The sequence below is a fragment of the Cytophagaceae bacterium ABcell3 genome, assembly GCA_030913385.1.
GTDB lineage: Bacteria > Bacteroidota > Bacteroidia > Cytophagales > Cytophagaceae > ABcell3.
The window spans coordinates 1,675,588-1,733,258 of the sequence record CP133159.1 but is presented as its reverse complement, the minus strand read 5'-3'; the positions used below and the strand labels follow the sequence as shown (position 1 = coordinate 1,733,258).

Annotated in this window: 51 protein-coding genes and 3 tRNA genes (2 of these 54 only partly in view); 17 read left to right on the top strand and 37 right to left on the bottom strand. The window is 39.0% G+C overall.

Annotated elements, in window-relative coordinates:
- From RCC89_07105 to RCC89_07085, 5 genes are all read left to right on the top strand, one after another.
- A protein-coding gene (locus RCC89_07105; GenBank protein ID WMJ72929.1) for an IS4 family transposase crosses the window boundary here: on the top strand, nucleotides 1–585 show its 3' portion. 804 nt of this gene lie to the left of the window's left edge; only the last 585 of its 1,389 coding nucleotides appear in the window; its start codon lies beyond the left edge, outside the window; its stop codon occupies nucleotides 583–585.
- Between the two features lie 475 nt (nucleotides 586–1,060).
- Entirely contained in the window at nucleotides 1,061–1,447 is a 387-nt protein-coding gene (locus RCC89_07100; protein ID WMJ72928.1) for a hypothetical protein, read from the top strand.
- A gap of 31 nt (nucleotides 1,448–1,478) precedes the next feature.
- Nucleotides 1,479–2,399: a transposase gene (locus RCC89_07095; protein ID WMJ72927.1), complete on the top strand. Its 921-nt coding sequence runs from the start codon at nucleotides 1,479–1,481 to the stop codon at nucleotides 2,397–2,399.
- Nucleotides 2,400–2,455: 56 nt separating this feature from the next.
- Complete coding sequence (locus RCC89_07090) at nucleotides 2,456–3,622, top strand: serine hydrolase domain-containing protein (GenBank protein ID WMJ72926.1); 1,167 nt, start codon at nucleotides 2,456–2,458, stop codon at nucleotides 3,620–3,622.
- Nucleotides 3,623–3,754: 132 nt separating this feature from the next.
- Nucleotides 3,755–4,036: a DUF427 domain-containing protein gene (locus RCC89_07085; GenBank protein WMJ72925.1), complete on the top strand. Its 282-nt coding sequence runs from the start codon at nucleotides 3,755–3,757 to the stop codon at nucleotides 4,034–4,036.
- A gap of 65 nt (nucleotides 4,037–4,101) precedes the next feature.
- Here the strand turns inward: RCC89_07085 and RCC89_07080 are convergent, their stop codons facing one another.
- The 8 genes from RCC89_07080 to RCC89_07045 form a co-directional block, all read right to left on the bottom strand.
- Nucleotides 4,102–4,548 carry a DoxX family protein gene (locus tag RCC89_07080; protein ID WMJ72924.1) on the bottom strand — a complete coding sequence of 149 codons (447 nt, stop codon included), beginning with the start codon at nucleotides 4,546–4,548 and terminating at the stop codon, nucleotides 4,102–4,104.
- Between the two features lie 2 nt (nucleotides 4,549–4,550).
- Nucleotides 4,551–5,678 carry an efflux RND transporter periplasmic adaptor subunit gene (locus RCC89_07075; GenBank protein ID WMJ72923.1) on the bottom strand — a complete coding sequence of 376 codons (1,128 nt, stop codon included), beginning with the start codon at nucleotides 5,676–5,678 and terminating at the stop codon, nucleotides 4,551–4,553.
- A 22-nt stretch (nucleotides 5,679–5,700) separates the two neighbouring features.
- The gene (locus RCC89_07070) at nucleotides 5,701–8,847 is read right to left on the bottom strand and encodes an efflux RND transporter permease subunit (protein ID WMJ72922.1); all 3,147 of its coding nucleotides are present in this window, start codon (nucleotides 8,845–8,847) and stop codon (nucleotides 5,701–5,703) included.
- Nucleotides 8,834–10,231, bottom strand: coding sequence for a TolC family protein (locus RCC89_07065; protein WMJ72921.1), 1,398 nt, complete (start codon nucleotides 10,229–10,231; stop codon nucleotides 8,834–8,836). Before RCC89_07065 ends, RCC89_07070 begins: the two co-directional genes overlap by 14 nt.
- A gap of 89 nt (nucleotides 10,232–10,320) precedes the next feature.
- Nucleotides 10,321–11,145, bottom strand: a complete 825-nt coding sequence (locus tag RCC89_07060) for a helix-turn-helix transcriptional regulator (protein ID WMJ72920.1) — start codon at nucleotides 11,143–11,145, stop codon at nucleotides 10,321–10,323.
- Nucleotides 11,146–11,256: 111 nt separating this feature from the next.
- Entirely contained in the window at nucleotides 11,257–11,679 is a 423-nt protein-coding gene (locus RCC89_07055; protein ID WMJ72919.1) for a DUF1761 domain-containing protein, read from the bottom strand.
- Nucleotides 11,680–11,894: 215 nt separating this feature from the next.
- Nucleotides 11,895–11,978 (bottom strand) — tRNA-Leu (locus tag RCC89_07050).
- 70 nt (nucleotides 11,979–12,048) lie between these two features.
- Complete coding sequence (locus RCC89_07045) at nucleotides 12,049–12,822, bottom strand: SAM-dependent chlorinase/fluorinase (protein WMJ72918.1); 774 nt, start codon at nucleotides 12,820–12,822, stop codon at nucleotides 12,049–12,051.
- An 84-nt stretch (nucleotides 12,823–12,906) separates the two neighbouring features.
- Between RCC89_07045 and RCC89_07040 the strand changes: the two genes are divergently transcribed.
- The 4 genes from RCC89_07040 to RCC89_07025 are packed head-to-tail and all read left to right on the top strand — an operon-like array spanning nucleotide 12,907 to nucleotide 18,545.
- Nucleotides 12,907–13,848: a PhoH family protein gene (locus RCC89_07040; protein WMJ72917.1), complete on the top strand. Its 942-nt coding sequence runs from the start codon at nucleotides 12,907–12,909 to the stop codon at nucleotides 13,846–13,848.
- On the top strand, nucleotides 13,845–15,671 hold the full coding sequence (locus RCC89_07035) for a T9SS type A sorting domain-containing protein (protein ID WMJ72916.1): 1,827 nt from the start codon (nucleotides 13,845–13,847) through the stop codon (nucleotides 15,669–15,671). The genes RCC89_07040 and RCC89_07035 overlap by 4 nt, the downstream gene beginning before the upstream one ends.
- 51 nt (nucleotides 15,672–15,722) lie before the next feature.
- On the top strand, nucleotides 15,723–17,729 hold the full coding sequence (locus tag RCC89_07030; GenBank protein ID WMJ72915.1) for a ComEC/Rec2 family competence protein: 2,007 nt from the start codon (nucleotides 15,723–15,725) through the stop codon (nucleotides 17,727–17,729).
- A 42-nt stretch (nucleotides 17,730–17,771) separates the two neighbouring features.
- The gene (locus tag RCC89_07025) at nucleotides 17,772–18,545 is read left to right on the top strand and encodes an enoyl-CoA hydratase-related protein (protein ID WMJ72914.1); all 774 of its coding nucleotides are present in this window, start codon (nucleotides 17,772–17,774) and stop codon (nucleotides 18,543–18,545) included.
- Between the two features lie 112 nt (nucleotides 18,546–18,657).
- Here the strand turns inward: RCC89_07025 and dnaJ are convergent, their stop codons facing one another.
- From dnaJ to RCC89_06995, 6 genes are all read right to left on the bottom strand, one after another.
- The gene (dnaJ, locus tag RCC89_07020) at nucleotides 18,658–19,806 is read right to left on the bottom strand and encodes a molecular chaperone DnaJ (protein WMJ72913.1); all 1,149 of its coding nucleotides are present in this window, start codon (nucleotides 19,804–19,806) and stop codon (nucleotides 18,658–18,660) included.
- 3 nt (nucleotides 19,807–19,809) lie between these two features.
- A complete protein-coding gene (locus RCC89_07015; GenBank protein WMJ72912.1) occupies nucleotides 19,810–20,394 on the bottom strand; it encodes a nucleotide exchange factor GrpE in 585 nt (194 codons plus the stop codon).
- Between the two features lie 72 nt (nucleotides 20,395–20,466).
- Nucleotides 20,467–21,459 (bottom strand): GTPase ObgE, encoded by a 993-nt coding sequence (obgE, locus tag RCC89_07010; protein ID WMJ72911.1) that lies wholly within the window; start codon nucleotides 21,457–21,459, stop codon nucleotides 20,467–20,469.
- A 224-nt stretch (nucleotides 21,460–21,683) separates the two neighbouring features.
- Nucleotides 21,684–22,259: an adenylate kinase gene (locus RCC89_07005; protein ID WMJ72910.1), complete on the bottom strand. Its 576-nt coding sequence runs from the start codon at nucleotides 22,257–22,259 to the stop codon at nucleotides 21,684–21,686.
- 49 nt (nucleotides 22,260–22,308) lie between these two features.
- Nucleotides 22,309–22,836, bottom strand: a complete 528-nt coding sequence (gene hpt / locus RCC89_07000) for a hypoxanthine phosphoribosyltransferase (GenBank protein WMJ72909.1) — start codon at nucleotides 22,834–22,836, stop codon at nucleotides 22,309–22,311.
- 3 nt (nucleotides 22,837–22,839) lie between these two features.
- Nucleotides 22,840–23,763 carry an aminopeptidase gene (locus tag RCC89_06995; GenBank protein ID WMJ72908.1) on the bottom strand — a complete coding sequence of 308 codons (924 nt, stop codon included), beginning with the start codon at nucleotides 23,761–23,763 and terminating at the stop codon, nucleotides 22,840–22,842.
- Nucleotides 23,764–23,916: 153 nt separating this feature from the next.
- On the opposite strand from RCC89_06995, the gene RCC89_06990 reads away from it, so the two are divergent.
- Nucleotides 23,917–25,059 (top strand): hypothetical protein, encoded by a 1,143-nt coding sequence (locus tag RCC89_06990; GenBank protein WMJ72907.1) that lies wholly within the window; start codon nucleotides 23,917–23,919, stop codon nucleotides 25,057–25,059.
- Here the strand turns inward: RCC89_06990 and RCC89_06985 are convergent.
- Entirely contained in the window at nucleotides 25,056–25,535 is a 480-nt protein-coding gene (locus RCC89_06985; protein WMJ72906.1) for an Lrp/AsnC family transcriptional regulator, read from the bottom strand. The genes RCC89_06990 and RCC89_06985 overlap by 4 nt on opposite strands.
- A gap of 2 nt (nucleotides 25,536–25,537) precedes the next feature.
- The gene (locus RCC89_06980; GenBank protein ID WMJ72905.1) at nucleotides 25,538–26,608 is read right to left on the bottom strand and encodes a glycosyltransferase; all 1,071 of its coding nucleotides are present in this window, start codon (nucleotides 26,606–26,608) and stop codon (nucleotides 25,538–25,540) included.
- Nucleotides 26,609–26,656: 48 nt separating this feature from the next.
- Here RCC89_06980 and RCC89_06975 point away from each other — a divergent pair, with 48 nt between their 5' ends.
- Entirely contained in the window at nucleotides 26,657–27,991 is a 1,335-nt protein-coding gene (locus tag RCC89_06975) for a hypothetical protein (protein WMJ72904.1), read from the top strand.
- Here RCC89_06975 and RCC89_06970 read toward each other — a convergent pair.
- The 17 genes from RCC89_06970 to RCC89_06890 form a co-directional block, all read right to left on the bottom strand.
- The gene (locus RCC89_06970; protein ID WMJ72903.1) at nucleotides 27,969–28,874 is read right to left on the bottom strand and encodes a class I SAM-dependent methyltransferase; all 906 of its coding nucleotides are present in this window, start codon (nucleotides 28,872–28,874) and stop codon (nucleotides 27,969–27,971) included. The two genes, RCC89_06975 and RCC89_06970, sit on opposite strands and share 23 nt — an antisense overlap.
- 19 nt (nucleotides 28,875–28,893) lie before the next feature.
- Entirely contained in the window at nucleotides 28,894–30,120 is a 1,227-nt protein-coding gene (locus RCC89_06965) for a glycosyltransferase (protein ID WMJ72902.1), read from the bottom strand.
- A 201-nt stretch (nucleotides 30,121–30,321) separates the two neighbouring features.
- Entirely contained in the window at nucleotides 30,322–32,199 is a 1,878-nt protein-coding gene (gene asnB, locus RCC89_06960; GenBank protein ID WMJ72901.1) for an asparagine synthase (glutamine-hydrolyzing), read from the bottom strand.
- Nucleotides 32,199–33,158 carry a class I SAM-dependent methyltransferase gene (locus tag RCC89_06955; GenBank protein ID WMJ72900.1) on the bottom strand — a complete coding sequence of 320 codons (960 nt, stop codon included), beginning with the start codon at nucleotides 33,156–33,158 and terminating at the stop codon, nucleotides 32,199–32,201. The genes asnB (RCC89_06960) and RCC89_06955 overlap by 1 nt, the downstream gene beginning before the upstream one ends.
- Before the next feature lie 2 nt (nucleotides 33,159–33,160).
- Nucleotides 33,161–34,054 carry a glycosyltransferase gene (locus RCC89_06950; protein ID WMJ72899.1) on the bottom strand — a complete coding sequence of 298 codons (894 nt, stop codon included), beginning with the start codon at nucleotides 34,052–34,054 and terminating at the stop codon, nucleotides 33,161–33,163.
- Nucleotides 34,044–35,144: a glycosyltransferase gene (locus RCC89_06945; GenBank protein ID WMJ72898.1), complete on the bottom strand. Its 1,101-nt coding sequence runs from the start codon at nucleotides 35,142–35,144 to the stop codon at nucleotides 34,044–34,046. Before RCC89_06945 ends, RCC89_06950 begins: the two co-directional genes overlap by 11 nt.
- Nucleotides 35,144–36,619 (bottom strand): oligosaccharide flippase family protein, encoded by a 1,476-nt coding sequence (locus tag RCC89_06940; protein ID WMJ72897.1) that lies wholly within the window; start codon nucleotides 36,617–36,619, stop codon nucleotides 35,144–35,146. Before RCC89_06940 ends, RCC89_06945 begins: the two co-directional genes overlap by 1 nt.
- Entirely contained in the window at nucleotides 36,619–37,779 is a 1,161-nt protein-coding gene (locus tag RCC89_06935) for a polysialyltransferase family glycosyltransferase (GenBank protein WMJ72896.1), read from the bottom strand. The genes RCC89_06940 and RCC89_06935 overlap by 1 nt, the downstream gene beginning before the upstream one ends.
- Before the next feature lie 98 nt (nucleotides 37,780–37,877).
- Nucleotides 37,878–38,951, bottom strand: coding sequence for a nucleotidyl transferase AbiEii/AbiGii toxin family protein (locus RCC89_06930; protein WMJ72895.1), 1,074 nt, complete (start codon nucleotides 38,949–38,951; stop codon nucleotides 37,878–37,880).
- A 21-nt stretch (nucleotides 38,952–38,972) separates the two neighbouring features.
- The gene (locus RCC89_06925; protein ID WMJ72894.1) at nucleotides 38,973–39,644 is read right to left on the bottom strand and encodes a hypothetical protein; all 672 of its coding nucleotides are present in this window, start codon (nucleotides 39,642–39,644) and stop codon (nucleotides 38,973–38,975) included.
- 241 nt (nucleotides 39,645–39,885) lie between these two features.
- Nucleotides 39,886–40,575 carry an acylneuraminate cytidylyltransferase family protein gene (locus RCC89_06920; protein WMJ72893.1) on the bottom strand — a complete coding sequence of 230 codons (690 nt, stop codon included), beginning with the start codon at nucleotides 40,573–40,575 and terminating at the stop codon, nucleotides 39,886–39,888.
- Nucleotides 40,575–41,627, bottom strand: coding sequence for a nucleotidyltransferase family protein (locus RCC89_06915; protein WMJ72892.1), 1,053 nt, complete (start codon nucleotides 41,625–41,627; stop codon nucleotides 40,575–40,577). Before RCC89_06915 ends, RCC89_06920 begins: the two co-directional genes overlap by 1 nt.
- A complete protein-coding gene (locus RCC89_06910; GenBank protein ID WMJ72891.1) occupies nucleotides 41,617–42,240 on the bottom strand; it encodes a NeuD/PglB/VioB family sugar acetyltransferase in 624 nt (207 codons plus the stop codon). Before RCC89_06910 ends, RCC89_06915 begins: the two co-directional genes overlap by 11 nt.
- Complete coding sequence (neuC, locus tag RCC89_06905; protein WMJ72890.1) at nucleotides 42,240–43,346, bottom strand: UDP-N-acetylglucosamine 2-epimerase; 1,107 nt, start codon at nucleotides 43,344–43,346, stop codon at nucleotides 42,240–42,242. The genes RCC89_06910 and neuC overlap by 1 nt, the downstream gene beginning before the upstream one ends.
- Nucleotides 43,312–44,379 carry an N-acetylneuraminate synthase gene (gene neuB / locus RCC89_06900; protein WMJ72889.1) on the bottom strand — a complete coding sequence of 356 codons (1,068 nt, stop codon included), beginning with the start codon at nucleotides 44,377–44,379 and terminating at the stop codon, nucleotides 43,312–43,314. Before neuB ends, neuC begins: the two co-directional genes overlap by 35 nt.
- Nucleotides 44,376–45,518 (bottom strand): LegC family aminotransferase, encoded by a 1,143-nt coding sequence (locus RCC89_06895; GenBank protein ID WMJ72888.1) that lies wholly within the window; start codon nucleotides 45,516–45,518, stop codon nucleotides 44,376–44,378. Before RCC89_06895 ends, neuB begins: the two co-directional genes overlap by 4 nt.
- Nucleotides 45,511–46,524, bottom strand: coding sequence for an NAD-dependent 4,6-dehydratase LegB (locus RCC89_06890; GenBank protein WMJ72887.1), 1,014 nt, complete (start codon nucleotides 46,522–46,524; stop codon nucleotides 45,511–45,513). Before RCC89_06890 ends, RCC89_06895 begins: the two co-directional genes overlap by 8 nt.
- A gap of 264 nt (nucleotides 46,525–46,788) precedes the next feature.
- On the opposite strand from RCC89_06890, the gene RCC89_06885 reads away from it, so the two are divergent.
- On the top strand, nucleotides 46,789–47,910 hold the full coding sequence (locus RCC89_06885; protein WMJ72886.1) for a DegT/DnrJ/EryC1/StrS family aminotransferase: 1,122 nt from the start codon (nucleotides 46,789–46,791) through the stop codon (nucleotides 47,908–47,910).
- A gap of 26 nt (nucleotides 47,911–47,936) precedes the next feature.
- Nucleotides 47,937–48,956 carry a Gfo/Idh/MocA family oxidoreductase gene (locus RCC89_06880; protein WMJ72885.1) on the top strand — a complete coding sequence of 340 codons (1,020 nt, stop codon included), beginning with the start codon at nucleotides 47,937–47,939 and terminating at the stop codon, nucleotides 48,954–48,956.
- A 72-nt stretch (nucleotides 48,957–49,028) separates the two neighbouring features.
- Here the strand turns inward: RCC89_06880 and RCC89_06875 are convergent, their stop codons facing one another.
- From RCC89_06875 to asnB (RCC89_06865), 3 genes are all read right to left on the bottom strand, one after another.
- The gene (locus RCC89_06875) at nucleotides 49,029–49,961 is read right to left on the bottom strand and encodes a GDP-L-fucose synthase (protein ID WMJ72884.1); all 933 of its coding nucleotides are present in this window, start codon (nucleotides 49,959–49,961) and stop codon (nucleotides 49,029–49,031) included.
- Between the two features lie 14 nt (nucleotides 49,962–49,975).
- Nucleotides 49,976–51,088, bottom strand: a complete 1,113-nt coding sequence (gmd, locus tag RCC89_06870; GenBank protein WMJ72883.1) for a GDP-mannose 4,6-dehydratase — start codon at nucleotides 51,086–51,088, stop codon at nucleotides 49,976–49,978.
- Nucleotides 51,089–51,289: 201 nt separating this feature from the next.
- Nucleotides 51,290–53,185 carry an asparagine synthase (glutamine-hydrolyzing) gene (gene asnB / locus RCC89_06865; GenBank protein ID WMJ72882.1) on the bottom strand — a complete coding sequence of 632 codons (1,896 nt, stop codon included), beginning with the start codon at nucleotides 53,183–53,185 and terminating at the stop codon, nucleotides 51,290–51,292.
- Nucleotides 53,186–53,453: 268 nt separating this feature from the next.
- On the opposite strand from asnB (RCC89_06865), the gene RCC89_06860 reads away from it, so the two are divergent.
- The 4 genes from RCC89_06860 to RCC89_06845 all read left to right on the top strand — a co-directional run bounded on the left by RCC89_06860 (nucleotide 53,454) and on the right by RCC89_06845 (nucleotide 57,422).
- Nucleotides 53,454–53,948, top strand: coding sequence for a C40 family peptidase (locus RCC89_06860; GenBank protein WMJ72881.1), 495 nt, complete (start codon nucleotides 53,454–53,456; stop codon nucleotides 53,946–53,948).
- A 94-nt stretch (nucleotides 53,949–54,042) separates the two neighbouring features.
- Nucleotides 54,043–54,116 (top strand) — tRNA-Ala (locus tag RCC89_06855).
- Nucleotides 54,117–55,202: 1,086 nt separating this feature from the next.
- Nucleotides 55,203–55,273 (top strand) — tRNA-Ala (locus tag RCC89_06850).
- Nucleotides 55,274–55,985: 712 nt separating this feature from the next.
- The gene (locus RCC89_06845) at nucleotides 55,986–57,422 is read left to right on the top strand and encodes a hypothetical protein (protein WMJ72880.1); all 1,437 of its coding nucleotides are present in this window, start codon (nucleotides 55,986–55,988) and stop codon (nucleotides 57,420–57,422) included.
- 26 nt (nucleotides 57,423–57,448) lie between these two features.
- On the opposite strand, the gene RCC89_06840 is transcribed toward RCC89_06845, so the two are convergent.
- Nucleotides 57,449–57,671: the 3' portion of a response regulator gene (locus tag RCC89_06840; GenBank protein ID WMJ72879.1), read on the bottom strand. Its footprint extends 194 nt past the window's final position; 223 of the gene's 417 nt are visible here — the last part of the coding sequence; its start codon lies off the right edge, out of view; it ends in the stop codon at nucleotides 57,449–57,451.

Genomic DNA, 57,671 nt, shown 5'->3' with positions numbered 1-57,671 from the left:
GAAATTATCAGTCAAGAAATAGACTGCAGGCTTATAAAAGTAAAGCTTGAAACAGGTGAGACAGAAATACTTTGTACTTCCCTGACAGATTTAAAAAAATACGATATTGAGGAGTTTAAGCGGCTTTATCATTATCGGTGGAATGAGGAAGAGTGCTATAAATTACTGAAAAGTCGTCTTGATCTGGAATCTTTTTCTGGAAAAACGGCAAAGGCTGTACGTCAGGATTTTCATGCCAAAGTTTTCCTTTTAACACTATGTGCAGCATATTGCCATCCTATTGAAGCTAAAGTCCTGGCTGAATATGAGGAGGAGCAAAAGGAACAGGAACAAAAGGAAGAGGAACAGAAAGAAGAGAAAGGAAAAAAGAAGCGAAAATACCAACAAAAACCTAATAAGACAAATGCTTTAGCAAACTTAATGGACATGCTTATCCCAATTTTCCTTAAAAGAAAATACCGAAAAGCCGTTAAAGCATTTGATGATATTGTCTCCAGAACCAAAGAAGTTGTAAGGCCAGACAGAAAAGTAGATCGACCTAAAAAAATAAAAAAACCACACTCGATGAACTATAAAAAACTGTGACCATTATCACTAACTAAACGACATTGGTATTACATGTATTAAAAAGCAGCTTTTCAGAGCCCGCATCAGAAACCAAAGAAAAATTAGAAAAGGCAAAACAGATCCTTTCAGACTATGAAGAAAAGGTGGGCAAATAAGCTGTCCCTTCGTAAACAACACCTATTTTTCGTTTTGCACGGACCACCCTACCAAATATTACAAGCATAGAGCGCTAATCAACCTGTACAAAAACAAAATTTATAAAAAAGGGTTATTTCCAACAGTTCAAACCACTATCTATAACATTTGATATTTTCTTAAAAATGCCTCGTTTTGTAAAAATCCACCATACAACTGGTTACAGCAAGGTAAATCATCGGCCACTTATGCCAAGTTTATTCAACAACAAAATAATCTACTCTATCACCTACCCTTTTTTTCGGCTCACACGTAAAAGTTGGGGAGTTTTGGTTTGATTTGTTAATTTTAAGGCAAGATGAAAGAAAACATTATTGCCCCTTTTTTGCCGGAAGGCATACTAGATTTTTTTGAAATAGAAGCTGTAATAGAGCTATGTGACCTGAACAGCAAAAGATCCTTTTATAAAATCAACCTCATTGAGCAGAACCGGCTATTAGGAAAACATAATCCTGAAGAGTACGAGTCTAAAGGTTTTTATGAACCTAAAATTGTGCAAGATTTCCCTATAAGGGGAAAAGCCGTTTATCTTGAATTTAAGCGACGAAGGTGGAGGCATAAAACATGCAAGAACAAAATAGTTTACAATGACTATTCATTTGTAGCTGAAGGCTCTAAAATCACTCAAGAGCTTTCAGATTTTTTAAAAGGTACAGGTCGAGACCCGCGAAGATACCATTGGTAACATTGGCAGCTATTATGAGGTCAAAGGGGATTTGTTGAGGAGGCACTATAAGAAGAAAAGCAGTGGGTTTAAGCAGTGGGAACAAAAAGAGCATGCAGAGGACTATTTGGTCTTTCCGGACAATATCGGAGAGCATCTCAGTATAGACGAAGTTGCACTGTCAAAAGGAGAGTTGTACACTTTTGTTACCAATAAAAACGGGAGAGGCAAAAGAGGCTCTTTGGTAGCTTCTGTAAAAGGCACATTGTCGGCAAATATCATACAAGTTCTGGAGAAAATCCCTCTGGAACAAAGGAATAAAGTAAAGGAAGTAACCCTTGACATGGCAAAAAACATGGAGTCATCCGCAAGAACATGTTTCCCCATGGCAAATTTGGTTACAGACCGCTTTCATGTAGTAAGGCTGGCCCTGGAGGCTCTACAACATATAAGGGTCAATCAAAGATGGGTTGAACTAGATATGGAAAACAAGGCTATCGAAGCTGCCAAAAAGAATGGCGTTAGGTATAAAGCACCCTTATTGCCCAATGGGGACACCCCAAAGCAACTTTTGGCCCGCTGCAGGTATGTCTTTGCCAAAAAGAAAGCTGATTGGACTCAAAGCCAAGAGCAGAGAGCCAACATAGCTTTTGAAAATTATCCAGACCTCAAAAAAGCTTATGACCATGTTCTTGAGTTTAGGCTAATATATGAAAGCAACACAAAAATTTCCGCTGAAAAAAAGTTTAATGAATGGATCAATAAAACTCATGAGATGGAAATTAAAGAATTTTTAACGGTAGCAAATACAGTAAGCAACCATATGAGCAATATTCTAAACTTCTTTGACAATAGATCTACCAATGCAAATGCGGAATCTTTTAATTCAAAAATAAAGCTCTTCAGGGCAAACTTAAGAGGCGTTGTAGATACCAGGTTTTTCTTGTTCAGGCTCTCTAAGCTTTTTGCTTAAATCCCCAGAAAAATACGGTGACCCTTTTTTTCACCCAAATCAAATTCATCACTAAAATGAATGCCAAACTACTTTTGCTGCTAATATTACTGTTGAGCGCATGCAGAGAACCAATAGTTGCCCCAACTACGAATTGTAACACCTATAACTCAAATCAAGAACATTTAAAAGGAGCGGCTATTTCGAACCTAATGATTGAATATAGAAAAAAAGGGCTTCCTGGCATGGCTATTATGATCAAAGACCAAGAAGGCGAATGGATAGGAGCAGAAGGCAAAGCAGACATTGACAAAGATATTGACATGCAACCCTGCCATATCAGCCAAACGGCAAGTATTACAAAACTTTTTTTTGCTGCACTTGCGCTGAAACTGCACGAAGAAAAAACGCTGGACATAAACCGACCGGTCAGCGAATACTTACCTTCGGAAATAACACAAAAAATAGAGAATGCAGAACAAATAACTTTATACATGTTACTGAACCACAGTTCAGGGCTTTATAACCACTCTACGGACAGGTCCTTTTACTTAGATATTTTAAATAACCCTACCAAAAGATGGAAAGCAAAAGAACTGATGGAGTATGTTTACGACCACCCGTCCCGCTTCCCTCCTGGCACAAATGTTTCCTACAGCAATTCTAATACCTTATTGGCCAGTCTGGTGGTAGATTATGCAACGGGGGTAAAGCATGGGAAGCTTTTAAGAGACAAGATCCTCGACCCACTAAGACTAAATGACACTTTCTATCCGTTTCACGACAACCTTCCTGAACACGGTGTAGCCCAAGGTTATTTCGACCTTTACAACAACGGCAAAATAGTAAACATCAGCAACTACAATACGGGAATTGGTAACGGGTACAATGGACTGCACTCTACTGTCATTGACCTACATACTTTTCTAGAAGCGCTTTTAATTAACAAAACAGTCCTTTCTCAGGAAAGCTTGGATATAATGCTAGAAATTAATCCAATCAAGAGTAATGATACAAGGTTCGGAGTAGGAGTAATTGAAGACTTTCTGGACAGAAGAGACCCTTTAGAGTATGGGATAGGACATGGCGGACGAGATCTGGCCTATACAGGCGAACTGTTTTATTTCCCCGAAAAAAACGTCTCTTTTTCATTGCTCATGAACTATGGCAACGATACCTATAGCCGCCTCAACCCCATTTACCTGGATTTCAGAAGAAGACTTGTAAACCTGTTAATGGAATAAACTGACTTGAAGCTATTATTATACTACAAAACTCAGACAAAAGAGTTTCTTTCTATTGCCTTATAAGCAAATAAACTAATGGCTTTTTAACCCTTTTACCAGCTATCAGTTGTACTATAAAAAGGGAGGAACATGAAAGCTATATACAAAGATCAAATTATTGCCGAAAGCAACAATACAATAGAAGTAGATGGCTATAGGTATTTTCCAAAAAGCTCCATTAAAGAAGAATTCCTAGAAGAGTCAGAACACAACTCCATTTGCCCTTGGAAAGGAGAAGCATCCTACTATCATGTAAAAGCCAATGGCGATATGAGCAAAAATGCCGCATGGGAGTATCCAAACCCTAAAGGAAAAGCATCGTTCTTAGAAGGCTATATTGGGTTTTGGAAAGACATTAAAATAGAACGGTAAACAGGCAGAAAGCTAAAGGATTGGGTTCGAACTTAAAAGATTAGCCCAATCCTATAAAGCGTTAGTCATTTATAACTTGAGCGCAATCTTAGGCCAAACAACATATTATCCAAAGACCAAGCGCCACCGCCTTTTATAATGAGGTAAATACTCCCAATGAGCATGGAAAAATCTGTACGACTGGCATGCATCATATACCAAAACCCTTCATCTGACAACATGGGCAATTTTGTAGTAGCAATTGCCACTAGCATAATAGTCAAAGTAGGTATTGCTGCCAACCTTGTCAATAAGCCCAACAAAATCAACGCCCCACACAAAACTTCAAATCCGCCAACAAAGAAGCCTAGAAACTCTGGTTCGGGCAAACCTATTTTTTCAAACCTCCCGACACCACGAATGTCTGGGAATAAAAATTTCTGGATCCCTTCTGACAAAAACACTATACTTACCATGATCCTGATTAAAATGGTCACACGGGCTTGGTCGGTTGATAACAACTTTTTAAGCATAATTACCTAATTTTCAAATCAATAACATCTCCGTTCTTATATTCATCACTCCCTCTAAGCAGAAGGGAGTCCCCTTCTTTAAAACTTCCGAAAACTTCAACTTTATTGCCCTGCATTACCCCTTCGCGAACAGTCACCCGCTGCAACCTGCCATTCTTTACCGTTTCCACAAATTTATCTTCCATGTTAGAAACAACGGCGGAAGCAGGAACAAGAAATGAATTTTCAGGTCTTTTGTATCTGAATTTCACCTGCGCAAACATTCCCGCCTTTAGTCTATGTTCAGAATTGAACACATCAGCTTCTATCATTTCGGTTCGGGTACGTACAGATATACTGCTAGCCTGACGATTAAGGATACCGTGAAAAATTTCTCCAGGATAAGCACCCACACTGAACCACAAAGTATCTTTAGAAAGAACTGTATTTGAAAAGTTTTCCGGCAAAGCAATTTCCAGCCTCAGTTTCTCATTGGCTTCCATTTTGAACAGCGGAAGTTCATTTTCGCTTCCCTGCACATTAACCAAAGCACCTGTATGAACGTTCCTTTCGGTAATAAGTCCATCGAAAGGCGCTTTAATTTGCAAGTATTTTGAAGTTTCATTTGCTGCGTTTAAATATGCCCTGGCAGCTTTTAGGTCATTTAAGGAAGCCACCCATCTTGCACTATCTTCACGGCTCCTGTTCTTCACCTTGATAAGTTCATTAGCTGAGATTGCACCCGGTGTCAAAGAAGCTTTGTGGATTCGTTCATAGGTATCCTTAGACGTTTTCCAGTTTAATTCTTCACTCATGGCTTTACTTTCTGCAGAACTAACCTTTGCTTTAGCCTCAGCCAGCTGAGCAATGATTTCAGGGGCCTCTAATACAGCAATAATATCTCCTTTTTTGACCTTTGTACCACGATCCACCCGGATTTCTTTAACAAAACCGGTAATTTTCGGATAAACCTTCACCTCTTCAAAAGCTTTTAACTCACCAGGAAGCGAAAGTTCAATTGCTTCTTCTGAGCGCTGAAGTATAACCCCCTCTGCTTCTTTCAAAGTTGGCTTTTGTGTTTTCTCAGCACCTGACTCGCAGGAAGTCTGTAACAAGGCCAGTACAACAAGTATGTAATAGTATTTCAACATAATTCTGATTCTCAAAATAAACTTACCCTTCAAAATATGAGCTATTTTCATCCTCCGGATCCAAGGAAACTGACTGCGGTGACACTTTTTTCATGAGTGATGAATAGATAACAGGCATAAAAAGCAGATTGGTTACTGTAGAAAACAAGAGTCCTCCAATAACAGCTATACCCAAAGGTGCAGTCTGATCACCTCCCAATGCCAAGGGAACAAGACCCACTATCATCGCAATACTTGTCATTAGAATCGGCCTTAATCGACTGTTACCAGCGGCTTTGGCGGCGTCTAATGCTGAGGAACCGCCCTTCCGCCTTTCTTCAGCAAAAGTAATAAACAAGATAGCGTTAGATATTGAAACACCAAGAGCCATGATAATGCCCATATATGACTGGATATTTAAAGTAGCCTGAAAAACCAAAAGAAACAGCAAGCCCCCCATAACAACAGAAGGAGCGGTCGAAAGCGTAGCCAATGCCACCTTAAAAGACTGAAAGTTTGCAGCAAGCATTAGAAATATAGCAAAAACAGCAATAAGTAACCCCGTTTGAAGCTCAGACAAAGTTTCTTCAAGAAAGGAAAGCTGCCCTCTTAACAAAACGTTAAGCCCTCTAGGTGGTGTACCGGCATCTGCAACCGCTTGCTCTATATCTTTTCTGGCACTACCCAAATCCTTTTCATAAAGATTGGCTGTTATGGTCAACATCCTTTGCTGGTTGAGCCTTACCACTTCGCCAGGCGACAATGTCTTGCTGATCGTGGCAACTTCAGACAGGCGATTGTTCAAACCGGCCTTCTCAGGAAGATATATATTCTCAAGTTCATTCAATGAGTTCATTCTGTACTGTGGCACCTCCACCTGCACCTGATAGGAGTTTCCAGAACTGGCATCAAGCCAAAAAACCGGTCGGGTAAAACGGCTGGAAGAAGTAGCCGAAGTCATTGACTTGCTTACCTCATAACCTGAAAGGTTAAGCTGCCCGGCCCTTATCCTATCTATATTGATATCAAGGGTAGGATAATCAAGTGGTTGGGCAATTTGCACATCACGAAGATAGGCGTACGCTTTCAGCTTTTCCAGAATCTTTCCTGCATGCAGACGGGTCTCTCTAATATCTTTTCCGGTTATGGCAATTTCCACAGGTGTCGGGGCGCCCATGCTCATAATCTGGTCTACAAGGTCTGCTGGTTCAAAAGAGACAGTAATTTCAGGGAACTCAGTAGCCATTGCTTTTCTTAGCTTCTCTTTGAACGTTTCAATTTTCAGGCCTGCTCCTTCTTGTACCTTTACCAGCATGTAACTCATCTGGGGACCGCTATTCCATATATGGGTAGCAGACGCAGGATAAGCAGAAGGTATGGTTCCAACATATCCCGAACTTATTTCAATATTACCGCTTCCTGCAATGCCTTCAATCAGGTTTAGTACGTCCTGAGTCTTTTCCTCCATCCTTTCTATTCTGGTGCCCTCGGGCGCTTTAAGCCTTACCTGAAACTGGCCGGCATCAACCTTAGGAAATATTTCGGTGCCGATAAATGCAAAAAAAACAATTGCAAGCAATGAACATCCTCCAAGATACAAGATGGACACACTTCTGTTTTTTGACAGGTTGAACTTCAGTATCTTTAGATACTTTTCTTTAAACCTGTCAAACCTGCTTAGCTTACCATCTTCCTCTTTATGGGACTTTAGCGATTTGCCATCCAGCAACCAATTAGCAACTACAGGCACAAAAGTCTGAGAAAGAATAAAAGAGGCGATCATAGCAAAACTGACTGCAAGAGAAAGCGGAAGAAACATGCCCCCTGGTACTCCACTCATAAAGAAGGCAGGCACAAACACCGCCAGTATACTAAACAGGATTAAAAGTTTCGGCACAACAATCTCCCTTGTCCCATCAAGAATTGCTTTAGGCAAGGACTTTCCAGATTCGTAATGCCGGTGGATATTTTCTATGGTCACAGTAGCTTCATCTACCAAAACACCAATTGAAATAGCCAACCCTACCAGTGTCATTATGTTGAGGGTTTGCCCTGACAGATAAAGAAAGATCACAGCAGTGAGAAGCGCCAGCGGAATGGTCATGACCACAACAAGGGCACTTCTCTTATCACCTAAAAAAAGGAAGACCATCAGGCCTGTAAGTATAGCAGCAATGACCGTCTCAGATAGTACATTACGCAAGGATTTGATCACATAAGCAGATTGGTCAAAAGCATAGGCTACCTCTATATCTTCAGGTACTGATTGCTGCATCTGAGGCAGGGCATTTCGTATGTTCTTTACCACAGACCAGGTAGAAGCATCGGCCCGTTTTGTAACAGGAATAAAAACAGAACGCTTGCCGTTGACCAATGCATAGCCAGTAGTAATATCTGCAGAATTCTCAACCTTAGCTAAATCTTTAAGATAAACTGAGGGACCGCTGCCCAACATGACAGGTATATTTTCAAGTTCGCGGTAATCTGCCAAAACAGAATTAGGGCGGGTAAGGTATTCGGTGTCTCCAATCCTTACAGAACCTGCTGGCGTAAGGCGGTTTCCATTTGCCAAAGCCTCCACCACATCTTCAGTAGATAGTTTATAACTTTTCAGCTTTTCAGGATCTACCGAAACTACAATAGAACGCTGATTACCTCCCACAGGCGGTGGCGAAGAAACCCCTTCCAGGGCCGAAAACATAGGGCGGACACGCTGAACGGCCAAATCCTGAATTTCTGCTAGAGACTTGCTTTTACTACTGAATATAATCTGTCCCACAGGCACGTTACCAGCATCATACCTGACAACAAAGGGTGCAATGGTACCTGGAGGCATTTTGCCAGATGCCCGATTTACCTGTGCCACCACCTGTGCCAGCGACTCCCCCATATCAGTCCCTTCATGAAACTGAAGTTTAATGAGAGACATCCCCTGAATGGATTTTGACTCTATAAACTTAATACCAGTAATATAAATAAAGTGCTGTTCATAAATTGAGCTCAAATACCCCTCCATTTGTTCCGGAGAAAGGCCTCCATATGGCTGTGCCACGTAAATGGTGGGTATACCCAATTTGGGAAATATATCAACAGGTATTTTAGTAATGGAAAGATAAGAGAAGAAGACTATCCCCAATACCCCCACCATTACCGTTATTGGCCGCCGTAAAGAACCTTTAATTAAATCCATGCTTGTTATTTATCTGGCTAAAAAAAACATCTAGGTCTCCTTCAACCGCAGCTTTATAGAGCAACATCTTCCAGGCTTCAACATAAGCGGCTTTCATATCAACCTCTGCCTTTGCCAGATTAAACTGGGCCTGAAGCAAATCTGTCTGATTGACCATCCCTGCATCATACCTGGCTTTCATTGCCTCATAAGAATACTCTGCGGATTCAAAAAAAACAGGACTTAAGGAAGCCGCTTCAACAGCCGATTCCAGAGAGGCAAGTGCAATTTCCTTCTCTTTCTGTATGGTCCGGTCTGCCTCTTCTTGTCTGGCAAGGCGGCTTTTTATTTCAAGCTCCTGCTGTTTTACTCTGAAACCATGAGCAGGGAAAGCCAGTATAGGCATGCTCAACTGAAAACCTAAGCCGAAATTATATCTTGAAAAAACAAGTCCATCCGCAGGGTTGATTGGTGGCGGCTCTGTTCCGGGCACAGAAAATGGAATACCAGAGCCCCTTGCAAAAGTAATTCCCCAGACATTAAAGTCCGGATACAGCTGCCTGCGCAGCTCTTTTTTCTTATTTTCAAGTAAATCAATTTGTTGCCGGTGAACTTTAAGTACTGGGTGTGGCAGACCCTGCCCCTGAGGGGCGCTCGCATGCGGGAAGCGCCCTCCGAACTCCGAAAGCGGTTTCAAGGCTATACTGTCTGTCCCTAACAGTTCCTGAACCCGGATCAATTTTACTTTTAGCAACTGATTGGCATTAAGTAAATCTATTTTAGCTTTGGCATATTCCGTTTTAAAAACAGCACTATCCACACCCGGCGCCAATCCGGTCAATGTAAGTTCCTTACTTACTTCAAGATTATAATTAGTTCGGTCAAGCTCTGCCTGTTTCACCCGAACTACCTCTGCAGCAAAGCAATAATCAATGTAAGCCTCAAGAAAGCGGATCTTGTGCTCAAAAATTGTCAGCTCTTCATCGGCCCTTGCCAGCTCCTCGTCAGATTTTGCAACTGCCACCCCTGCGTTTCGTCTCCCGAAAGTAAACGGACGCCAATTCATTAAAAGGCTTGCGGCACTTCCCCAGACAGGGCTGTAAGAGTTCTCTGGAGAGGGAGGTCCACTTATAGGCATAACCAATCCAGGGTAAAACATTCCGGTTATGTTGTTGGCAGTAGCATAATTAGCCTGATAGGCAGCATCAAGAGATGGAAAAAAACCAGTCCGCTGTTCCTTTACAGCAACACCTTTGGCCTCTGTCTGATATTTTTTAGCAGCTATTGACGGATAGCTGGCTTCACTTATTCTAAGCAGTTCCTCAAGACTTGTTTCCTGCCCCAAAGACATTGTAGGCAGCAAAATACACAGAAATAAAAAAAGCAGGCGTGATCCCCTGTTCATACAGTTACTTTTTTAATTGCAAAATTAAACATTAAAAAGAACCTAACGTGGTAAAAAAAGGCCGATCTGGTGTAAAAAAAGGAAGCTTCTTACTGACTCAGTAAGTGACGGTAGTCGCCTGGGGAGACTTCATTGACTTTTTTAAAAAACTTTACGAAATGACTGGTATCGGTAAAATTAAGCTTATAACTAATTTCAGAAACAGATAAATCTGTGTGAAGCAACAACCGTTTAGCTTCTAAATCGATTCTGCCATGAACCACCTCAAGTGCAGGCTTCCCCAAAACCTCCCGACAAATGCTGTTAAGCTTTTTAGGAGTAACGTTGAGCATTTCTGCATATTTTTTCACCTGACGAATTTCAGAGAAGTTTTCCTCAAGCATCTGCCGAAAAGACCTGGCTATTTCTCTTTCAAAAACCACATTTTCCTTTCCTTTATAATGCTCAAACCTTCTGAACTTTAATAAGAGTATATTAAGATAGGAGGCAAGAATTTCATTGCCAAAAAGTTGCTGATTACCTGCTTCTTCAAAAATACTATCCATTAACTTCCTTATATCCTGATGCTCTTCCGGACGAAGCTCATAAAGGTTCCTCTCCTCAAAACCTTCCAAAAGACGTGCGACAGAAGCATATTGCAAAAGAAATTCTTCTTTAAACATCAGCACATACCCCTCCGGAATTTCGGTAAATTCCCAACAGTGCACTTGGCCATTTCTCAACAGGTACGCCTGAGGCGGGTTTATTTCATACATCTCAGTATCCACATGATGTACACCCTTGCCCTTACTAATCAGGATTATCTCATTATAACCCTCATGCTTATGAGGTTTGGTCCGCTTAATTTTTGTCTTAAAGCAGCTAATCTTAAAAAGGCTTTCCTTCCCAAGCTTGTTGTAAAACTGAATGTCCATGGAGAAGCAATTAGAAAAACAATAGTCAAAACCATTAAATTCCCTTAAAGGAAAGGCAACAAATATCTGCCTACAAATTGATCACTACAATGTATATAAAACATCTAAGGTTTATCTAAACTTCTTCCAACTTCCCAAAACATACCCTGAGACCAAGAACACCAACAATAACCCTCCTGCGTCAATAAGCGCCAAAGCAAAGGGCTTGAGGCTAAAGGAATATTGCGTAACCAATTGAAGGGCAACAAGACCAAAGCCCAAGATAAAACCCGTTTTCAATCCATCTACTCCTGATTTCACACCCATTCTAATGAATGACCATGCAAGCACATAATTCATAATTAAAGCTGACACAAAAGCAATTACATAAGGAAGCGCAGAGGCATCAGCCAAATCCTCTTCAGAAAACCCTTGAAGCTCCATCCACACTTCAGCAAAGAGCATAAACCAAGCCATCATAATTACCTGATAGACCACTGTTAACACTATAACCGCAGCATGATTGATGGTCAACAACTTGCCTTTATCAGTCATTTCTAAATGTTTTAGTTAAATAAGAGTGCAATACTACAACTACTTTTAAAGCTGCGCAAAAGAAGTATGTTATTCCTTCACAGCCATGGCAGAAACACTACATATAGACAAGCTACCAATGGCAAAGATTCCTAAAAGGGTAAACTTTGAAGGGCGTAAACAAAAAACATAACAAATAAAAAAAGCAAGCTCTAATTAAAGAACTTGCTTAAATGTACCCAGAGCCGGAGTCGAACCGGCACGGCCTTGCAGCCATTGGTGTTTGAGACCAACGCGTCTACCAATTCCGCCATCTGGGCATTTATTACAGGCGACAAAAGTATCTAAAACATGTGTAATTAACAACATTTCCGCCAAACTTTTTATAACTTATTCTCGCTGAGGCGAAAACTGAATCATAACCCGGTAGTTCCTTTTCACCCCTAACAAGTCGGAGGCATGGCCATTGCTCAAAGCAATTTCCAAAAAACCATTACTGTTAAACAATGCCAAGTAATCTCCAAATTCACGGGTGTTGTAGGAAGAATGTATAACATTTGTGGTTTCTCTACCAAGCTTAATCACAAAGTCCCTCCCATCGCAAATAGTATCAAAAACCTTCTTTTCAATATCCGTTATCAAATTCCCATACCTGTCGATATGCACTATATTACCAGAAATCAAGTTCTTGGCAGTTTTCACCTGCATATTCAAACGCTTTTTAAGCTGCTCGGCAGGCACACCTAGCTCCTGTAAAGAAGCTCCCCCAGACAAGCGAAGTGCGGCAGGTGCCAATATAGACTTAGCATAGAAAACATGATTGGAAGATTGTTCGTTACCCTCTAAAAAAACAGCCTCTTCGGGCTCCAGGGCGCTAATCAATGAAAAAAAACCATTATCTACCCCTAAAAAAACATGCCCCTCCAATTTAATCCCAATGCAAGGATCAAACACCGCAGTAGACTCATTTACTGAGACTAAATGAATGGATCCTTCGGGAAAGTCGCGAAAAACATTTTTTAAAACATAGGAGGCATGCGAAATGTTAAAGGGAGAAATATCATGAGAAATATCTATAACATGAGTCCCTAACAAGCGCGCTTTGAGTGCAGCTATGTAGTGATCCTGATATCCAAAATCGGTTGTTAGGGTAATTAAAGCCATAATTTGAAATTAAAGCAGGTTTACTTTTGTTATTCAACAAAATTAAATAATTTTCGCAGTAAAATTTCTTTAAATTTAGCAAGATTGACAGAGACAACAATAACACTTGACAACATTTCTTTAATAGACTTTTTAGGTGTTGAAAATAAAAATATCAGGGAAGTAGCCTCGGCCTTCCCCAGGGCAAGAATTGTTGCCCGAGGCAATGAAATTAAGCTCATAGGAAATCCACTGGAAGTCAAAAAGATTGAGGGGATATTCGAACTATTGCTGGAACACTTCCACAGATATGGCAAAATTTCAGAAGAGCACATAGCTTCATACATACAACAAGAGGCCGCAGACCTTACCGACCTAGACGAAGATGAAATCATTATCTTCGGCAACAAAGGCTTGGTAGTAAAGCCCAAAAGCGAAAATCAGAAGAAGATAGTCATGTCTGCCAAGAAAAATGACCTGATTTTTGCTATAGGTCCTGCCGGTACAGGCAAGACATACATTTCTGTAGCATTGGCAGTAAGGGCTTTAAAAAATAAAGAGATCAAGAAGATCGTTATTACCAGGCCTGCTGTAGAGGCGGGAGAGTCTTTAGGTTTTTTACCGGGCGATCTCAAAGAAAAAATCGACCCATATCTAAGGCCAATTTATGATGCTTTAGACGATATGATCCCTGCAGAAAAGCTTAAGTATTATTATGAAAACAGGATCATAGAAATTGCACCATTGGCCTATATGAGGGGCAGGACATTGCATAACGCCTTCATCTTACTTGATGAAGCACAGAACACGACAAATATGCAAATGAAAATGTTTTTGACCAGAATGGGGCCTAAATCAAAAATGATCGTCACCGGAGACCGCTCGCAGATAGACTTACCAGGCAAGCAAAAGTCTGGACTTGTGGAAGCGGTAGATATATTAAAAAATATTCCCGGCATAGCTTTTGTAGAGCTTAGCGACAAAGATGTCATGCGGCATAAATTAATAGGCAAAATCATCAATGCTTATGACAAAGCAATAAAATGATGAACTATAAAGTATTCACCATATTTTTTTTTATAGTCCTTGGGATCGGTTCTGTCAACGCACAGAACCGATCTAAAAGATGCCATACCACCGAATATCAACAACACCTCTATCAAAAACACCCTCATTTAAAGAAACAGGCCGAAGCACTTGAAGATATTATTCAGAAAAAAAGTATTGAAAGAAAGCAAAGGCCAAGAACGCAGCCAGAAAGTGATACCGATGACAATATATTGACCATCCCTGTTGTTGTTCACGTAATCCACAACAACCCAGACAATGTTATTGGAGGAGACAATAATGGAAACATATCCGACGAGCAGATACTAAGCCAGATAGAAGTACTCAATGAGGACTTTCGGCGTATTCCCAATACACCAGGCTATAACGAACATCCTGTGGGCGCAGACACTCGCATTCAATTTTGCCTTGCCACCAGAGACCCTCAAAACCGTCCTACCAATGGGATTGTAAGGGTATTTAACCAAAGACGCTCCTATTCATTTAACGACACCGAACTTTTATCTTCATTGTCTTATTGGCCCAGTAGTCAATACCTCAATATCTGGGTAACCAGGCTGACAGGGGACATTTTAGGTTTTGCACAATTCCCTCATGGATCGGGACTTCCAGGATTAGGCTCTATAGACGAAGGAGCAGCTACCGATGGCGTGTTTATCAATTGGCCGAACTTTGGAAGAGGAGGACGCGCTCCTTATGACATGGGGCGAACCACTACACACGAGGTCGGGCATTGGCTGGGATTGAGGCATATCTGGGGCGATGAAAGATGTGGGAACGATTATGTAGAAGATACTCCTCGACATGAAGATGCCAATTACGATTGTCCAAGTTTTTCTGATTGTGAGCGCACAGGGGTTGAAACCCAAGATATGACCGAAAATTACCTGGACTATACCGACGATGAGTGCATGAACCTGTTCACCAAAGGGCAAACCGAAAGAATGCGAACGGTGTTAAGCACAAGTCCTCGAAGAGCGTCTTTACGCTATTCAATTGGCTGTTGCGGTGACGATGCGACACTACCAGCTCCTTATGCAACGGGGTTTGATGATGATACTTTCTTTGAAGAAGGATGGCGTACAGTCCATCATTCCGGCCCTTCAAATACCGAATGGGAGCAAGTAGTCCAAGGTGCCTACGAGCTTTCCAATGGCTCTATAAGCATAGACAATACAGCAGAAACCGTTGGAAGTGTGCATTTTCTAAAAGCTCCTTTTTTAAACTTTGAGGGAGTGACCAACCCAGTCATGGACTTTGACTTAGCTTATGCCGGCAACCCTGCTGGCGAAACAGACACACTGGTTTTATCTTATAGTCCCAACTGCTTCAATTGGTTTCCTATTAAAACTTTCTACGGAGACCAATTGACAACCACTGAAAGAACTACCACCGAGTTTGTCCCACAACAAAATGAATGGCAAAAAATACGGATTCCCCTAAACGAATTAATGAATAGGCGCATCCTACAATTTAGGTTTGAGAACAGGTCTGCTGGAGCTAATAGGGTATATATTGACAACCTTAATATTTACCAGACCACACCATTTTTGACTGTAAAAATGTACCCTAACCCAACAAGCGACCTACTGTTTGCCGAGGTACTTTTTGAAGGAAACCAAGACATCAGTTTCGAAGTATTTAATGTAATGGGACAAAAAATCAATGAATGGACTGACAAAAACCAAAACAGCTTTGTAAAACAAATAGACACCTATTCACTCAGTCAAGGAGTTTATATCTTCCGAATCAACAGCTCCCAGGGAGATACCGTACAAAAGAAGGTGGTTATCAACAAATAAACTTGACTTTAACACTTCTCTTTAATAGATTCATTTTCAGATTTATGAACAATGAATCTTTGGACTTCATACCCATTTTTAAGATACCTTTTATTTTTTATTCCGGGCATTATCGTCGGCCTGACGATAGACATTGGAATAACAGTTCCACTTGCCTGTCTGCTGCTCTCTTTTATAGTTTTCGTCCTTATTAGATTCAATTGGAAAAATTCCATGCACCTAAATACGACCCAGATATTAGTAGGGTCTGCTATTGCTGTTATTATCTTTAGCACAGGAGCTTGTATTGCCTGGTTTTCTGACCATCAAAACCACCCAAGCCATATCATCCATCAACAAAACATCAATGGCTATACTGCAAAAATCATATCTCAAGAAGGAGAAAGTGGCAAATTTTATAAATATATAGCAGAAGCAAGATCCATATTAAACGATGACACCATTTTGCAAACAAGAGGAAAAATCATTCTTTATGTATTCAAAAATAACACATCCGAAAAATTGAGAAAAAATGCATTGGTGTTAATAAAAGGCTCTCCTGAGCAAGTTCCCCCTCCTAGCAATCCAGGAACATTTGACTACAGAAAATACTTATGGACCAAAAATATTTATCAACAGCATTATGTATTTCCTAAAACCATAAAAAACTGGGGATATGATGAGGACAAAAACTTATATGATTTATCTTATAAACTCAGAAAACACCTCTTAAATACTTTACAAACAAAATTTAAAGACCCTAAAAATTACAGTGTCGCCTCAGCCTTACTATTGGGCGATAAATCATTGCTCCCTTCGGAACTCAGAAACGCTTATGCTTCCGCAGGGGCTATGCATATTTTAGCCGTTTCAGGTCTGCATGTTGGTATTATCATGCTTTGTATAAGTTTTTTACTTTCTGGTTTGCCGGAAACGCCATTAGGAAAATCTTTAAAAGCACTTATTGTTATAGGTTTACTGTGGACTTATGCATTCATTACAGGCCTTTCTCCCTCTGTACTCAGAGCAGTAACGATGCTGTCTTTTCTGCAACTAGGCATTACCTTCTTTAGGAGCAGTAGTGTACTTAACAATATAGGCATGTCTGCCTTTGTGCTTTTAATAATTAACCCGTTAAACCTACTGCACATTGGCTTTCAACTTTCATACGCTGCGGTTACAGCGATAGTCACATTACACCCCTTACTATTTAACGCCTTCACATCGCGTTTTTGGCTGGTCAACAAAAGCTGGGAAACAATCTCAGTATCTTTAGCAGCCCAAACAGGCACATTAGTCCCTTGCCTATTCTACTTTAATCAGTTTCCAGTATACTTCCTGTTGACCAATCTGTTAATCACGCTTCCAGTTTTTGTCACTGTTTTTATAGGCTTTCTAATACTGGTCGTATCATTATTTTGGCAGCTCTCCTCCTTTTTCTACGATGGCCTCGAATACTTAATTATCTGCCTAAACTTTATAATAGAAAATATCGAGAAACTTCCGGGATCTTTACTAAGCAATATATACCTTACGCCAACAGAAGCTTTTTTAGGATTGGGTTTCTTGATCACCACATGCTTCTTTGTGTATAACAAGAAGTTTATTTTCATAAAATATGCAGCTATATTATGCGCTGCCTTAATTTCATTTAGAGGAATTAGCCATTATATAAATGCACAGCAAAAGGGAATTATAGTCTGGGATACACCAGGTTATTATTCATTCGCACTTATCAATGGGAGCAAAAGTATAGCTATTACCAACCACCCTAATAAGGACTATATAAAAGATCTTGCAAACAATTTCTTAATACGAAATAACCGTCAATATACGTTGTATTCCATAGAAGAAGCCCTAACCTTACAAAACATTGCTTTACACCCTGATGGCAACAATGTATTCCTAGCTTGGAAGGGGAGAACTTATATCATCGGTAACAGACCAAAATCACTTCCCGGAAAAATTTTAGAAAATACTGATGTAAAAATAATTAGCAATGGAAGAAAGCCAGAAGCTGGCAACAATAAATTTTATAACACGTCTTCAAAAGGAGCGTATATAGAATATTTCCAATAAGTTCTTATTATTGTAGCTGATTAATCTCAAAAAAGAAAGCATATGCAACCTGTAATATATGAAAAAGTAGACCGATTGGCTTATCTGACCCTCAACAGACCTGAGAAAAGGAATGCCCTTAACCATGAAACTATAAAGGTTTTAAAAGATATATTGAGGCAAGTCAATGAAGACAAAGATATTAAAGTGGTTATTTTAAAAGGTAGTGGAGATGCTTTTTGCGCAGGTGCCGATTTAGAGTACCTACAGCAGTTACAAAGCTTTTCCTTTGAAGATAATCTTAATGACTCCAAACACCTTACCGAACTGTTCGAACTAATTTATTTTTTAAACAAGCCGGTTATAGCACAAGTTAACGGCCATGCTATTGCTGGAGGCTGTGGTCTGGTAACCGTGTGCGACTTCGCCTTTGCCGCCCCTGAAGCTAACTTTGGCTATACAGAGGTTCGGATTGGATTTGTACCAGCCATTGTCAGCTATTTCCTCTTAAAAAAAGCAGGAGAGCAAAAAGCCAAAGACCTATTGATTTCTGGTCGAATCATTGATGCAGAAGAAGCCCTTAACTATGGAATTCTCAACAAAGTGGTAGAAGAAGACAAACTCGATGATTATGTAAAGAATTTTGCAGATACTTTATGCACCCAAAATTCAGGTCAATCTATGGAAATAACCAAACATTTGATTGCCGCCATACAATCTATGGACGTAAAAACAGCTATGAACTATGCCTCTGAGCAAAATGCAATGGCTAGGAGTTCCGAAGAGTGTAAAAGAGGGGTCGCCGCATTTTTGAATAAAGAAAAGCTTAAGTGGTAAAGAGACATACAGAATCATAAACAAAAAAAGAGGCCGGGAAGCCTCTTTTTTTGTTAAATAAATATAAAAACCACTGTTTATTAAGATACAACTTTCGATTGCATCTTTCAGGTTAAAAATACTCTTTCATTTTCTGAAAGAAACCTTTCTCATTTTTTCCAGGAGCAGGCTTAAAGTTATCGCTATCTTTTAATCTTTCGAGCATTTCTTTTTCATCACGGGTAAGTGTCTGTGGTGTCCAGACATTTACATGTATCAGTTGGTCACCTTTGTCATACCCATTGATATCTTTGATACCTTTTCCTTTAAGACGAAGTATTTTACCGCTTTGTGTACCTGATTCAATTTTTATTTTAACCTTACCATCAATTGTAGGAACTTCTACACTAGTTCCAAGAGCTGCGTCTACAAAGCTGATATAAAGGTCATAAACGATGTTATTTCCATCACGTTTTAGCAACTCATGTTCTTCTTCCTCAATAACAATAAGCAAGTCACCAGCCATACCGCCTTTAGGAGGCACATTACCTTTGCCACTCATTGAAAGCTGCATACCTTCCGCCACACCGGCAGGGATTCGGATGTTAATTACTTCTTCTTTCTGAAGCCTGCCGTCGCCATTACATGTAGTACACCTTTGGCTGATTTGGGTACCCTCTCCATTACATGCAGGACAAGTAGATGCAGAAACCATTTGTCCGAGCATGGTATTGACCACTTTTCTAATCTGACCGGTTCCGTTACAAGTAGAACAAGTAGTCAGGGAAGTACCGTTTAGGGCACCATTACCACCACAGCTATCGCAAGCGACATACCTTTTGACCTTAATTTTCTTTTCAGCGCCGTTGGCAATTTCTTCCAGGTTCAACTTAAGCTTGATCCTAAGGTTTGACCCTCTTCTGGCAGCGCGTCCACCGCCTCTGCCACCGCCACCACCAAAGAAGCTTTCAAAAGGGTTGCCCCCTCCGAAAATATCGCCAAACTGCGAGAATATGTCATCCATATTCATACCGCCACCGCCGTAGCCTCCACCACCAACACCTTGATGGCCAAACTGGTCGTAACGCTGTCTTTTTTCAGGATTACTTAATACTTCATAGGCTTCCGCAGCCTCTTTAAATTTGTCCTCAGCGGTAGGGTCATCTGGATTTTTGTCTGGATGAAACTTAATAGCTATCTTACGATAAGCTTTTTTAATCTCTTCCGGACTGGCAGATTTACTTACGCCAAGAACTTCATAATAGTCTCTTTTATTAGCCATTGCTTATGCACCAATTACTACCTTTGCAAATCGAATTACCTTATCATTTAGATAATACCCTTTTTCAACCTCGTCTACCACTTTCCCTTTCAGGTCATCAGAAGGCGCAGGAATATTGGTAATAGCTTCATGTATTTCACTATTAAACTCTTGCCCCTGGGCATTCATAGGTTTAAGGCCTTTGCTTTCCAGTATTTTATAAAATTTATTATGTATAAGAATTACACCTTCTTTCACAGGGTCATTATCATCTATTTCTTCCATAGACTTCATTGCCCTTTCAAAATCATCTACCACAGGAAGCAAAGAAGATATGACACCCTCGCTAGCACTTTTTATCAAGTCGGACTTCTCTTTAGAAGTCCTTCTGCGAAAGTTTTCAAACTCTGAATATAACCGAAGAAATTTATCTTTAAGTTCCGCGTTTTCACGCTTAAGCACATCTAACACACTCTCTTCTTCGGCACTTTCCTGACCTTCTTCAGAAGGCGCTTCTTGCTCTTCCGCTGCCTCATTTACAGCCTGTTCCTGTTCTTCTTCTGTAGATTCCTTATGTTTTGAAGAATTTTCTTCTTGCTCGTTCATCATAGCTCTTCTTTTAAATCTTTTATTAAATTCATCAATAAACCTGCCAGTGTCAAAAACTATGACATTTTGACATTAATCCTGTAAAACTTTCCACAATGTATCTTTCAGTTCCTGGAGCCCAACTTCCGAAACTGAAGAAAAAAGAACTACAGGAATATCATTGGGAAGTTTAGTTTTTAAAGACTCTTTTTCTTCCTCAGGCAGCAAATCAATTTTGGAGATACCCAATACCCTTTGCTTATCCAAAAGTTCAGGGTTATACCTCTCCAACTCATTCAAAAGTACATTATATGCCTCTAAAATATCTTCGCTATCAGCAGATACGAGGAATAAAAGCACCGCATTCCTCTCTATATGCCTTAAAAACCTAATCCCCAGTCCCTTCCCTTCCGAGGCACCTTCTATCAACCCTGGTATATCTGCTATAACAAATGATTTATAGTCCCTGTAGGAAACCACACCTAGGTTAGGAACAAGCGTGGTAAAAGGATAATCTCCGATCTTGGGCTTAGCGGCAGACACCTTTGACAAAAGCGTAGACTTTCCTGCATTGGGGAACCCAACAAGTCCTACGTCTGCCAAAAGTTTTAATTCCAGCACAATCCATTCATTCATACCTGGCTCTCCTGGCTGGGCGTACCTTGGTGCTTGATTTGTCGGGCTTTTAAAATGGTCATTACCCAATCCGCCTCGGCCGCCTGGCATCAGCACTTCTTCCTGTCCATCTTCAGCAATTTCCAACAACACTTCGTCTGTTTCCGCATGCTTTGCCACAGTACCTACCGGCACTTCTATGATTACGTCATCTCCGTCTGCGCCTTTCTTTTTTTGCCCTTGTCCATTACCGCCGTTTTCCGCAATGATATGTTTACGGTACTTAAGGTGTAGCAAAGTCCAAAGCTGAGAGTTGCCTTTAAGAATAATATGCCCTCCACGTCCACCGTCACCGCCGTCAGGGCCACCTTTGGCCACATGCTTTTCTCTCCGGAAATGGGCAGATCCAGCCCCACCCGCTCCTGAGCGACAGTTTATTTTTACGTAATCTATAAAATTTCCACCTTCCACTTATTTTATCCCTTCTTTTAGTGTGTTTTTTTAATATGAATGAAAAATCCTGTGCCCGTTTTAACTTCCAAAGTATACACAAGATTCAGCCATGCCTGACAAACAGTTTCAATATTCCCGCCAACGATTTGACGTAAATTCTTTGCCAATCATAACAAACCCATCGCATAATCCGGTTTTAACAAGCACAGGATTTTATTGCAACAGCACTTTATAATGTGAAGTTATTTAAGCTTATCAACAACTTGACAAGTTTCTGCAAAAACTTCATCAATTGCCTTCATACCATCGACTTTGTGGTACTTATTCTTCTTGGCATAATAATCTGCCACAGGCGCTGTTTTGATATTGTATTCAGCAATTCTTTGTTTAATCAACTCAGGATCTTGGTCATCGGTACGGCCTGAAGTCTTGCTCCTTTCGGCAATTCTCTTGGCCAATTCTTCTTCATCTACTTCCAAAGAAATCATACCAGATATTTCCATACCCAAGTTATAACAAATTTGATCAAGTTTTCCCGCTTGTACTACTGTACGTGGAAATCCGTCAAAAATAAACCCTTCAGCATCTGAATTGCTTTTAATTTTATTTTCAATCATTCCAATAACTACATCGTCAGGAACAAGAATTCCGCTATCAATAAATTTTTTAGCGTCTAGCCCCAATGAAGTTTCAGCAGCAATTTCACTTCTTAGCAAATCACCAGTAGACAGGTGCACAAGGTTATATTTCTCAACAAGTTTCTGACTCTGAGTACCCTTACCAGCTCCTGGAGGTCCAAACAAAACAAGGTTTAACATATGGAAAAAGTTTTATGAAACCCAAAAATAAGGCATTTAATGAAAAAAATCAGCTTTTTAGGCGGTATATATCTTTAAGATTTCTCCCCAGCCCTTCATAATCCAGTCCATAACCTAAAATAAAGTGCTCAGGAATGGTAAAACCCACATATTTGGTCTCGATGGGATGACTCAAAGCTTCAGGCTTAATAATAAAAGAAGCTATCTCTATAGATGCGGGTTCTTCTTTTCTCAGGTCTTCAATAATTTCTTTCATCGTCAGCCCCGTATCAACTATGTCATCAACAACAATAATATGTTTTCCCTTAATATCCTCTTGCAAGCCCAGTAATTTTTTTACAGATCCAGAGCTTTCAATGCCGTGCCAGGAAGAAACCTTCACAAAAGAAACATGACAAGGAATACTAACTTCTTTCAGCAAATCAGAAGCAAACATAAAGCCCCCATTGAGCACCACCACAAAAATTGGCTCCAGCCCCTCATATTCTTTTGAAATAACATTGCCTAATTCTTTTACCCTTTTGGCAATGTTTTCCCTGTCAATAAATACTTCAAACTCCCGATCCTTTACTTTCATAGGTTACAGATGTTTCATTAAATAAATATACATATTCAGCATACTGCTGATGTCCCTTTTGTGCACCAGTTCATCCGGGCTATGGACATTGGCTTCTGGCGCTCCTATAAAACACCAATCTATTGGATATGGAGAGGCTTGTACCTCTTTGCCATCACTTCCTCCGGCTCCCTCTACCTCAAGCTGAAACGGCACTCCAGAAGCATTGGCCAGCGCAAGAACCTTGTCAACAAATTTTTTACGGGGAATCCCTCTGTCCCTCAAGGAAACGGCAACGCCTTTCCCTGCAAATACACCGTCCGTAACCCACGTGATATCCGATATCAGCGCTTGTTTGATGGAATATTTCTCATAAATATACTTAGACAAAATAGATACCGAACCTCCTCCATGTTCTTCATAACATGAAAAAGCAATGACACCATCTTCCAAAGTTTCAGCCAACTTCAGGGCATTCCATACACCTAGCCGATTATCCATATAGCACGACTGCACATATTCTTCTGTTTCCCTAAAGTCGCACTCAAAAACCAAATCGGTGCCACGTGCTACTTGCCTGTTAAAATCCAGAACCAATTTTTCACCCTCTTCGGTTTCCTCACACTTCAATTTCCCTTTAATCTCCCCTTCCGCATCTTTTCCAACGAGCATTGCCGCTGATTCAGCATGAGGAGAACCAATTGGCACCAGTTCATTGTTATAACGAACTGTATAGCCAATAGAATCTATATGAGCAAAAACAGCAGTACGCGGCTTGCCAAAAACGAGCAATACGGCATCATGAATTTCTTCATCAGCAGCAACAATCACTGGTTTAGTTTTCCAAGTGTTGCTATTTTGTTCAACATATTCAATTATAAAGTCCTTTAAAGCCCCTTCGTTGCCAGAAGGTGCATGAATGGAGCAAAGTTTATGCAGGAGTTTCATAAAAAATCACTATTATGTCAGTTAGAAAAGCAAAATTGGCATATTAACAACAAAAACAGAAACCATTCGTTAAGTTTAGTAATATTTTTAAATAAATTTGCACTGATGCCCCATTTCCTTCTTCTAATATCAGTCATTTTTTTAAACATCTCTGTGACAAAAGCTCAGGAGACACAGCCTGATATGCTCTTGTCTGACATTGATATACAGATAGAAGCCACGGACGCAGTAAATCAGCTGTACAATTTCAAATTTGAGGAAGCAGAAAAGAAATTTACTGAATTTCGCCAGACCTACCCAGATCATCCAATGCCCTATTTTCTCATGGGCTTGAGCACATGGTGGAGAATTTTACCGGATACCGACGTTAAAGATTATGACGACCGCTTCTTGGCTTACATGGACTCTTCAATAACAGCCGCTGAAAAACTTTACAAAAAAGACAAAGAAAACTATGAAGCCATCTTTTTCCTTGGTGCCGCCTATGGCTTTAAGGCAGAACTTTATGGATATAGGAAAAAATACTCTAAAGCCACCTATGCTGGAAGTAAAGCTTTAGGTTTTATTAAGGACATGAACGACAACAACGATTTAAGTCCTGAGTTTCTTTACGGAACTGCCATTATCAATTATTACTCAGAATGGATCAAACAAGAATATCCCCTTCTAAGGCCAATTTTGGTATTTTTCCCTAATGGAGACCAAGAGCTGGGCAAAGAGCAGTTAAAGGAGGTTTCTAGGTTTGCGTTCTATACCCGTACAGAAGCACAATATCAACTCCTAAAAATTCACTATCTCGACGACCAATACAACGATGGGCTTCCAATTGCCAGATATTTGGCAAATACTTTTCCTGACAACGGTTATTTTGCGCGTTATTATGCACTTTTTGCATTCAGAACAGGTCACATGGCTGAAACAGAAGCTATATCTAAAGATATTTTAGAAAAACTCGAGCAAGGAATGCCAGGCTATGATGAAACCGGTGGACGTTATGCAGGATATTTCCTTGGGTTTATCAACGAAAAACTTCACAACGACTCGGTAAAAGCAAAAAAATATTACGAAAAAGCCGTTTATTATGCAGAAAAAATAGGTGCCACCAGTCAAGGTTACTACCTGTACTCCTTAGCCGGCCTAGCAAAAATAGCCGAAAAGGAAGGCGACTATGAGGCTGCTCATGCTTACTATAAAACCATCAAGAAAAACACAGGTAAAAGCTACAAGGACACTGACATGTACAGGCAAGCCAAGAAAAACTCTAAAAGAAAGTACAAGAAACAGTGGAGTGACTAAGCTTTATCCATAAAGGGCATAACTTTTGAATCTTTGAAGGTAGAAAGTGCCACCATAGACTGCATGTTCCCTATTTCTTCTATATCCACTAACTTATCCAAAATAAGCGATTGGTAAGAAGCCATATCGCGAGTGATCACCTTCAACAAAAAATCGCCAGTACCTGTAATGTGGTGACATTCGATCACTTCTTGTATCACCTTGATTTTCTCTATAAAGGACATAATTTGGTTTTTCTTATGCCCTGACAATGACACCTGAAGAAAGATCGTAACTCCCAGACCAATTTTTTCAGGATCTAATTCGGCATGATAGCTTCTTATAATTCCTGAATTTTCAAGTTTTCTTACCCGCTCTAAAGTAGGTGCCGGCGAAAGCCCTATTTCCTGTGCCAGTTGTGAATTGGTAATTTTGGCATTCTGCTGTAGTTTTTCCAGAATAAGGCGGTCAATGGCATCAAGTTTCATGTATGGCATATTTATTTGAACAAAGATAAAAAATTATCTTTATTAGATTCCACAGAATAATTTTCAATGACTTTTTCACGTGCATTTCTGCCTATTTCCCTTCTGAGATCTACATCCTTTATCAAGCGCACTAAGGTATTGTACCACGACTCTTCTGTATTGCAGTGAAAGCCATTTTTTGCATGGTCAACGATTTGAACATTTACACCTACAGGAGAGACGACAGCAGGTATACCTAGTGCCATATACTGCAAAGCCTTGAATCCACATTTTCCTTTTGTCCATTCATCATCGCTCAAAGGCATAATACCAATATTTATTTTAAGCAAGTCCTCAATCTCTTGTGCCTTTGTCCATGGGATAAAAGTAAAGTCAAACCCAAGACTGGGCTTCTTGTTACATATGATAACTATTTCAATATTGAGGTTCTTTGATAGTTTATCAAGTACCGGTGCTACGATAGACAAGTATTTAATAGTAGAATGTGTACCAGTCCATCCAATGACTACTTTATCTGTGGCCTGTTCTTTAAGCTGATTGTGGTGTTTTTGCGTATCAATGGTCGTAGGGTTTACTATAACGCTATCATTAAAACTAGAAGCATAGGCAGCTAAAAACCTATTTCCACAACTTACTTTATAAGACCAACGGCAAATTGATTCCACTTTTTGATGAAATTTAAAAAAAGTGGCCACCTTGTTTTCAGTAGAGGTATTTGGCAACCAAATGGCATCGTCAAAATCATAAATAATGCGCTTTCGAAACACTTTAACCAAAAGCCACTCTATTAAAGGAAGACCAACAGGACTAGCTTCCCGGAAAACAAATATAAAGTCGGCAGAAATAGCCTTAGGCAAAGAAAAAAACCTAAAAAGAAACCCTTTTAGAACACCTATCAGTTTTTGAAAATAATGACCAGACTTATATAAAACATCATTTGTTTTCTGATCAAGAAAAGGAATTATCTCCAAAACATAGGATTCTTTTAAAAAATCCAGATATTGCTCATATCTAAACCGCTGCCCTGGCGCTGAACCGACTGGGTAAGGACAAAAAACAACTATTTTTTTAAATTTACGCACAACTTTTCGTTACTAGAGAGATACACAACCTGGAGTCAGCCAGTATAAATGGGATTTAAAGATATCATATTAACCCCTTTTTGCTTACTAATCTTATATATTATTCTTTTTGTAATCAAAAGAAAATATATAAAAGACCCTATACAGAAAAAATATTTTATACCAGCTGTCAGTGTTAAAGTATTGGGTGCATTGCTCCTAGGAATTATTTACCAGTTCTATTATGGCGGTGGAGACACTTTTGTTTATTTTACCAAAGGAAGTGGAATCATTTGGGAAGCATTTAAGGAAGAGCCTATCACTGCATTCAAAATACTTTTTGAACAGGGCGGCGGAACCATAAATCCACAAACTTCTAAATACACTATTCAAATACCTTTTTACAATGACCCCGCTTCCTTTTTTATTGTGAAACTCTCCGCCTTCCTCGGCTTTTTCACACTTCATACCTATACGCTAAACAGCATTTTATTTGGCTTAATCGCTTTTAGCAGTTTTTGGGCGATATTTACTTTATTGCTAGAAAAATACCCACACTTGCACAAAAAGCTTGCATTTACGCTGTTTTTTGTCCCCTCCGTTTTTTTATGGGGCTCAGGTCTTTTAAAAGACTCCATAACCATGGGTGCTTTGGGTTGGTGCTTTTATAGCTGCTATCAGATAATAGTGAACAAAGACAGAAAGGCTCTAACTTTCCTAATCCTTATCGTAAGTGCATATGTGCTTTACTTGGTAAAAATATATATTTTACTTTGTTTCCTACCCGCCACTTTCATTTGGGCATTTACACATTACAGTTATAAAATAAAAAACAGATTACTAAAACTGATCCTCACCCCCCTATTACTCTGCCTTGCCATAGGCATGGGAATATTATCCGCCAAAAACCTGTCCATGGATAACTCGCGCTACAACCTTGAAAGTATAATTCTTACTTCTCAAATGACATCAGAGTGGTTGAGCCATGTTAGTAAGCAATCTGGTGGCGCTTTTTATGATTTGGGTGAAATAGAGTTTTCTTTACAAGGTATTTTGAAGAAAGCCCCTGCCGCCATTAACGTAACGCTGTTTCGTCCCTATATATGGGAAGCCAATAACATTCTCATGTTCTTTACAGCTTTAGAAAGCTTACTATTTCTGTTCCTTACGGTTAAAGTTATCAAAGACAGAGGGATTAAGTCAATAACGGCAATTTTTAAAGAACCAATCATTGTGTTTGGCCTAGTATTTTCTTTATCGTTTGCTTTTGCTGTAGGTATCTCAACAGTAAACTTCGGAACTTTAGTAAGGTATAAAATACCATTGATGCCATTTTACCTTTTAGCACTTTTTCTAATCCAAAATAAAGGGAAAATTGTGACTAGGCCTTCTTTACCCCGGTAGCATGCCAATAAGGTTCTTTTTCTGAAAATTTGATATTTGTCAAACCTGCTTCCTCCATCAAATTTTTTACTTCCTTTCTGGAAAACCTTTTTTCCAATGGAGTTCCAAACCGGTCAAGTGCGTCATTTCTGATAATCCGAAAACTCTTGTCCCTATAATAAGACAAAGGAATCAAATGCACTTTTTGCTTAAGAAAAGGGGTATGCTGAATTACCCTCGCCAAAGTGACGAAAGGCATATAGAAAACAACAGCTAGTAAATCACAGATCAAAAACTTCAAATTTTGAGGCAAGAGGGAAACTACCTTCCTAACTAGGTTTGACAACTTAAAAAGCACTTTGAACAAAGGTCCTCGATTATCCAAGTTGTAATATAAATACACCAAAAAAATGCCTCCAGGCTTTACCTTCGACACGCATTTTTTCATGGCATGAGCCGTATCAGGTAAATGGTGCAAAACACCTAGAGAAAAAACAAAGTCAAAGGAACTGTCTGGAAATGGAATGTTATCTACGCTGGCTTGGGTAACTCTTGCATTTTTTGTATCGCCTAAAAAGTTTGCCGCTGCATATACTGCATTGCTAGGGTCAATGGCCTCTATAAAATGGACATGCTTAGCTATATATTTAGACCACCTGCCTGTTCCACAGCCAACATCCAAAGCAATTGTGGATTTGTTCATTACTTGATCGTCTACAATATCAAAATATTGACTTCCTGCTGTACTTAAGTCTTGTTCAGCGAATGTGCCGAATTTTTGCCATTCTTCCCCAAAAGACTTGACGGTTTCAGGATCCAAGTTTCCATCGTTATGAACAAAAGAAGCAATTTCAATATCACCTTTAGAAAGTTTTTTGACAGGGCTTTGACTATAACTTATCATCCTGTTTTTCCATTACGTATTACTTTCGCTTTTCAAGCATTTGCTGGTATACCTTAAGATACTTCTCTACCGCTATGTTTAAATCAAAAATCTGCCGTGCTTTTGCCACATCTGGTTTAAAGAAACGGCTATCAATCTGTTTAGCCACTGACAAATATTCATTCTTATTCAACTCGGAGATTACAATTCCTCCGTTGGTTTCCTTGATAATTTTCTTCACATCCCCCACTCCACTGTTGGTAACCACTGGAATTTCCATAGAAAGAAGCTCTCCCAGTTTTGTAGGCGAACTTGCTATTTTAGAAAAACATGGTTTTATAAAAAACAGGCCGAAGTCTGATACACCTACATATCTTGGGTAGTCCTTTTTAGAAACAAACATTGCTTTGACCCTATTTACAGGTATCCCATGCTCGAAACACTTCTCTTCAATAAACTTGTCAGAAACTGGAGAAAATAACAAAAAGAAAGCATTAGGAATGACATTAAGCAGCACCCTATAAAACTCCAGCATCTCATCTAACAAATACCAAGTTCCTATAGAACCTACATAAGTCAATACAAAATCATCAGGGTTTATCCCCAACTCTTTACGAACATGGAGCAACTCTTCCTCTGCAGGTTTTTTATAAAAATCAAAGTCACAACTACAAGGAATTACAGTTATGCCCACCTTTGTCTCTTTCCACGATGGCCATTTTTGAACCTCCTCTTTTCCTGCCTGAGTCAAACTGATAATAGCGTCTGCCTCTTTTACCAGCTCTGATTCCAATGTCTTAAAATAGTTAAAAGCGAACTTATAAACTGGGTTTTTAGTATTCCAGAGCCCACCTTCTACCCTCTCATCTACCCAAAAACCTCTCATATCAAAAATAATTGGAACTTGAAATTTCCTTTTCATAGCCAAACCAATGATGGCTGGCAGGTAACTCCTGCAGTGAATAATGGAAAACTCTTTTTTCTGAAAGAGCTTCGTTACTATTTTTTTTAAGTTCCTGATATTTAATAACGTAGACACCCCAGGAGGAGATTTCTTGTACATTACTGGATACCAGTCAATCTTAACATCCTCAAGTGCATACCTAATCTTCCCCCCTAGCTCTTCAAACTTGTCTTCTTTCTCACAGCTCACTACAGAGAATTGGAACCCCAGCTCGGAGAGTTTTTTTAAATAAGGTATAACCTGCGACTGCCCCAAAGGATCAGTCATCCCATCATAAGAGATATATAAAACGCTTTCTTTCATTGTAAATACTTATCCCAATACACCCGCAAATGTTTGATCCGAAATATGATTTCTAAACAAGGACGAGTCATGCTTTTTAAACCTGAATATGCAATAGAACTTTTATTACCTCGCAAAACAACTTCAAATCAGTGGCTTCGCTAAATTTTGCTCCTCATGGATAAAGCTATATTTCAAAAAGGAAAAAAACATGATTCTATGTCAGTTAACAGCATTCGGAATAAAAATAGACCTTTCAGCCCATCTATGAAAAATAATAATAAGCCAAAGCCTATGAAAAAGATAATCTTCACCAGCTAAGAAACGCTTTTTTAGCGAATCAATATATGAAAAATTTAAGACTCCAGCACCCTCTACCACAGACTTGGACAAATACTTGTCCAACAATTCGGATAAATCCTTTTTCAACCAATCGCCAAGAGGAATGGAAAAGCCACGTTTAGGCCGCTGAAAAAATGCTTCGGGCAAGTACTCATGAAGCACCTGCTTGAGCAGAAATTTGCTGTCCCCTTTCCTTACTTTTAAACCATAAGAAAGGTTCAACGCAAATTCAATTAACCGATAATCCAACAAAGGCTCACGAGCTTCAAGCGAACATTTCATACTAGCCCTATCTACTTTTACCAGCAGATCGTCAGGGAGGTAGTACTTCAAGTCAAAAAGTGCTTGCTCTTCTGCAACACTGAGCTTGCGCTTAACACATATAGCAGAAATACTATCCTGCTGTTCCCAATAATTGGGACTCAAAAGTTGTTCTATTTCCTGGTATGAAAAATAATATTGTTCCTGGGAGAATATATGTTCTTTTAGCAACCCTTTGCTAGGCGATCCCACTAAATCTCCCACCCGTTTAATACGATTACTCTTTATACTCTTCAAAAAAAATGATGCAGGTTTTCTAAAGGCGAACAAAAAAGGGTTATTCATCCTTTCAGCCCAAGTATAAGCACCATAACCCAAAAAACACTCGTCCCCTCCGTCACCGGTGAGCACTACCCGCACATCCTTTTGTGCAATAGAAGAAACCAAATAAACAGGCAAAGCAGAACTATCAGCAAATGGTTCATCGAACTGGTCCATAACCGGAAGCAGATGGTCTAAGGCATCTTTTTCGGACAAAATATATTCAGTATGGTCGGTCTGTAAATGCTTTGCTACTTTGCCAGCATAAACAGCTTCATTAAAGTGGGCTTCCTTAAAACCGATAGAAAAACTTTTTACTGGAAAATCCGAAACTGTGCTGGCAATAGCCGTAACCAGACTCGAATCAATGCCTCCACTTAAAAATGTACCAACAGGCACATCACTGACCATTCTGTAAGCAACAGAAGATTTCAATAATTCATGTAAATGCCGCTTGGCAGAAGGGTAGTCTGAAAAAGCAGAAGCTTCCACTTTCTTTTCGGGCTGCCAATAATGCGTAAGATCAAAACTACCATGTTGCACAATGGCATAAGCACCCGGCGGAAACTTACATATTTCTTTATAAATAGTATGTGGCTGAGGAATATACCCGAGATGGAAATACAGGTTCACCGCTTGACTATTGAGCGAAAGCCGGTTTTTAATCTGATCAACTGTTAATAAGGATTTGATTTCAGAAGCAAAGAAAAGCTCGTTATCATTAAAATAATAAAAAAGCGGTTTTACACCCACCCTGTCCCTGAAAAGGTAGAGTTTGTTTTCCATTAAGTCATAGATAACAAAAGCAAACATGCCATTAAGCAAGTGTACAAATTCAGGTCCCTGCCTCACAAATAGCTCCAGAACTATTTCAGTATCGCATGACGTGTGAGCAGTTAGGCCGAACTGACTCTTCAGCTCCCGAAAATTGTAAATTTCACCATTATAAACGATAACATACCGACCGCAAGCAGAATAAAAAGGCTGGTTTGCCGTAGCAGACAGGTCAAGCACTGAAAGCCGGGTATGCCCTAAAGCTGTACAACGGCCGTTAAAATCAAAAGAAGCAGTACCTGTGGCATCTGGCCCTCGATGGGTCAGCGATTGCGCCATGTTAGCGACCACCGCTTCTGGACAAGCTATTTGGGTATTAAAAAAACCTGCAATTCCGCACATTATTTACATCCTTTCACATAATAGCATTTCAAATCCTGATAATAGGTAACAGCCCCTCCCGAAACATTTTTCATACCATATTTTTTAAACCAAGAGACAACCATACTGACCTTTTGAGGGTTATCATATCGAGGAGAAAACATATCGAAGGTATCTAGCACCACCCATTCACGAAGCTGTTTCTTTGACAAATTTTTCGGCAAGGTGTTTCTGATATCACAAATAGGCAAAAATCTTGTAAAAGCCCCAAGTCCGATATTATGCAATGTTTTTGACAACTTTATTAGCCAGCCAGCATGGGTATTTATTAAAGAATAAAGCTTTTCAGGAGCCATCTTTCTTGTAAAGGGCCGAAAAAGGTACTTTGCATGCAATTTAGTCCACCAGCCAAGAATAGGGTAAAAGTCCACCACCAACTCGCCTCCTGGTTTTACCATGTCTACCAAACAAGCGATAGACTTTTCAAAGTCAGGAGTATGTTGCAGAACGCCAAAGCAAAAAACTTTGTCAAAAGAGGCTTTCGCAAAAGGGAGGTCATAAATGCTCGCCTGAAACAAATGAAGTCGTTCATGAGGGCCATTGTTGTTAAAATTGGCCTCCACTGCATTCGAGTAGTCTACACTATATAAATTTGCTTCGGTATGCTGAAGAACTACTTGAGAAAAGCGACCTGCACCAGAGCCTACTTCTAAAAGATCTTTGCCTTTTAAATTATTTTTATCCCAGCCAGTTACACCAAAAAAGCGCTCCCGGGATATATTGCTTTGAGAATGGTTGTCTAATTGAACCTTATCAAATAAATTCCATTGAAAAGAAAAATTATCAGCATAATTGGCACTGTCTACAAATCGGTAAGCGCCATGTTTAAATTCAAAAACAGCACCTGAACGGTCAGCGAGGTGTCCAGTAGCCTGCTTTACCAATTTTTCTTTATTATAAGGATTTATCAATTGAACCATTTTCAAGCTTTAAAAATCAGTTTCTTCATAAGAACCAGACCTTTTTTTGAAAAAACGCAAGTCGGATATGCCTTAAATGCTTTAAAGAAATAAGACCTTCCCTCAGGAAAAAATTTAGCTTCCAGCAAATGCAAAGCACAATATAAGTAAAGTTGGCTTTTTATCACATGCATATACCTATCATAGTATTTCCGAACAGCATCATCCTCTAGAAGATATTGATAAAGCTTTTCTATCCTTAAAACAACAGTGTTTTTTTCAATGGCATTAACGCTCCTAGCCACATGCTCGGTAAGACAAGCAGTAATATGAGACGATGCATGGATTTTATATCTAGCCGCCAACCTCATCCACAGTTCATAATCTTCGGAGCCAATAATATCAAGATCTGTATTGAATCTATGTTTTTTTATGATATCGCCCCGAACAAAAACACCTATACAACTCAGGAAATTTCCATAAATCAAGCGTTTATTGATATCTCCCTTGCTTTGCATCTGCATGCGTAGGACACCATCCAAAGATTTTATTTCATAAGATAAATGAAAAACTTCAGGATTACTTTTATCTTTTGCCATTTGTAAGGCCACAGCCAAATGATCTTCATACAAAAAATCATCAGAGTCTAAAAATGTAACATATGCCCCTAAGGATTTATCTATACCAAAGTTGCGAGCAATGCTACGTTCTTCATTCGCCTTTCGAAAATACCTGATGCGCACATCTTCAAAACTCCGAACCACTTCTTCTGTACCATCAGTACTTCCATCATCTACCACTATAACTTCAAACTCATGAAAACTTTGCTGAATAACAGAACGCAAAGCTGCAGCAAGATGACCTGCGCGGTTATAGGTTGGAATGATAACAGAAAAAAGTGGTCTTTCACTTTTCATAGACTTCCTTTAAGCGTTCTAGGAATTTACTCAGGCTAAACTGCTCTACACTTATTGGCCCCTGCTGAACAATACGTTGCCTAACATCTTCATTTTCTAAGATTTTCCTTATACCTTGATAAATTTGTTCAGAGCTTTTATAGTCAACAACAATAGCATTTTCTTCGTCTTTCACAAAATCAGGAGCCACTCCAGACATCGTAAAAACAGCAGGAGTGCCGGCAGCTAATGCCTCAACGTAAGTTTGACCAAAAGCCTCAACTTCTTTATCTATAGGCACGTGCACGAAAACATCTAAAAGGTGGTAAACATCAATTATTTGACCTTCAAAATCAACCAACTCATAAGCCGAATCAGGCATCGATGACAGCATCGACATAATCTTTTTCTTCTCAGGCCCAACAGCGTTAAACAACAACAGCTTAGCCTTGGGATATTCCTTTAACAATAAGCTAAAAGCTTCAACTATATATGCTACACCTTTCAAATGCACAAACCTAGATATGGCTCCAACAACAGGATAGTTATTGCCAACTTTATACTTGTTTTTGAGTGCTTCTACGTTAAGCTTTTTCTGAAAAAGTTCAAGCTTAAAACCATGAGGAAGGTGTATGATTTTGTCAGCCCTTGCCCTTTCTTTAATCAAAACTTGTTTGACATTTTCAGAAATTGCTATGATATCGCTCGCCAGACAATTGAACACTTTATCAAACCAGACCCCTTTTGGATGATACTGGTGATGAATATTTGAATAATGCCTCGTATATATCCTTTTTTTCACCCCTGCCAGTCTAGATGTAGTAAGGCCAACCAAACAAGCATCATATAGGTGACAATGGATTATGTCCGGCTTAGTGGCTTTTAATAAAACATACATTTTCAAGAAAACCTGTATAAGATCTTTTTTACCTCTAAACTTAATCCGTCGAACCTCTACCCCTTTCATTTCTTTCAAAGAAAGCTCAAGCGGCGTTTCTGAAGGGTTCATAAGAACAACAGTACACGCATACAATGAACTTACTCCTTCAATCATCCATTCCAACCCATTTGAAGAGGATACATTAGAAACAATATGTATAACTTTTTTCATTAAAGACCTATCTGATCAGCACCGGAAGCCCTTGCGAAAGACCCATTTCTTAGAGAATTCACTACCACTTTGCCCTTTATCAAAAACACGGCAAGAAGCACCATTGACACCCCTTCGCCAACATGAATGATATTTACCCAAAAAATATCAACAACCTCATAAATTAATACATAGTTAAGAAAAATGATCAAGAAAGACATTCCAAGGAGCAGTAGCGTATTTTTAACAGGGTACTTAAACGCATTAATTTCTTTATCAAAATAATAAGCAATTAAAAACTGGGAAAACTGGGATACTCCAACCCCAATACAGACACCAACAATACCTAAATATTGGGCCAAGACATATATAGCCGCTGCTGTAAGCACCAAGCTTACCAGATTAATTATTGGCAATAAATAAGTTTTTTTATAGTAGAACAAACTAAAAGAGTAAACTATGTAATAAGCCCTTCCAATAAAAGCAAAAGCCAAAAGCGGAATGTACAAATAGGAATCCCAGTAACCTTCTTTCAAGAAGTTAAAGATGACAGGATTGACAACTGCAATCAAAGCCCAAATAGCTATAAAAGAGATCAGCAAAACATTGTTATAGTACCGCTCTATAATAGCACCTTTATTTTCCTCCTCCCCAATATAGGTTTCCATCAAATTGGGCGTAACGGCATTCCAGTACCCCATCAACAAAATACCTATAGGCGCTGCGATGGTGACAGCCAAGTTGTAGATACCTAACTCCGATAAAGAAAAAAATTGGTTCAAAAAGATTTTATCAATTGCAGCAGAGGTATTGCTGATCAATGTGTACAAAACCACAGGGTATGAGTACAAGTAAACGTCTTTTACTACTGAAAAGTTAAGCTTAAACCCAGACTTCAGAAACAACAAAATATAAATAGGCGCTGAGGCTAAAATGGTTCCTACAGCCTTTCCGGCTACACTTCCCCAAGCACCTTCTTTCAAATAGACCACCCCGATCAAGCCACCGGCTGTTGAAAGTACAAAAGGTAAAAGCGAGACAAGTACAGCGTTTTGCAGTTTCTGAGCAACTCTATAATACTGAAACAACAGCGCATTCATCGAAAGAAAAATGGCTTGAAAAAACAGAAACCAGCCATAATCTTCAAAAGGCAATTTCCCTTCCCCAAAAAAACGCAATATCCAATCACCTGTAAAGTACAGGACAGCAGACATTAAGGTACACTTGAGCAGCACTACAGACAGAAGGGTATTCAGAAATTCTGAAGTCTTTTCGGGTGTTTCGTTATGATCAAAATAGAACCTGTTTATAGCTCCATCCATCCCAAAAAGCAACAATAAAGATATGTATGATTGAGCAATGGCAGCCAAAGCCAACACCCCAAAATCTGCCGGAGACAAATAGGTGACATTGACAGGTAGCAGCACAAAAGATGATACAAAAGGGATAAATCCTAACAAGGAGTAGAGAACCGTGGCTTTTGCTTGCATTTTCATCAAACTGCACCTCCCAATAATATATTCCTAAGCCTTTCTGTTGCCTTACCGTCAGTATACTTAAAAAAGGTTTCTTTCAATACCTGCTCCTTGTTTGTATCTAAATGCTTAAAAGCTATATTTTCAATATTAAAATCCCAAAAGTCAAGTACCGGAACAACGTTCAGAGCGGTTATATTTTTATTAAAAACGGGATAAGTATCAAAAAATATACATTTTGAATACAAAATAGCCAGCGGTGACAAGGTAGATATATGGATCAAAAAGCAGCCCTTTGCTTTTAAGATATACTCCATGGTACTGCACTCAGTGATATATTCTATGTTGCTGTCCCTCAAAAAATAACTTTGGGAATAGGATTTTGGGTGCAATTTCACTTTCAACCTACTTCCCCTAGCTTTACAAAAAGCATTTAGTTTGTCATAAAATTTATTTTTCACCTCTACAGGCATAGAAAAATTGCTATCCTCTACAAAAGGCGCATCTATCAACAAGTAAAAATCTTTTCTTTCAAAAGAAGCATTTTTGTTACAATACTGGAAGAAATCATCATAGTTTGGATTCCCGATATACTTTAAATCCTCCTCTTTAAGCCCATCCCGTTCTATCAATCCTGCCGCATTTGTTTCTGTAAAATTCACATACATGTCTGCTTTACGTAAAGAAAACCGGCACTTGGCCAACCCATTAGTTATCCCAAACCTATAACGGTAATAAATAAATGCAATAAAAGGGATTAAAGAAAAGGTGTTCTTAAGACGAAAAGCTCTAAGATAAAATATTAGAGACTGCACTTTACTCCTGTATCCTCCTTTACTTTTCTGTACCTTGACAGTCTCTTTGGCATAAGCTGAATGCTGTACTTTAATGCCATGTTCAACAACTAAGGTAGGAATGCCATAATTTTTTGCGGCAATGTTTAACGCAACCTGATAAAATGATTCTATATCATGAAATACGACCTTGTCAGGCTTGACCTGGTTTAACAAATCATAAGCGCTTTTGAAGTCATTCCAATAAACTACCGACAAATCATCGCTGCACTTAAGAGAGGGTCGCTCAAAATCATAAAGGTACACAAAGTCAATTTCCTCAGCCATTGAGAAAAAAGCCTGTGTCAAATCTTTGCGATGGTAGTCCCAGTTTATTAAAATCCTCATTCACCTTGATATACGCAGCTTTAAGAATAACGGTCAAGTATAAGATTTAAGTACGTGATTCGTTTTGTTCTATACCCAATATACTGTAGATCTTCTCTTTAACTCTTTCCTTCTCCGTATAATTCAAATATTTTATACCAGTAGAAAAATGCCTCTGGATTTGATTTTTTAAGCCTGTTTAATCTTGGCCATAATGGTTCTCCGATAGACCAATCCTTCATGATTTTGGGATCTCCATATTTTTCGATAATCACTTTCTTGAATTGCATTAGAACCGCTAAATAAGCTGCTTTGGAAGCAGCAATAATGGCTTTGTCAATATGGAAGGTTTCTGAAAAAATAAATCTAGATACCCTCTGAATACCTGTTTGTAGTTCTGCAAAATCCCCTTTTCCTTCAACTCCTCTACTGACGATGCATAGTGCAGTCTGATAAATGTCTTCAAGTACACCATCAACCTTCTCTTCACATTCTCGGTACTCAAGTTCAATAGTGGCAAATGATTCGAAAGTAGCTTTTGCCAACTCACCGTCTTCAGCTATATCGATAAGATTACCAATATCATAAAGCTGCTTTAATATTTCCATGCTCATACTTGTTTTTCCTTTGAAGTATGGAATACCCGTCGTGTTGGGCGCAAAAGCGGTTAGTTTGTCTCCTAGAATGTCTTCTTTAGATGGAACCTTTACCTTAATTAGATCACCATCTGAGACAATGAATGCTGAATCAATTGCAATTTCTTCAATCTTTTGGTATCCTACTTTTTCAAAAAGTATATCCAGTAAAATACTTTCCTCTTCAGCTTGTGTTTGATGAACTGGTTTGTAGAAGAATTTGTAATGAGCTTTTCGAATTTTGGTTGCAGCTTTTCTTTCCTGAAGTTCAAATCGTGTAAACCCTTGGGATTTGAGCAAACCATTTAATTTCTCCTCTAAACCTTTTGGCTCATTTTCTATGATTATATCGATGTCTATTGAGAGTCTTTTTGATGAATTCAAAATCAACATCAAAGCAGTCCCTCCTTTAAATACAAAATCTACATTCTGCTTAACTAATCCTTCAAGTAGAAGTAATGCTCTGATTACTTTTTCTACCAATATCTTATCAGCCTTTCTGTTGGCTGTAGATACTTTGGTTATCCATTCAATATGTAATGAATCCTTACTTATCATTATCAAATTATTGGCAACAAATCAGTATTGCTGCCGATATTTAGAAATTTCACTTAAATAATTATCAAGTTCAGATCTTTTTCTCCTTCTACTGGCATATCTGAGCATTTTATTTTCACTTATTGCATACTTTTCGAATGCTTCTTTAAAAATATGATCCATTTCTGATCCTTGTTGTGCACTAAAAGTTAATGGATCACAAAAGATGTCAACCAGCATTTTCTCTAATGTTACAGTAGTAATTCCTTTTATTTGCTGTGTCGGTGACTCAGAAACAAGAGGTTTTACAATCCAAGGTTCCTTCTCATCAATTAAGTATCTTCTGATGAATTCAGGAGAAGGATCCATATAAACCGACATGTTATTATCTTTTAGGAAGTAAAATAAACTTTCCATTCCCACCTTTTCAACTTCTATAAGTTGGTAGAATCTACCGGGCTGGTGAAGCATGAACTCGTTTATTATAGAAGTACTCCAAATGCAGACTGAAATAAAAGGAAATTCTGCTACGATCTTTTTATAGACTGCGATTTGTTTGTTTGTTAATTCAGGACAATAAGTCTTTCCAGCGCCAATCGTAAATTTCCCACGGCCAATCCTAGTGAGAACACCTTCCTGAACAAGATAATAAATCCTCCAGTTGATAGTTGCCTTTTTCACTTCCGGCTCTTTCAATCGATAAAAACTCGTCAATTCTGAAGTAGAGAATTTTGGTTGGTTCCGGAAATGCTTCCTTAAGTCGTCAATATGAAGTTTGCCCTTTGCGATTTCTATCTATTTTGGCATAAATATACACAACTATATTTTGGCAACAAAGCTTATTTGCTGCCAAAAATTAGATTTTGTGAGAGAGGTAAATTTTAGTTCTTTTATTTTTTTCGGGGTTGCCTGTCAAAGTGGCAAAGGAGAAATTGTATTGATTATAGTGTCAAGATTATACAAATCCATTTTTTGCTAGAAGTTCGCAAATCTGCCAGTCAAGCATGGTATCTATATCATAGGAAGAAGCTTCATCCATCACATACTTCTGAACTTTAGAAAATTCATTCATTGGCGATCTTCTAAGCGCATCTGTATTGATCACATATACAGCACCATTCAACTCATATACTACAGGAGCAGATTGCCGAGTGGAAAAAGTAGCCTCCGCAAATTTCTTTAAATACCCCTCCTCCGTTTCTTTCATTAGTTTAAAGTAAGGGTTACTGACCGTTTCCTTGACAGAAACCACCATATCCAAAGACGGCCGGTAAAGATCAAGCGCTTCCTGCACATGTTTCTTTTTCCTAAAAGGTGAAGTAGGCTGGAGCAAAACCAGTTTTTTATAATGCATACCTCGGCTACTATAATATTCAAGTGCGTGCAGCAAAACTTCATGCATACCGGCATTGTCAGATGCTAAAGCCAGAGGGCGTGTAAAAGGCACCTTCAAACCTGCTTCTTCAACAACATGCTTGATTTCCTCACTGTCTGTACTTACGCAAATATGGGAATCATCGGAAAACGCTCTTGCCAAATCAATTGAGATATGGATGAGCGGTACGCCATTCAAAAGTTTAATATTCTTTCCAGGTACACCTTTTGAACCACCTCTGGCCGGTATCAAAAATAAAGTATCAGACATTAAAATTGTATATATTTCCAGTCTTCCTGTGCTTTCTGGTAATCTTCCATCCTGCCTATATCTAACCAGTAACCAATAACAGGCTCAGCCACAAGTTTCATTTTATGTTCCACCACTTTTTCCATTATATCCGTAGCATTGCACAAGCTGTTTTTAGGCACATATTCAAGCAAATGCTTCCTTAACAGGTAAATTCCCGAATTTGTATAGTAAGTGTAGGTTGGTTTTTCTTCCAACCCTTTTACCAATGCCCCATTTAAAGAAAGCACAGCAAAAGGGACAGATACTTTATAAGGAACAGAACCTACCAGCATATCTGCTCCATGTTCTATTAACTTGTCATAAAGATGCTCAAAATCAACATTAGTCAAAATATCAGCATTCATGACCAGCAAATAATCATCTAAAATATTATCAATAAGACCCGCAGCACCAATGGTACCCAATGGTTCACACTCTTCTAGATAGTGAATATCCACCCCCATTGAACTGCCATCCCCAAAGTAATCGATGATTTGTTCTTTTAGGTACCGAACAGAGATATAAAAAGTACTGACACCATAAGCTTTTAACCTATTAATATTATGTTCCAAAATAGGTTTATCACCCACTTTCAACATAGGTTTAGGCACCTCGTTGGTCAACGGGCGCAATCTTTCTCCCTTGCCTCCGGCCATAATCAATGCTGTGGCGGGCAATACCCCCCGCTGTGTGTATGTATTGATTATATACAGCAACTTTTTGTCATCGCTTACCACTGGGGCAAGTTTAATGTCATAGTCACGAAGTTTCTTTATATCCCCTTTATTAAAACTCCCTTCTTCTAAATAGCAATAGTCGGTATTGGCAAAAAGCGCTACTCCATCATCGATAGAGAGTCCTTTTAACAAACCACGCCGAATGTCTCCGTCGGAAAGAGTACCTACCACCTTCCTGTCCTGGTCCACAACAAACAGCGCAGCCCCTTGCTTGCTGATGGTATTCAGTTTTTCCAAGCCATTCTTGGCCGTACTATTGATATCTATAATATATAAATCAGGATTACTTACCATAAAGTACTTTTTGCGGATTCCCGACTACCACCAAACCATCCGGCACATCATCAACAACCACTGTACCGGCGCCTATCACTACATTTTTTCCAATTTTCACTCCTTGCCTGACCACACAATTGGCACCTACAAAAGATTTAGCGCCCACAGATACATTTCCAGCCAGCACTGCCCCTGGTGCAACATGCGCATATTCTTCTATATAACACTCATGCTCGACTACAGCTCCCGTATTTACTATAACCCCATCAGCAAGGTAAGCCTGGCTATTTACATTAGCCCCTCCACTAATGAACACATTCTTACCTATTGTTATACTTTCCGACACATTAGCGCGACTATGAACAACATTTATCAAATGCACTTGACTGTCCAACAAAAACTGACAAATTCGTGCTCGTACATCATTTTCCCCAACACTAACAAAAGCCTCATTTTCTCTAAGAAAATTAATATGGTCACGCTCTTTTCCTATATATTTTAAATTGTACGGGTTTTTCTGCTTTTCCTCAATATCTACATAAGCCTGCACCTTCACACCATTAGTTGCCAAAGCGTCAAGAATTACAAAGGCATGGCCTGAATAACCAACAATAACAGTAGACTTTCCCATTAGGCAACAATTGATTTTAAAATATTGATAATTTTATCAGAAGTACCACCGCACCCATATAAATTATCTCCTTGATAAGCACCACGCATATTTACCGACTCAAGAGCATCAAGAATAGCTTTTTTTGAGACAGGGCAATGGATCACATTATCACCATGTTCACGACTTTTTTGTCGCTCGCCAATATTAATTACGTATTTATTAAAAGAGGCTGCTTCTATAATACCGCTTGAAGAATTTCCTATTACACATTTACAATATTTCATGGCAGAAAAATACCCTACAGCCCCTAAAGAGTCAACAAGATAGGTATCAGGTCGTTTATCAGTTAGTTCTAAAAAAACTTTCTTTATCTTTTGCCCTTCAAAATCAGCATTGGGCATAGTAATAATTACCGGATGGGTTACCCCCATCAAAGCATGGGCTATAACTTCTGCGCTGTCGCCATTATCAACGCCTCCAACTGTTTCGGGATGAAAAGTTAGCAACAGGGTTTCCTCAGACAAAGGGATTTGATAAGTCTTTTCAAATGTTTCGGGATCTAATAAAGGAATGTCTTGCAGCTTGTCCAAGGACAATGCCCCTACATGGTACACATGTTCATCACTCCCAAGCATTTCGGAAACTTTACTTGCAGCTTTCTCGGTAGCTGTAAAGTGATATTTAGACATAAGAGAAATACTATGGCGAAAGTAGTTATCAATTGCTCCCAACGAAGTTTCTCCACCATGCAAATGGGCAATTTTTATATTAAACGGTATTGAAGCCAATAATGCCGCATGCATTTCAAATCGGTCGCCCAAGCACAAAACGATATCTGTATGGTCTTTTACCCTCTCCCATACAGAAGAAAACTTTAGAGTAGTGACACCCATAGAGTCAGCAAGGGCCTGTGGGGTATCCCCTTCTATTAATGAATCTACCTTATCGTATATATAGAACCCATGAGACTCAATCTCCTGAAGTGTATATCCATACCTGTGCGACAGATGAGCGCCAAAAACAATCAATTCCGGTTGAAAAAAATCATCCCGAAACAGTTTATTTAACAATGGGAGCAAAATCCCAAAATCAGCTCTTGAACTTGTTAGTATCTTTATCCTCACTTTTCTTATTTAAGAAATCATCTAATGTAATTGGCTCATTTGCTTTCTTCCCTCTGGCTATTTTTTTCCCAATGATATCATCTACCATGGATGGTGGCAAACCTGCTGCCGGTCGTTTCAAGCAAATACCAGTTTCTGTAATCACCTGCCCCGCCTGTATATCGCACCTTGCATGAACACTCTTCCGCACCACCTCCATATTCTGCATTTCAGATTTGCCAGGTTTTTTAATACCGTCCCCCATAGCAATATCGATATTTCTTATGGCAGAAACCATCTTTTTCAAACCTTCCGGTTCCAAAGAGGCTTTATGGTCTGGCCCAGGAAGAGATTGGTCTAAGGTAAAATGTTTTTCTATCATTACCCCCCCCATAGCTGTTGCGGCAATTGGCACCTCGATACCTTCCGTATGGTCTGAATACCCTACCTGAACCTTAAAAGCTTGCTGTATAGATACCATGGCTTTGAGATTCACCTCTTCAAACGGGGTAGGATACTGGGAACTACAGTGCAAAACAGTCAACTTGCCTTTATCTAGACCATGGTTTTCCAAGGTAAAAATTGCTTGTTCAACCTCACCCATGGTAGCCATTCCGGTCGACAAAATAACAGGCCTCCCCAAAGACGCCACCTTCTTTAATAGAGGCACATTCGTCAATTCTCCTGAAGGAATTTTGATATATGCCACACCTAAATTATGCAAAAAAACGGCGCTAGTATCATCAAAACAAGAGGACAAAAAGCCAATATTTTTCAAACGGCATCTATCTATCAGCTTATAATGATCTTTTTCAGAAAGCTCAAGCCGCTTCAACATATCATACTGGTTTTCTCCTCCGGGCATATTCTCCTTTTGGTATTTAGCTTTTTGAGCATAAGGACTTACCAGGCGCTCTGTGTTATAAGTCTGGAATTTCACAAAGTCAGCACCAGCTTCTGCCGCCTTATCGATTAGCTCAAAAGCCATATCCAAGTCTCCATTATGGTTTACCCCAGCTTCTGCTATTATAATAGTTTTTTTTAACTTACTCATAAACGTACACTACTAGGCAGGTTTACTAAAACGCCCTCTAACGCTTCTGCGACACTCAAATCACTTTTCAAACTATCTTTAAAAATAGGCAGCTTATTCATCAAAACCCAAGCAGGTCTGGTAATAATCCCTGCCGTATTGGTTTCCTCTAAAAAAAGATCCCTTTCCTTATGGTTGTCAAGCAGAATTGCGTTAAGCCAAAAATTAGACGCCGCACCTGATGGCTCCCAAACCAAAGCTATTCCCTTGCGATGAAAATAGTCTTTATATAGTGTAGCCAAAGCCCGTTTGTTCTTCAAAAACGTAGAGAGCTGTTCTAGCTGAGCAACAGCCAAGGCTGCATTGAGATTGGGCATTCTGTAATTATAACCTACTGCGTCGTGATAAAACTCCCAAGAATGAGTTTTTTTAGCCTGTGTGGTCAAATGCCTGACTTGCGCTGCATATTCCGTGTCATCTGTAACAATAGCACCTCCTCCCCCGCAGGTGATAATTTTATTCCCATTAAAGCTAAACACCCCGGCCTTCCCAAATCTCCCTGTGTGCGTACCTTTGTAAAAACTGCCTAAAGATTCTGCCGCATCTTCTACCACTACTATACCAAACTTGGAGCAAAGTTCGGTGATTTTATCAATCTCTACAGGGTGACCATAAGTATGAACAGGTACACATGCCGCCACCTTTTGCCCTGATTCTTTTAAATAAGAACACCCGTCTTCGCCAACATCTACCTTTTCTTGTAAAAAAGCTTGAAGGCTACTATATGATAACCCTAAGGTATTTTTATCAATATCCAAAAAATACGGTTGGGCGCCAAGGTATGAAATAGCATTGCAAGTAGCCACAAAGGTAAAAGGTTGCGTAAGTACCACAGAACCACTAGACACCCCAGCGACTTTCAGCGCCACATGCAGACCACTTGTCCCACTTGAAACCGCTACAGCATGCTTTGCTCCTGTATACATGCACAGTTTCTCTTCAAAAAGATCTACATAAGCCCCTACAGAAGAAACATAAGTGGTATCTATCGTATCTAAAAGATACTTTTTTTCATTTCCTCCAAACCTAGGTTTGTGAAGAGGTATAGCACCTTCTTGTTTAAATGTTTCTTTTATGAAATGAATGACCTCTTCAAACATTATAAATATTTGCTTTGTACTTAGAAAGGTTTTCAGGTATTCTCATCCATTCTATGGTATGCGCCAACCCTTGATCTATGTTATACTCCGGTTTCCAGGCAGTCTGACCAGTTAATTTTGAATTATCGCCACAGAGACGGAAAACCTCAGAATTAGCAGGCCGTAACCTTTGCGAATCTTGAACAATAGTAGCAGAAGGGTTAATCTGGAGAATAATTTTTTCAGCCAGTTCCTTAATGGAAATCTCATCGTTCGTAGCAATGTTCACACTCTCCCCTACTAATTGCGAACTATTGGCCACTTGAATAAATCCACGCACTGTATCCTTTACGAACAATAAGTCTCTCGTGGGAGAAAGGTCTCCCAGCTTAATTTGCGCTGCCCCGTTGAGCAGCTGTGAAATAATGGTTGGGATAACCGCCCTTGCCGATTGTCTTGGGCCATACGTGTTAAAAGGCCGAACAATGGTAACAGGTGTCTGAAAAGACCTAAAAAAAGACTCAGCCAAACAATCTGCTGCTATTTTTGAAGCAGAGTACGGCGACTGCGCTTGTTTTGGATGACTTTCGTCTATTGGAACATAGTTGGCCGTCCCGTACACTTCAGAAGTAGAGGTGACCAAAACCCTTGATGTGCCAAGATCCTGAGCAGCTTGAAGGACATTTAACGTTCCTTTAACATTGGTATCTATATATGACTCAGGGGCATCATAAGAATAAGGTATAGCTATTAATGCAGCCAAATGAAAAACGACATCTACCCCTTTCATCGCTTTTCTGACACAATTAGCGTCTCTTATATCCCCAGACACAACTTCAATGGCCGCTATCTGATCTTTAGAGAATGTATCTAGCCAGCCCCAGCTATTCAGAGAATTATAATAGACAAAAGCCCTTACTTCACAGCCTTCCGCCAATAAGGCTTCTGCCAGATGACTCCCTATAAATCCATCAGCCCCTGTTATTAAAACTTTTTTACCTTTTAACATAAACGAATGAAAGTCCATAGTTGATTTCTACACATACAAGTCGACTGATTCTTCTTTCAAAAACATGACAATATCAGTACTTGGTTAGGCAACGTGTATGAGCGTAATTTGAAATAAAAACAATACTTTTTATTCCCTTTATAACCCCAACACAAACAAAGTGGCTGACGTAAGGTTGCTTCTACACACCATATAAGCCTATACCATATTTTGGGTTTAATATACGTATTTTTACAACCAAAAAAATCTGTCTATTTTTATACTTGAAATAAAAAGACACGCATGAATAAGATTCAAATGGTCGACCTTTACGGGCAATACCATAAAATAAAGTCCGAAGTAGACCAGGCAATATCTAATGTAATAGAAAAGTCAGCTTTTATAAATGGTTTCGAGGTAAAAAATTTTGAGGCCCAACTAGCAAAGTACTTAGGTACAAACTTCTGCATTGGGTGTGCCAGCGGAACAGACGCTTTGCAAATCGCTTATATGGCCTTAGGCCTAAAACCTGGAGACGAGATTATTCTGCCTTCTTTTACCTATATAGCTACAGCAGAAGCAGCTGCACTGTTAGGCCTGGTGCCCATTTTTGCAGACTCAGAGCCTAGCACTTTTAACATTGATCCTAAAGATATAGAAAGTAAAATTTCTGCTAAAACTAAAGCCATTGTACCAGTACACTTATTTGGTCAGTGCGCCAATATGGAGGAGATCTTAAACATAGCCCGCAAACATCAACTTTACGTAATAGAGGATACAGCCCAAGCATTGGGAAGCTCTTACACTTTCTCTACTGGCAAAGAAGCCCAAGCTGGCACTATGGGCGACATAGGTATTACCTCATTCTTTCCCAGTAAAAACCTTGGGTGTTTTGGTGATGGCGGGGCATTGTTTACTAAAAGTGGTGCTTTGGCAGAGAAAATCAGGATGATTGCCAACCATGGACAAAAGCAAAAATACTATCATGATATTATAGGCGTCAATTCGCGCCTCGACACTTTACAAGCCGCTATTCTCCAAGTAAAACTACAAAAGTTAGACAGTTATTTAGAAGCCAGGAGAAAAGCGGCAGCATTTTATGACCAGGCTTTGGGTAATATTGCTGAAATTGAAATCCCCAAAAGGGTTTCAAAACATGTTTTCCATCAATACACTATAAAAGTAGAAGCAAACAAGAGAGATTTGCTAAAAGAACATCTTAAAGCCAAGGAGATTCCATCCATGATCTATTACCCTTTGCCGATACATTTACAAAAAGCTTTTACAACTAAGGCTACTAAAGAGAATTCTTTGCCAATAGCAGAAAATTTAAGCAAGTCTGTCCTATCTTTGCCTATGCATACTGAGCTTGAAGAAGCACAATTGGAGTTCATTACCCAAACAATAAAAGATTATTTTAATTAGGCATTTTTACCTTTATAACCTGCCGGATGGTATATACAGAAAATATAAAATTTGCAGTTATAGGCTGCGGGCATATTGGCAAAAGGCATGCGGCAATGATCAGCCATAGTCCGGAAGCTGAGCTGGTTGCGCTATGCGATATTCAGGATCCAACAGTGCTCAATTTGGATACCTACTCCCACATACCCTTTTTTGCCAGCATTGATACTTTGCTAGAGTCTAATATTCCTATAGATGTTTTATGTATATGTACACCCAATGGCCTGCACATACCTCATGCACAAAAAGCTTTGGATAAAAAGATACATGTAGTGGTCGAAAAACCCCTCGGCTTAACAGCTAGTTCTTGTCAGCAACTCATTTCCAAAGCTCAACAAGTAGAGCGCCAAATATTTTGCGTCATGCAAAACAGGTACTCGCCTCCGTCTGTATGGCTAAAAGAAGTGGTAGAATCTGACAAACTAGGGGAGATTTTTATGGTTCAAATAAACTGCTATTGGAACAGAGACGAAAGGTATTACTCAAAAGGGAGTTGGCACGGGGACGAGAAGTTGGATGGAGGAACACTCTTTACCCAATTCTCTCATTTTATAGATATCATGTTCTGGCTTTTTGGAGATATAGATAATATCCAAGCCAGGATAAGGGATTTCAACCACCAACAACTAACCGACTTTGAAGACTCTGGATTTGTCAGTTTTGACTTTGTCAATGGTGGAATAGGCACTTTCAATTTTTCAACCTCTGTTTATAACCAGAACTTGGAAAGTAGCATGACCATAATCGGACAAAATGGAAGCATTAAAGTTGGGGGGCAATATATGAATGAGGTAGAATATTGTAAAATTAAGGATTATAGTATGCCAGAACTCCAAGCCTGTAACCCTCCTAACGATTATGGCGCCTACAAAGGATCTGCCGCTAACCACCATTTCATTATCAAAAACGTGATAGACACCTTAAAAGGCAGGGCTGTTGCCACCACTAACGCTACAGAAGGCTATAAAGTGGTTGACATTATAGAAAGAATATATAGGGCACGCTGAAAAACGCCCGAAACATAGATTTATTAATGAATATCTTATGGGACTAGTGCCGCAAAAATGGCTGTTCTGGCCTTATGCCAAAACAGTCCCTTTTACTTCTTCATAAACTGTTTGAATACCGCCTGGAAGTTCAATTTGGTGCTTCCATCCCAGCTCATGAAGCTTGGACACATCCATTAATTTGCGTGGTGTTCCGTCAGGTTTAGAGGTATCAAACTTCAATTCCCCTTCAAAACCGACAATACCTTTCACAAGCATAGCCAATTCTTTTATGCTTATATCTTCACCAGTACCAATGTTCACAAACCCAGATTTGTCAAAGTTTTCCATCAGAAAAAAACAAGCATCTGCCAAATCGTCTGCGTGCAGAAACTCCCTCTTTGGCGCCCCTGTCCCCCAGATTTCTACGGAAGACGCTTGATTACATTTTGCTTCATGAAACTTCCTGATCAAAGCAGGCAGTACATGAGAGTTTTTCAAATCATAGTTATCGTTAGGGCCATAAAGGTTGGTAGGCATAACAGAAATAAAGTTACAACCATATTGGCTCCTATAAGCATCGCACATTTTTATCCCAGCAATCTTCGCAATGGCATACGGTTCATTCGTAGGTTCAAGCGCTCCTGTTAATAGATACTCTTCCTTTAAAGGCTGTGGCGCAAACTTTGGGTATATGCAAGACGACCCCAGAAACATCAGTTTTTTGACTCCCTGAACATATGATTGGTGAATGACATTGTTTTGAATCATTAGGTTGTCATAAAGAAACTCAGCTCTATAGGTGTTATTAGCAACTATTCCGCCGACTTTTGCCGCTGACATAAAAACATACTCCGGCTTCTCGGATGCAAAAAAATCAGCCACAGCCTGCTGGTTCCTCAAGTCAAGCTCTTTTGAAGTTCTAAAAATTAAGTTTTTATAACCTTCTTTCTGTAATTTCCTTACTATAGCAGAACCTACCATTCCACGGTGCCCTGCAACATATATTTTACTATTCTTGTCCAAAACTTCCAGAACTTTTATTCAAAATAATTCATAATCTTATGCCCACCTTTTTTCAGAAACTCATCCCTTTTAAAGAGTGCAACATCTGCGCCTATCATATCTTTTACCAAAGCAGGCAAATCATATTTAGGCTCCCAACCAAGTTGCTTCTTTGCTTTTGTAGGATCACCAATAAGTAGTTCTACTTCTGTAGGGCGGAAATACCTAGGATCTACCGCAACAATTTCTTTTCCAATTTCTATCTGATACTCAGGATTTGTGCATTTAGTAACTTTAGCAGTCTCCTTTTCGCCCTCACCGGAAAATTCAAGTTCAATTCCCAATTCACCAAAAGCCATTCTCACAAAATCCCTAACGGTAGTAGTAATACCTGTAGCAATAACATAGTCTTCAGGCTTTTCCTGCTGAAGGATCAAGTACATAGCTTCTACATAATCCTTGGCATGCCCCCAGTCCCTTTTAGCATCCATGTTTCCGAGGTAAAGTTTATCTTGAAGCCCCAAGGCAATTCTGGCAGCAGCCCTTGTAATTTTACGAGTTACAAAAGTCTCTCCCCTATTTGGAGACTCATGGTTGAACAATATACCATTGCAAGCATACATGTCATAGGCTTCCCGGTAATTTACGGTAATCCAAAAACCATACATTTTTGCCACTGCATAAGGAGAGCGAGGATAAAAGGGCGTTTTTTCAGATTGTGGCACCTCCTGAACCAATCCATATAATTCAGAAGTTGAGGCCTGATAAATTTTTGTTTTTTTGGTCAATCCAAGCAGCCTTACCGCTTCTAAAATCCTTAAGGCTCCTAAACCGTCCACATTGGCAGTGTATTCAGGCGAATCAAAACTAACCTTTACATGAGACATGGCACCCAGGTTGTAAATTTCATCAGGCTGCACTTCCTGTATAATGCGGATAATATTAGCAGAATCGCTCAAGTCCCCGTAATGAAGCTTAAGTTTAACATTTTCTTCATGAGGATCCTCGTAAAGGTGGTCTATACGATCTGTATTGAACAAAGAGCTCCTTCTTTTGATACCGTGCACCTCATAACCTTTTTTCAATAAAAATTCAGTAAGATATGCTCCATCCTGCCCTGTTATACCAGTTATTAATGCTGTTTTCATGCTAACACTTAAAATATTTAAAAATTTTCATAAAATTATACCCCTAAATTTCACTTCGTCCTACTCCATTAATCCAGAAGTATAATTTCGTTATGTAAAGCTGTAAATATATCAATTTTACTAAACTTTATGCTTTAAATATGTAAAATTTAATAACGCTTATCGAATGCACAATTAATCAAAGTCTCCTATAATAAAAGATCAAAAGTATTTTTTCCACCAATACTGGAAGACAACAATTGCCCATATCCGCGCATGTACATCGCCTGGATTAGAAGAAAAAAGTTGCTGTTTAAGCCTTTCAATTTCTTCAGGATCAAAAATATCCTGTTCTTCAATAAACTCCTTGCTTAACAAATCGTCAACAATAAGACTTTTCATTTCTTTGCGGAACCATTTTAAAAGAGGGACTTCAAAGCCGTGCTTAGGGCGATTGTAAAGTTCTTTAGGCAAAATATCTCTATAAGTGTCCTGCAAGATCTTCTTTTTCATCTTTTTGTCTATCTTGCTTTCTTCAGGAAGAGAAAAAGCAAAATCCACAACCCGATGATCTAAGAAAGGCACGCGCACTTCCAATCCATGCGCCATAGACATCATATCTACTTTGTGCAACATATCACTGACAAGCACCAGGTCCATATCACTCCTTAAGATATCATTGACGGTGCTGTCTTCTTTTAAATACTTTAAAATATCCCCTTTTCGACTTTCAATTCCCCCCTTATCAATAGCAGACATGGTGCTTTCGGTAAACAAGCTATCCAGCCCACCACCTTTTGTAAACCCTGCCCAGGTATAATACCTGTCTTTTACTGACATGTTGCAGCCATCTGCCAGCTTTTGTAGCTGTCTTACTTTGTTACCAAACGATGTACTTCTAGAAGAAGGTAATTTATGCCAAAGAGGCCCTAGTTTTTGGATAATATCTATAACAGTCCCGCCTTTCCGGATTTTATAATCTCCAAAGTGTTTGTTATAACCAGCAAACAACTCGTCCGCACCATCTCCAGACAAGGCTACTTTTACCTCTTCTGAAGTATACTTGCTCAACATGTACATAGCAAGCGCCGAAGAGTCTGCAAAAGGCTCATCCATATAAGAAAGTACTTCATCTACATGCTCAAAAAGTGTATCGTTGGTCAATGAAAAAATGGTATGTTCAGTACCAAGTTTATTGGCAACCAGCTTTGCATAATTAGATTCGTCAAAAAAAGGCTCGTCTTTATAGCCTATAGAGAAAGTATGAAGCTTATCTGTATGGCGAGCTGCCAGTGCCGTAATTACAGAAGAATCAATCCCGCCACTCAAAAAAGAACCTAGAGGAACATCGCTAACCAATCTGCTCTTTACCGCATCTTCGAGCAGTTCCCCTAACTGCTTTTTTTGCCCTTCATAGTCTAAAGAGATAAATTTCCCCGCCTCATAAGGTATCTTATAATATACTTTATTCTCAACTTGCCTATTACGGACAGTCAAGTAATGACCGGGGTCAAGTTTATAAACATCCTGAAAAATGGTATTGGGAGAAGGAATATAATTAAAATGAAAGTATTGATAAAGAGAATGGTAATCTAAGGACTTAGGAATATTATATGAGGTCAAAGCCTTCATTTCTGAAGAAAATATAAATTTATCTTCATCGTAATAGAACAGCAAAGGCTTGATGCCAAAACGGTCTCTGGCTAGGAACAAAGACTTTTCTTCCTTATCATATACGGCAAAAGCAAAAAAACCATTTAAGTCATTCAACCCCTCTTTTCCATACTTAATGTAATGGTACAGTAAAACTTCAGTATCACTTTCAGACTTGAAAACTACACCTTTATTCTCGAGTTCCTTTCTGAGCTGGCGGTAATTAAAAATTTCTCCATTATATACTATTACATACCGACCACTTTCATCTGTCATAGGTTGACGGGCATTGCTGCTCACATCAATCACCGACAGACGCCTGTGTCCTAAGCCAATGAAATCGTCAACGAAACTTCCTCTAGAATCTGGTCCTCGTTTTGACAAAGTATCAATTGACTTTGCCATATTGATCATATAAAAACTACCGATTTCATTAAAGGCCAATATACCTGTTATACCACACATACATGAAAAAACTTTATCAATAAAAAACTCTTGCTAAGCTTATCCTGTAAAGTTAACTTAAAAATACTTTGTTCCTGTAACATTTAAACCTGAAATATTATTGCCACAAGCTGGTGAGCTTCCATTTTGCTCCTCATGACAATGTTGCATGACTCAGGATTGACAACTCCATCTTCAAAAATATGATATGGCACCGGTCGGCGTCCTTTCTAACTTATGCCAAAAAAAGGACTAGCCATTTATTCACTAAATTATTATATTTGGAACAATGAGAAAGTTTATCACAAATATTAGAATAGTTCCTTTTTTTATTTTACTGGCTTTTCTTTCAGCCTCCTGTAAAAGTACCAAGTCAACAGTACAATCAGGTCCAGGAACAACAACAGACAAGGTAATACAGACAGCCAAATCTTATGTTGGCACAAAATATAAATACGGTGGCACTTCGCGGTCTGGGATTGACTGCTCTGGTTTAGTATTACTTTCATTTAAATCTGCCGGTATACAGCTACCTAGAACCTCTGCGGAGCAAAGTCAAGCGGGGAAGAAGGTAAAACTATCAAAACTTCAAAAAGGGGATCTTGTGTTTTTTTCAGCAAAAAAACGTTCAAGAAAAATTACCCATGTAGGTATAGTAACGGAAAGGAATGGGCCAAAGGATATAAAATTTATCCACGCCAGTACAAAAGCAGGGGTTATAGAAGCAGATTTGTATGCCCCTTACTACATTTCTATTTTCAAAAAAGCAGTCAGGGTGCTTTAAATATTTACACAGGGAACCAATTTGCCGGCAATTTGATTTTTATTAAAATCTTATTGCATAAGAATATATTCTCAAATATATTTGCACCTCAATTGGGGGATTAGCTCAGCTGGCTAGAGCGCTTGCATGGCATGCAAGAGGTCATCGGTTCGACTCCGATATTCTCCACTAAAAAAAGAAAAAGCCTTCTATAATAAATAGAGGGCTTTTTTATTTTGGCAAATAAATTAAACGACTAGACAAATTAACCTCTAGGCATCCTCCTCCTCTTGTTGGTGTTTTCACCAACAAGCCCTTCCTGTATAGGCTACGCACCACAGTTCAGCGATAAAAGATAGGCGGCACACAAAGCCGTGCAGCAAAAGAAGGGGGATTGCGTTCTTGTTAAATTGTGTGCAATGCAATAATAGCACCAACGGGGTTTTTAGCAGACTTGCAAGCACATATGTAACGAGGGCATTAGCAGAACAAAGCTAGGTACATTTTAGGTTTCGCCCCTACAGGGCTATGCAATGGTGCATAATTCTCCCTACCGATATTTCGTCCCTAACGGGACTGCCACAGACGTTAGGGATATCTAACGGTAACGTAGAATTTAATTCGGGTTAAAAGAACTGTCATGGTGAAATCAGTATTCCTTGTTCAAAACGCTTCTTGTTAAAGCCAGAAATAGCACCAACGGTGCGAAATAAAATAGCTATGGGAAATAGCCCATAGCTAATGACAACAGCCTTCGTAAAGCCCCAACGGGGCGCAATAGAAATGAACCCAACCGAAAATTCCTTAATAAAAACAGTAGGCAATACCAAAGTTAGTTTATTAGCTCTTCTGCAGTCAGGTAGTACGTTTGGGTAGCCACAGGCTACCTCTGGCAATGCGTTTTATTTGATGGCATGTTTCTGTAGCTGCAAGCTACAGTCAGCCTTGGCTAGATATATTTTAGGTTTCGTCCCTACAGGCCTATATTAATGGTGCATAACTCTTCCTCCGATATTTCGTCCCTAACGGCTTTTTTATTTTGGCAAATAAATTAACGACTAGACAAATTAACCTTTAGGCATCCAAGAGGTCATCCGTTCGACCCTGCCTCCGGCAGGCAAGTCCAATATTCTCCACTAGAAGCAAAAGCCTTATACTAATAAATAAGTGACTATTTTTGTCAGGATTAGACATTCAAACCGTCTTCCTCCTATTGCATTATACCCAATAATAGTACCTTTTTTTGTTGTGGTCAATCATTTTTTTTACAACAAGGGATTAGCTCAGCTGGCTAGAGCGCTTGCATGGCATGCAAGAGGTCATCGGTTCGACTCCGATATTCTCCACTAAAAAAAGAAAAAGCCTTCTATAATAAATAGAGGGCTTTTTATTTTGGCAAATAAATTAAACGACTAGACAAATTAACCTCTAGGCATCCAAGAGGTCATCTGTTCCACCCTGCCGCCGGCACTAAAAAATAAGTGGCCTTTTTTTATTCAGATTCAGACCATCAAACCGTCTTCCTCCTATTGCATTATACCCAATAATAGTACCTTTTTTTGTTGTGGTCAATCATTTTTTTTACAACAAAAAACAAACAATTTGATTATTAATTAGTTATAAAAAACAGCACAAGGTTAAGCCAAACACTATTGATGGTTAACATTAAATTTTTCATAAAAATTAATAAAGGGCAAAAAGAAGCCTGATATAAAAAAAGCAACTTTTAAAGCAATTTTATATAAAAGAATAAAAAAATAATCACATTTATTTATTAACGTAAAACAACCTTTAGGAGCAAAAATACGTCTCTAATTATATATCAATGGCACTTTTTTATTTTTTTTCAAATATGTATAAATCAATACTTTCACCATTTGTTATGAGCTCAAAAATGAACCTGTAATTTTAGAAAGGTGTTAATATTTCAAAATCAGCAAATACTCATTTTAACGCTAACTAAAAATTAACTTTTTTTAAACGCTGATTTTTTTTTTACTTTTGAAGAGGTAAAAATGTAACCTATTAATTGGTCAACTAACCTTCAGGGCAGTTTTAATGTCGAAACTAAAGAACATAATAAAACAGCTTTCTCAAAAAGACTATGGGTCAATTTATGACTCACTGATGGAAAGCAACGCAGAAAAATCTGCATATCTTTTAAAGTTTATGCGTGAGAAGCAACTCTCTGATGCGAAAATCATGGACGAGTTGGACGTAAATACCAATGCGTATTACACACTTAGATCACGTTTAAACCAAAAGATTGAAGAATACCTTTTGCAGCAAATGGAAAGCCCTCGGACTTCATTACTCAAAAAGGTATCTACCATAAACGAGATAGTCTTTACCAAGAAGAAGGCCATAGCCGTAGCAACCCTCAAAAAGCTTGAGAAGGAGCTATTAGACTATGATCTATCTAATGAATTGACTATTATTTACAAAACCCTTAAAAAGCTACAGATTAATTCTCCTGACCATTTTGCTTACAGCCAGTTGTACAACAGGCATGTGGCATATATGTTGTCAATAGACAAGTCAGAAGACTTAATTGCAGAATACTTCAAAAAGTATGGGAGCTATATTCTTAGCAATGATGAAACCGAAAAGCTTGGCTTAACCTTACTGAGAGACGAAGTTGATAACTTAGCCAACTTATATCAGTCGCACAGAATGTATGTTAACCAAAGTTGTATAAACATCTTTCATAGACTATATGTTGAGCCAGAGGTTTCTAAAGAAGGCGAAGAACCGCTAGAGGAAATATTTGAAAAAATACAGAATATTTTCGACCAGTATTACCTCGACAGTATCTACTACCACTTAAAACTTGTTTTTGAGTATATGAAGTTTGAATATTACTCAAGACAGCATATATTCAAAAAGGCAGAAAAGTATTTTGAAGAGGTAAACGACGCATCTCCGACCCTTCTAACGAATTACAACCTATATACATTTCCGGCACAGTTCCTCTTGACAAAAATCGAAAGGCACCAAAGGCTGGAAATCGAGCACAAGCTATACGAAGAAAACAAAAGCTTGTTCGAAGATTACGAGATTGACAAAAACAACGTACCTCAGTATATTATATATGTCCTATATAGGGCTATAAGCTGTTATTATGCAAATAAATATGATGAAGCAGCACGTTGGATAAACAATATGCTTAATGATTTAAGCTTAAAAAAGGTACCTTATACACAACTCGAAATAAAAACGCTTTTAGCACTTCAATACTGTCTGATGGAAGACCACGATCTTTTCAATCAGTTGATCAACAGTATTCAAAGGCAGGTTAGGCTTTTGGGGAAACAAAATTGCCAGCACATCTTATTTTTCACTAAAATACTCAAGACTTCACTAAATGACTTGAAGAAAAATAAGACAACCAAGATCATTGGGTATATAAGCAAAATGAAGAAGACATACCCTGGACACTTCTCGCCTTTGAAGTATATAAAATTAGACGATGAATTTATAGAGAAACTTTCTTAAAAAGAGGTATTGAAAACCTGAAAAAACTAAAGTTTTTTCAGGTTTTCATGTGTTAGAGGCTTATTTATATATTTCAGTACATACTGATTTTTCTTTGCTTTGTTCATATCCTGCGGATTAAGCGAAGAAGTAAGCATAACTATCTTACACTGGCTTTTAATACTTTCCGACAGTTTATCAAACTCATCCAAAAATTGAAATCCATCCATTAAAGGCATATCAATATCTAAAAAGATAATTTCAGGCAAA

What these genes read in the sequence shown, in the direction of transcription:
- RCC89_07100 (WMJ72928.1), top strand. Translation starts at nt 1,061, where the DNA reads ATGAAAGAAAACATTATTGCCCCTTTTTTGCCGGAAGGCATACTAGAT.
- RCC89_07090 (WMJ72926.1), top strand. Translation starts at nt 2,456, where the DNA reads ATGAATGCCAAACTACTTTTGCTGCTAATATTACTGTTGAGCGCATGC.
- RCC89_07085 (WMJ72925.1), top strand. Translation starts at nt 3,755, where the DNA reads ATGAAAGCTATATACAAAGATCAAATTATTGCCGAAAGCAACAATACA.
- RCC89_07080 (WMJ72924.1), bottom strand. Translation starts at nt 4,548, where the DNA reads ATGCTTAAAAAGTTGTTATCAACCGACCAAGCCCGTGTGACCATTTTA.
- RCC89_07075 (WMJ72923.1), bottom strand. Translation starts at nt 5,678, where the DNA reads ATGTTGAAATACTATTACATACTTGTTGTACTGGCCTTGTTACAGACT.
- RCC89_07070 (WMJ72922.1), bottom strand. Translation starts at nt 8,847, where the DNA reads ATGGATTTAATTAAAGGTTCTTTACGGCGGCCAATAACGGTAATGGTG.
- RCC89_07065 (WMJ72921.1), bottom strand. Translation starts at nt 10,231, where the DNA reads ATGAACAGGGGATCACGCCTGCTTTTTTTATTTCTGTGTATTTTGCTG.
- RCC89_07060 (WMJ72920.1), bottom strand. Translation starts at nt 11,145, where the DNA reads ATGGACATTCAGTTTTACAACAAGCTTGGGAAGGAAAGCCTTTTTAAG.
- RCC89_07055 (WMJ72919.1), bottom strand. Translation starts at nt 11,679, where the DNA reads ATGACTGATAAAGGCAAGTTGTTGACCATCAATCATGCTGCGGTTATA.
- RCC89_07045 (WMJ72918.1), bottom strand. Translation starts at nt 12,822, where the DNA reads ATGGCTTTAATTACCCTAACAACCGATTTTGGATATCAGGATCACTAC.
- RCC89_07035 (WMJ72916.1), top strand. Translation starts at nt 13,845, where the DNA reads ATGATGAACTATAAAGTATTCACCATATTTTTTTTTATAGTCCTTGGG.
- RCC89_07030 (WMJ72915.1), top strand. Translation starts at nt 15,723, where the DNA reads ATGAATCTTTGGACTTCATACCCATTTTTAAGATACCTTTTATTTTTT.
- RCC89_07025 (WMJ72914.1), top strand. Translation starts at nt 17,772, where the DNA reads ATGCAACCTGTAATATATGAAAAAGTAGACCGATTGGCTTATCTGACC.
- dnaJ (WMJ72913.1), bottom strand. Translation starts at nt 19,806, where the DNA reads ATGGCTAATAAAAGAGACTATTATGAAGTTCTTGGCGTAAGTAAATCT.
- RCC89_07015 (WMJ72912.1), bottom strand. Translation starts at nt 20,394, where the DNA reads ATGATGAACGAGCAAGAAGAAAATTCTTCAAAACATAAGGAATCTACA.
- RCC89_07005 (WMJ72910.1), bottom strand. Translation starts at nt 22,259, where the DNA reads ATGTTAAACCTTGTTTTGTTTGGACCTCCAGGAGCTGGTAAGGGTACT.
- hpt (WMJ72909.1), bottom strand. Translation starts at nt 22,836, where the DNA reads ATGAAAGTAAAGGATCGGGAGTTTGAAGTATTTATTGACAGGGAAAAC.
- RCC89_06995 (WMJ72908.1), bottom strand. Translation starts at nt 23,763, where the DNA reads ATGAAACTCCTGCATAAACTTTGCTCCATTCATGCACCTTCTGGCAAC.
- RCC89_06985 (WMJ72906.1), bottom strand. Translation starts at nt 25,535, where the DNA reads ATGCCATACATGAAACTTGATGCCATTGACCGCCTTATTCTGGAAAAA.
- RCC89_06975 (WMJ72904.1), top strand. Translation starts at nt 26,657, where the DNA reads ATGGGATTTAAAGATATCATATTAACCCCTTTTTGCTTACTAATCTTA.
- RCC89_06970 (WMJ72903.1), bottom strand. Translation starts at nt 28,874, where the DNA reads ATGATAAGTTATAGTCAAAGCCCTGTCAAAAAACTTTCTAAAGGTGAT.
- RCC89_06965 (WMJ72902.1), bottom strand. Translation starts at nt 30,120, where the DNA reads ATGAAAGAAAGCGTTTTATATATCTCTTATGATGGGATGACTGATCCT.
- asnB (WMJ72901.1), bottom strand. Translation starts at nt 32,199, where the DNA reads ATGTGCGGAATTGCAGGTTTTTTTAATACCCAAATAGCTTGTCCAGAA.
- RCC89_06955 (WMJ72900.1), bottom strand. Translation starts at nt 33,158, where the DNA reads ATGGTTCAATTGATAAATCCTTATAATAAAGAAAAATTGGTAAAGCAG.
- RCC89_06950 (WMJ72899.1), bottom strand. Translation starts at nt 34,054, where the DNA reads ATGAAAAGTGAAAGACCACTTTTTTCTGTTATCATTCCAACCTATAAC.
- RCC89_06945 (WMJ72898.1), bottom strand. Translation starts at nt 35,144, where the DNA reads ATGAAAAAAGTTATACATATTGTTTCTAATGTATCCTCTTCAAATGGG.
- RCC89_06940 (WMJ72897.1), bottom strand. Translation starts at nt 36,619, where the DNA reads ATGAAAATGCAAGCAAAAGCCACGGTTCTCTACTCCTTGTTAGGATTT.
- RCC89_06935 (WMJ72896.1), bottom strand. Translation starts at nt 37,779, where the DNA reads ATGAGGATTTTAATAAACTGGGACTACCATCGCAAAGATTTGACACAG.
- RCC89_06930 (WMJ72895.1), bottom strand. Translation starts at nt 38,951, where the DNA reads ATGATAAGTAAGGATTCATTACATATTGAATGGATAACCAAAGTATCT.
- RCC89_06920 (WMJ72893.1), bottom strand. Translation starts at nt 40,575, where the DNA reads ATGTCTGATACTTTATTTTTGATACCGGCCAGAGGTGGTTCAAAAGGT.
- RCC89_06915 (WMJ72892.1), bottom strand. Translation starts at nt 41,627, where the DNA reads ATGGTAAGTAATCCTGATTTATATATTATAGATATCAATAGTACGGCC.
- RCC89_06910 (WMJ72891.1), bottom strand. Translation starts at nt 42,240, where the DNA reads ATGGGAAAGTCTACTGTTATTGTTGGTTATTCAGGCCATGCCTTTGTA.
- neuB (WMJ72889.1), bottom strand. Translation starts at nt 44,379, where the DNA reads ATGAGTAAGTTAAAAAAAACTATTATAATAGCAGAAGCTGGGGTAAAC.
- RCC89_06895 (WMJ72888.1), bottom strand. Translation starts at nt 45,518, where the DNA reads ATGTTTGAAGAGGTCATTCATTTCATAAAAGAAACATTTAAACAAGAA.
- RCC89_06890 (WMJ72887.1), bottom strand. Translation starts at nt 46,524, where the DNA reads ATGGACTTTCATTCGTTTATGTTAAAAGGTAAAAAAGTTTTAATAACA.
- RCC89_06885 (WMJ72886.1), top strand. Translation starts at nt 46,789, where the DNA reads ATGAATAAGATTCAAATGGTCGACCTTTACGGGCAATACCATAAAATA.
- RCC89_06880 (WMJ72885.1), top strand. Translation starts at nt 47,937, where the DNA reads ATGGTATATACAGAAAATATAAAATTTGCAGTTATAGGCTGCGGGCAT.
- gmd (WMJ72883.1), bottom strand. Translation starts at nt 51,088, where the DNA reads ATGAAAACAGCATTAATAACTGGTATAACAGGGCAGGATGGAGCATAT.
- asnB (WMJ72882.1), bottom strand. Translation starts at nt 53,185, where the DNA reads ATGTGTGGTATAACAGGTATATTGGCCTTTAATGAAATCGGTAGTTTT.
- RCC89_06860 (WMJ72881.1), top strand. Translation starts at nt 53,454, where the DNA reads ATGAGAAAGTTTATCACAAATATTAGAATAGTTCCTTTTTTTATTTTA.
- RCC89_06845 (WMJ72880.1), top strand. Translation starts at nt 55,986, where the DNA reads ATGTCGAAACTAAAGAACATAATAAAACAGCTTTCTCAAAAAGACTAT.